52 protein-coding genes (1 of these 52 only partly in view) are annotated in these 56,915 nt (G+C 55.5%); 32 read left to right on the forward strand and 20 right to left on the reverse strand.

The window, feature by feature from the left end:
* The 3 genes from flhE to bglB form a co-directional block, all read left to right on the forward strand.
* On the forward strand, positions 1–305 hold the 3' portion of the coding sequence (gene flhE / locus E0L16_RS10540; RefSeq protein WP_131636878.1) for a flagellar protein FlhE. The gene continues 88 nt to the left of window position 1, outside the view; only the last 305 of its 393 coding nucleotides appear in the window; the start codon falls outside the window, past its left edge; the stop codon is at positions 303–305.
* Between the two features lie 261 nt (positions 306–566).
* Positions 567–2,150, forward strand: a complete 1,584-nt coding sequence (locus tag E0L16_RS10545) for an MFS transporter (RefSeq protein WP_131636879.1) — start codon at positions 567–569, stop codon at positions 2,148–2,150.
* A 4-nt stretch (positions 2,151–2,154) separates the two neighbouring features.
* Positions 2,155–3,294: a beta-galactosidase BglB gene (gene bglB / locus E0L16_RS10550; protein WP_131636880.1), complete on the forward strand. Its 1,140-nt coding sequence runs from the start codon at positions 2,155–2,157 to the stop codon at positions 3,292–3,294.
* Between the two features lie 34 nt (positions 3,295–3,328).
* Here the strand turns inward: bglB and argS are convergent, their stop codons facing one another.
* Positions 3,329–5,062: an arginine--tRNA ligase gene (gene argS / locus E0L16_RS10555; protein WP_131636881.1), complete on the reverse strand. Its 1,734-nt coding sequence runs from the start codon at positions 5,060–5,062 to the stop codon at positions 3,329–3,331.
* A gap of 237 nt (positions 5,063–5,299) precedes the next feature.
* Between argS and E0L16_RS10560 the strand changes: the two genes are divergently transcribed.
* Positions 5,300–5,860 carry a VOC family protein gene (locus tag E0L16_RS10560; protein WP_063450119.1) on the forward strand — a complete coding sequence of 187 codons (561 nt, stop codon included), beginning with the start codon at positions 5,300–5,302 and terminating at the stop codon, positions 5,858–5,860.
* 69 nt (positions 5,861–5,929) lie between these two features.
* Positions 5,930–6,673, forward strand: a complete 744-nt coding sequence (gene cutC, locus E0L16_RS10565; RefSeq protein ID WP_131636882.1) for a copper homeostasis protein CutC — start codon at positions 5,930–5,932, stop codon at positions 6,671–6,673.
* 175 nt (positions 6,674–6,848) lie between these two features.
* Here cutC and cmoB read toward each other — a convergent pair whose 3' ends face one another.
* The 5 genes from cmoB to E0L16_RS10590 are packed head-to-tail and all read right to left on the reverse strand — an operon-like array spanning position 6,849 to position 10,429.
* Positions 6,849–7,820, reverse strand: coding sequence for a tRNA 5-methoxyuridine(34)/uridine 5-oxyacetic acid(34) synthase CmoB (gene cmoB / locus E0L16_RS10570; RefSeq protein WP_131636883.1), 972 nt, complete (start codon positions 7,818–7,820; stop codon positions 6,849–6,851).
* The gene (cmoA, locus tag E0L16_RS10575) at positions 7,817–8,560 is read right to left on the reverse strand and encodes a carboxy-S-adenosyl-L-methionine synthase CmoA (protein ID WP_131636884.1); all 744 of its coding nucleotides are present in this window, start codon (positions 8,558–8,560) and stop codon (positions 7,817–7,819) included. Before cmoA ends, cmoB begins: the two co-directional genes overlap by 4 nt.
* A gap of 40 nt (positions 8,561–8,600) precedes the next feature.
* Positions 8,601–8,996 (reverse strand): MAPEG family protein, encoded by a 396-nt coding sequence (locus tag E0L16_RS10580; RefSeq protein ID WP_063450115.1) that lies wholly within the window; start codon positions 8,994–8,996, stop codon positions 8,601–8,603.
* Between the two features lie 51 nt (positions 8,997–9,047).
* Positions 9,048–9,866, reverse strand: a complete 819-nt coding sequence (locus E0L16_RS10585; protein WP_131636885.1) for a DUF72 domain-containing protein — start codon at positions 9,864–9,866, stop codon at positions 9,048–9,050.
* Entirely contained in the window at positions 9,863–10,429 is a 567-nt protein-coding gene (locus tag E0L16_RS10590) for a hydrolase (RefSeq protein WP_063450113.1), read from the reverse strand. Before E0L16_RS10590 ends, E0L16_RS10585 begins: the two co-directional genes overlap by 4 nt.
* Before the next feature lie 263 nt (positions 10,430–10,692).
* Between E0L16_RS10590 and aspS the strand changes: the two genes are divergently transcribed.
* From aspS to ruvB, 6 genes are all read left to right on the forward strand, one after another.
* Complete coding sequence (aspS, locus tag E0L16_RS10595) at positions 10,693–12,465, forward strand: aspartate--tRNA ligase (protein ID WP_131636886.1); 1,773 nt, start codon at positions 10,693–10,695, stop codon at positions 12,463–12,465.
* Between the two features lies 1 nt (position 12,466).
* Positions 12,467–12,910, forward strand: a complete 444-nt coding sequence (gene nudB / locus E0L16_RS10600; protein ID WP_063450111.1) for a dihydroneopterin triphosphate diphosphatase — start codon at positions 12,467–12,469, stop codon at positions 12,908–12,910.
* A gap of 27 nt (positions 12,911–12,937) precedes the next feature.
* The gene (locus E0L16_RS10605) at positions 12,938–13,678 is read left to right on the forward strand and encodes a YebC/PmpR family DNA-binding transcriptional regulator (RefSeq protein WP_006176049.1); all 741 of its coding nucleotides are present in this window, start codon (positions 12,938–12,940) and stop codon (positions 13,676–13,678) included.
* Positions 13,679–13,712: 34 nt separating this feature from the next.
* The gene (ruvC, locus tag E0L16_RS10610; RefSeq protein WP_003859749.1) at positions 13,713–14,234 is read left to right on the forward strand and encodes a crossover junction endodeoxyribonuclease RuvC; all 522 of its coding nucleotides are present in this window, start codon (positions 13,713–13,715) and stop codon (positions 14,232–14,234) included.
* A gap of 81 nt (positions 14,235–14,315) precedes the next feature.
* Entirely contained in the window at positions 14,316–14,930 is a 615-nt protein-coding gene (gene ruvA, locus E0L16_RS10615; protein ID WP_023312236.1) for a Holliday junction branch migration protein RuvA, read from the forward strand.
* 8 nt (positions 14,931–14,938) lie between these two features.
* The gene (ruvB, locus tag E0L16_RS10620) at positions 14,939–15,949 is read left to right on the forward strand and encodes a Holliday junction branch migration DNA helicase RuvB (RefSeq protein ID WP_003859753.1); all 1,011 of its coding nucleotides are present in this window, start codon (positions 14,939–14,941) and stop codon (positions 15,947–15,949) included.
* Between the two features lie 65 nt (positions 15,950–16,014).
* On the opposite strand, the gene znuB is transcribed toward ruvB, so the two are convergent.
* The gene (gene znuB / locus E0L16_RS10625; RefSeq protein ID WP_063450110.1) at positions 16,015–16,800 is read right to left on the reverse strand and encodes a zinc ABC transporter permease subunit ZnuB; all 786 of its coding nucleotides are present in this window, start codon (positions 16,798–16,800) and stop codon (positions 16,015–16,017) included.
* Positions 16,797–17,552 carry a zinc ABC transporter ATP-binding protein ZnuC gene (gene znuC, locus E0L16_RS10630; RefSeq protein WP_063450109.1) on the reverse strand — a complete coding sequence of 252 codons (756 nt, stop codon included), beginning with the start codon at positions 17,550–17,552 and terminating at the stop codon, positions 16,797–16,799. Before znuC ends, znuB begins: the two co-directional genes overlap by 4 nt.
* Positions 17,553–17,629: 77 nt before the next feature.
* Between znuC and znuA the strand changes: the two genes are divergently transcribed.
* The 3 genes from znuA to lpxM all read left to right on the forward strand — a co-directional run bounded on the left by znuA (position 17,630) and on the right by lpxM (position 21,000).
* Entirely contained in the window at positions 17,630–18,574 is a 945-nt protein-coding gene (gene znuA / locus E0L16_RS10635; protein ID WP_129741652.1) for a zinc ABC transporter substrate-binding protein ZnuA, read from the forward strand.
* 15 nt (positions 18,575–18,589) lie between these two features.
* Positions 18,590–19,909, forward strand: a complete 1,320-nt coding sequence (gene mepM / locus E0L16_RS10640; protein ID WP_006811031.1) for a murein DD-endopeptidase MepM — start codon at positions 18,590–18,592, stop codon at positions 19,907–19,909.
* 119 nt (positions 19,910–20,028) lie between these two features.
* Complete coding sequence (gene lpxM / locus E0L16_RS10645) at positions 20,029–21,000, forward strand: lauroyl-Kdo(2)-lipid IV(A) myristoyltransferase (RefSeq protein WP_063868466.1); 972 nt, start codon at positions 20,029–20,031, stop codon at positions 20,998–21,000.
* Positions 21,001–21,035: 35 nt separating this feature from the next.
* Here the strand turns inward: lpxM and pyk are convergent, their stop codons facing one another.
* Both pyk and E0L16_RS10655 read right to left on the reverse strand, forming a co-directional pair.
* Positions 21,036–22,478, reverse strand: coding sequence for a pyruvate kinase (gene pyk / locus E0L16_RS10650; protein ID WP_010432595.1), 1,443 nt, complete (start codon positions 22,476–22,478; stop codon positions 21,036–21,038).
* A 114-nt stretch (positions 22,479–22,592) separates the two neighbouring features.
* Entirely contained in the window at positions 22,593–23,462 is an 870-nt protein-coding gene (locus E0L16_RS10655) for a MurR/RpiR family transcriptional regulator (RefSeq protein ID WP_063450107.1), read from the reverse strand.
* 356 nt (positions 23,463–23,818) lie between these two features.
* On the opposite strand from E0L16_RS10655, the gene zwf reads away from it, so the two are divergent.
* The 8 genes from zwf (at position 23,819) to E0L16_RS10695 (ending at position 35,358) form a co-directional block, all read left to right on the forward strand.
* Positions 23,819–25,294: a glucose-6-phosphate dehydrogenase gene (gene zwf, locus E0L16_RS10660; RefSeq protein WP_131636887.1), complete on the forward strand. Its 1,476-nt coding sequence runs from the start codon at positions 23,819–23,821 to the stop codon at positions 25,292–25,294.
* Between the two features lie 230 nt (positions 25,295–25,524).
* The gene (edd, locus tag E0L16_RS10665) at positions 25,525–27,336 is read left to right on the forward strand and encodes a phosphogluconate dehydratase (RefSeq protein ID WP_131636888.1); all 1,812 of its coding nucleotides are present in this window, start codon (positions 25,525–25,527) and stop codon (positions 27,334–27,336) included.
* A 39-nt stretch (positions 27,337–27,375) separates the two neighbouring features.
* The gene (kdgA, locus tag E0L16_RS10670) at positions 27,376–28,017 is read left to right on the forward strand and encodes a bifunctional 4-hydroxy-2-oxoglutarate aldolase/2-dehydro-3-deoxy-phosphogluconate aldolase (protein WP_063450105.1); all 642 of its coding nucleotides are present in this window, start codon (positions 27,376–27,378) and stop codon (positions 28,015–28,017) included.
* A gap of 335 nt (positions 28,018–28,352) precedes the next feature.
* Positions 28,353–30,866 carry a type VI secretion system Vgr family protein gene (locus E0L16_RS10675; RefSeq protein WP_131636889.1) on the forward strand — a complete coding sequence of 838 codons (2,514 nt, stop codon included), beginning with the start codon at positions 28,353–28,355 and terminating at the stop codon, positions 30,864–30,866.
* Positions 30,863–32,977 (forward strand): T6SS effector phospholipase Tle3 domain-containing protein, encoded by a 2,115-nt coding sequence (locus tag E0L16_RS10680; RefSeq protein ID WP_131636890.1) that lies wholly within the window; start codon positions 30,863–30,865, stop codon positions 32,975–32,977. The genes E0L16_RS10675 and E0L16_RS10680 overlap by 4 nt, the downstream gene beginning before the upstream one ends.
* 9 nt (positions 32,978–32,986) lie before the next feature.
* A complete protein-coding gene (locus tag E0L16_RS10685; RefSeq protein WP_131636891.1) occupies positions 32,987–33,694 on the forward strand; it encodes a T6SS immunity protein Tli3 family protein in 708 nt (235 codons plus the stop codon).
* A gap of 12 nt (positions 33,695–33,706) precedes the next feature.
* Positions 33,707–33,964 (forward strand): PAAR domain-containing protein, encoded by a 258-nt coding sequence (locus E0L16_RS10690; protein ID WP_131636892.1) that lies wholly within the window; start codon positions 33,707–33,709, stop codon positions 33,962–33,964.
* On the forward strand, positions 33,964–35,358 hold the full coding sequence (locus E0L16_RS10695) for a hypothetical protein (protein ID WP_131636893.1): 1,395 nt from the start codon (positions 33,964–33,966) through the stop codon (positions 35,356–35,358). The genes E0L16_RS10690 and E0L16_RS10695 overlap by 1 nt, the downstream gene beginning before the upstream one ends.
* Positions 35,359–35,417: 59 nt before the next feature.
* Here the strand turns inward: E0L16_RS10695 and purT are convergent, their stop codons facing one another.
* The gene (purT, locus tag E0L16_RS10700) at positions 35,418–36,596 is read right to left on the reverse strand and encodes a formate-dependent phosphoribosylglycinamide formyltransferase (RefSeq protein ID WP_131636894.1); all 1,179 of its coding nucleotides are present in this window, start codon (positions 36,594–36,596) and stop codon (positions 35,418–35,420) included.
* Between the two features lie 170 nt (positions 36,597–36,766).
* Here purT and E0L16_RS10705 point away from each other — a divergent pair, with 170 nt between their 5' ends.
* On the forward strand, positions 36,767–37,417 hold the full coding sequence (locus E0L16_RS10705; RefSeq protein WP_063450103.1) for a tellurite resistance TerB family protein: 651 nt from the start codon (positions 36,767–36,769) through the stop codon (positions 37,415–37,417).
* A gap of 75 nt (positions 37,418–37,492) precedes the next feature.
* A complete protein-coding gene (gene ptrB / locus E0L16_RS10710; protein ID WP_107535599.1) occupies positions 37,493–39,568 on the forward strand; it encodes an oligopeptidase B in 2,076 nt (691 codons plus the stop codon).
* Here the strand turns inward: ptrB and exoX are convergent.
* From exoX to E0L16_RS10725, 3 genes are all read right to left on the reverse strand, one after another.
* On the reverse strand, positions 39,550–40,212 hold the full coding sequence (gene exoX, locus E0L16_RS10715; RefSeq protein ID WP_131636895.1) for an exodeoxyribonuclease X: 663 nt from the start codon (positions 40,210–40,212) through the stop codon (positions 39,550–39,552). The genes ptrB and exoX overlap by 19 nt on opposite strands.
* Positions 40,213–40,236: 24 nt before the next feature.
* Positions 40,237–40,887, reverse strand: coding sequence for a carbon-nitrogen hydrolase family protein (locus E0L16_RS10720; RefSeq protein ID WP_063868470.1), 651 nt, complete (start codon positions 40,885–40,887; stop codon positions 40,237–40,239).
* 111 nt (positions 40,888–40,998) lie between these two features.
* Positions 40,999–41,229: a DNA polymerase III subunit theta gene (locus E0L16_RS10725; RefSeq protein ID WP_003859784.1), complete on the reverse strand. Its 231-nt coding sequence runs from the start codon at positions 41,227–41,229 to the stop codon at positions 40,999–41,001.
* Positions 41,230–41,366: 137 nt separating this feature from the next.
* Here E0L16_RS10725 and yobA point away from each other — a divergent pair, with 137 nt between their 5' ends.
* The 3 genes from yobA to E0L16_RS10740 are packed head-to-tail and all read left to right on the forward strand — an operon-like array spanning position 41,367 to position 42,964.
* The gene (gene yobA / locus E0L16_RS10730) at positions 41,367–41,738 is read left to right on the forward strand and encodes a CopC domain-containing protein YobA (protein WP_107535597.1); all 372 of its coding nucleotides are present in this window, start codon (positions 41,367–41,369) and stop codon (positions 41,736–41,738) included.
* Position 41,739: 1 nt separating this feature from the next.
* Positions 41,740–42,609 (forward strand): copper homeostasis membrane protein CopD, encoded by an 870-nt coding sequence (gene copD / locus E0L16_RS10735; protein WP_131636896.1) that lies wholly within the window; start codon positions 41,740–41,742, stop codon positions 42,607–42,609.
* 16 nt (positions 42,610–42,625) lie between these two features.
* A complete protein-coding gene (locus E0L16_RS10740; protein WP_063868473.1) occupies positions 42,626–42,964 on the forward strand; it encodes a YebY family protein in 339 nt (112 codons plus the stop codon).
* A gap of 367 nt (positions 42,965–43,331) precedes the next feature.
* Here the strand turns inward: E0L16_RS10740 and E0L16_RS10750 are convergent, their stop codons facing one another.
* Positions 43,332–44,312 carry a VirK/YbjX family protein gene (locus E0L16_RS10750; RefSeq protein ID WP_131636897.1) on the reverse strand — a complete coding sequence of 327 codons (981 nt, stop codon included), beginning with the start codon at positions 44,310–44,312 and terminating at the stop codon, positions 43,332–43,334.
* Between the two features lie 159 nt (positions 44,313–44,471).
* On the opposite strand from E0L16_RS10750, the gene pphA reads away from it, so the two are divergent.
* The gene (gene pphA / locus E0L16_RS10755) at positions 44,472–45,116 is read left to right on the forward strand and encodes a protein-serine/threonine phosphatase (protein WP_131636898.1); all 645 of its coding nucleotides are present in this window, start codon (positions 44,472–44,474) and stop codon (positions 45,114–45,116) included.
* Between the two features lie 34 nt (positions 45,117–45,150).
* Here pphA and E0L16_RS10760 read toward each other — a convergent pair whose 3' ends face one another.
* From E0L16_RS10760 to yebS, 4 genes are all read right to left on the reverse strand, one after another.
* Entirely contained in the window at positions 45,151–45,390 is a 240-nt protein-coding gene (locus E0L16_RS10760; protein WP_006176013.1) for a YebV family protein, read from the reverse strand.
* Between the two features lie 105 nt (positions 45,391–45,495).
* Positions 45,496–46,938, reverse strand: a complete 1,443-nt coding sequence (gene rsmF, locus E0L16_RS10765; RefSeq protein ID WP_207388503.1) for a 16S rRNA (cytosine(1407)-C(5))-methyltransferase RsmF — start codon at positions 46,936–46,938, stop codon at positions 45,496–45,498.
* Positions 46,939–47,015: 77 nt separating this feature from the next.
* Complete coding sequence (locus E0L16_RS10770) at positions 47,016–49,649, reverse strand: PqiB family protein (protein ID WP_063449631.1); 2,634 nt, start codon at positions 49,647–49,649, stop codon at positions 47,016–47,018.
* Positions 49,618–50,901 (reverse strand): membrane integrity lipid transport subunit YebS, encoded by a 1,284-nt coding sequence (gene yebS / locus E0L16_RS10775; protein WP_063449630.1) that lies wholly within the window; start codon positions 50,899–50,901, stop codon positions 49,618–49,620. Before yebS ends, E0L16_RS10770 begins: the two co-directional genes overlap by 32 nt.
* Positions 50,902–51,033: 132 nt before the next feature.
* Here yebS and E0L16_RS10780 point away from each other — a divergent pair, with 132 nt between their 5' ends.
* From E0L16_RS10780 to htpX, 4 genes are all read left to right on the forward strand, one after another.
* Complete coding sequence (locus E0L16_RS10780; protein ID WP_063868478.1) at positions 51,034–51,531, forward strand: GAF domain-containing protein; 498 nt, start codon at positions 51,034–51,036, stop codon at positions 51,529–51,531.
* Positions 51,532–51,627: 96 nt separating this feature from the next.
* Positions 51,628–52,314, forward strand: coding sequence for an RNA chaperone ProQ (proQ, locus tag E0L16_RS10785; protein WP_006811005.1), 687 nt, complete (start codon positions 51,628–51,630; stop codon positions 52,312–52,314).
* A 19-nt stretch (positions 52,315–52,333) separates the two neighbouring features.
* Positions 52,334–54,382, forward strand: a complete 2,049-nt coding sequence (prc, locus tag E0L16_RS10790; protein WP_131636900.1) for a carboxy terminal-processing peptidase — start codon at positions 52,334–52,336, stop codon at positions 54,380–54,382.
* A 193-nt stretch (positions 54,383–54,575) separates the two neighbouring features.
* Complete coding sequence (gene htpX, locus E0L16_RS10795; protein WP_063868480.1) at positions 54,576–55,457, forward strand: protease HtpX; 882 nt, start codon at positions 54,576–54,578, stop codon at positions 55,455–55,457.
* Between the two features lie 52 nt (positions 55,458–55,509).
* Here htpX and E0L16_RS10800 read toward each other — a convergent pair whose 3' ends face one another.
* Positions 55,510–56,883 (reverse strand): MFS transporter, encoded by a 1,374-nt coding sequence (locus E0L16_RS10800; protein WP_131636901.1) that lies wholly within the window; start codon positions 56,881–56,883, stop codon positions 55,510–55,512.
* Positions 56,884–56,915 lie beyond the last annotated feature (32 nt).

Here is a 56,915-nt window from a genome sequence, read left to right on the forward strand (position 1 = left end):
CGCTCAACCATCGGGGGGAGGCGATCTCCTCCCGTCCGCTGTCGGCCTCTGAGCCCGTTTCCGGGCAGATGACGCTGGTGGCCTGGAATTACACATTGACGGGCCCTACGCCGGCCGGGTTACGGGTGCGGCTGTGCTCGCTGACCCGCTGCGCGGAAATCGAGGGGCAAAATGGCACAACCCAGGCCTTAAACGGGGTGTCTGCTCAGGAACCTTTACGCTTTATCTGGGAAGTGCCGGGCGGTGGACGCCTGATCCCGGCGCTTAAAATTCAGCGCAACGAGGTGCTCGTCAACTACCGCTAACTGCCCGCCTTTTCGCCAGTCTTCAGGCATTTCTGAAGGCTGGCTCGCAAAATTGACCTTCCCTTTTGATACAAAAGAAACGCTGTTTTATAAATCAGTGACACGCGTAACGACACTCTTTGCATTTTTGCCATTTGCCACCCGGTGATGGCAGAAACAGAAAGGTTTCACCAGGTCGATACTTTTACTGTAGCCGTGTAAAAACTCCCGGACGAGGTTTGCTTACAGGGAGTCTCCCAAAACTGATTAGGGTTGACGGCAATGAAAACACGAAAAATTGGACTCGCAAATTATCTTGCTTACGGGTCAGGGGACTTCCTCGGGGCGGGGACTACCGCCCTGACGGCCGCCTGGCTTTTGTATTTTTATACCACCTTCTGTGGACTCACACCGATTGAAGCAACCTTTATCTTTGCCGCTGCAAGGGTGCTGGATGCGGTAGTCAGCCCGTTAATGGGCTTCTTAACCGATAACTTTGGTACCACCTGGCTGGGTAAGCGTTTTGGCCGTCGTAAGTTCTTTATTCTGCTCGGTATTCCTTGTGTCTTCAGCTACTCGCTGATGTGGGTAGGGGACATGAGCTTCTGGTATTACCTGCTGACTTATCTGATCTTCGATATCGTCTACACCATGATCCTGGTGCCGTACGAAACGCTGGTGCCGGAGATGACGGACGATTTCAAACAGAAAACCAAATTCTCCGGGGCGCGTATCTCCATGGCGCAGATGTCTGCCATTCTCGCCTCCTTCCTGCCGGGGATCCTGCTCACGCAATTTGGTAAAGACAACGCGATCTCCTTCTTCTATGCCAGCCTGGTCTTCTCCGTGTTGTGCGCCCTGATGCTCACTTTTGTCTGGTTCTTTACCTGGGAACGTCCGCGTGAAGAGTGGTCTGAAGCGGCCCTGCGCGCCGAAGAAGAGAAGAAAAAGCTGACCCTGGGGCAGAGCCTGAACCGTCTTTTTGTCGAATTAAGTTCAACGCTGCGTATCAAGATTTTCCGCCAGCACCTGGGCATGTACCTCGGCGGCTATATTGCTCAGGACGTGTTCAACGCCGTCTTCACCTATTACGTGGTGTTTGTGCTAATGCAGGAAGCGTCGATGGCGTCCAACCTGCTGGGCACGATGGCCATCTTCCAGTTCCTCGCCGTGATCGGGATGATCCCGCTGTGCATACGCTTCGGACCTGCACCGTCTTACCGCATGGTGGTCGTGCTGTTTGGCCTGGCTTCGCTCTCTTACGCGGTGCTTTACTACACGGGTCTGAGCGACGTATACGCTCTGCTGTTGCTGATCTCTGCAATTGCCGGTCTTGGCCGCGGGGGTATCAACTATGTACCGTGGAATACCTACACCTACATTGCTGACGTAGACGAAGTGATCACCGGTCAGCGTCGCGAAGGGATCTTCGCGGGCATCATGACGTTGACCCGTAAAGCGTCTCAGGCCGGCGCGGTGATGCTGGTGGGTATCGTGATGCAGATGTCCGGCTTTGTCAGCGGTCAGAAAGTACAGCCTGCGGAAGTGAGCCATACCATTCTGATGATCCTGAGCTTGGGCACCATTCTGGTGCTGTTCTGCGGCTTCCTGGTCTCCCTGCGCTTCAGGCTCAATTTACAAACCCACAGCACCCTGCGCGAAGAGACCGCGAAAATGCGCGAGTCCGGCCATGCGATGCCGGAGGCGGCGACCCCGCAGGCGCGCGCCACCGTGGAGATGCTGGCCGGTATGCCGTATGAATCCCTGTGGGGCAACAACAATATCGGTTATCTGAATCGCAATAAGCCGGCGGCCCCTTCGCTGAAGGATCGTGCGGTACTGAATTCGACATACAACAGAGGTTAAGATGATGAAAGTTTGGCCTGTCAAACATAGCCCGCTACTGCGTCAGCCTGAGCGCTTTATCGCCAGGGATGAGCTGAAATCGCTCATTCAGAAGGTGACGCATAACCTGGTCAATATCCACGACAAAACGGGTGAGTTTTTGCTGCGGCTGGACGACGGGCGCGTGATCGACACCAAAGGCTGGGCCGGATGGGAGTGGACGCACGGTGTCGGTTTGTACGGTATCTGGCAGTATTACTGCCAGACCGGTGACGAAGGCATGCGCGAGATTATCGACAGCTGGTTTGCTGACCGTTTCGCAGAAGGCGCAACCACCAAAAACGTGAACACCATGTCGCCGTTCCTGACGCTGGCGTACCGCTACGAAGAGACCAAAAACCCGGCCTGGCTACCGTGGCTGGAAAGCTGGGCAGAATGGGCGATGAAAGAGATGCCGCGCACCGAACATGGAGGCATGCAGCACATCACGCTGGCAGAAGAGAACCATCAGCAGATGTGGGACGACACGCTGATGATGACGGTACTGCCGCTGGCGAAAATCGGCAGGCTGCTGAACAAGCCGGAGTACGTAGAGGAGGCGATCTATCAGTTCCTGCTCCACGTGCAGAACCTGATGGACCGGGAGACGGGGCTGTGGTTCCACGGCTGGAATTACGAAGGTAATCACAACTTTGCCCGGGCCCGCTGGGCGCGCGGCAACAGCTGGCTGACTATCGTGATCCCGGACTTCCTTGAGCTGGTGGATCTGCCGGAAAACAACGCCGTTCGTCGCTATCTGGTGCAGGTGCTGAATGCGCAGATCGCCGCGCTGGCAAAATGTCAGGACGAGAGCGGGTTGTGGCATACGCTGCTTGACGATCCTGATTCTTATCTGGAGGCGTCGGCCACGGCAGGGTTTGCCTACGGTATCCTGAAGGCCGTGCGTAAGCGTTATGTCGGCGCAGAGTACGCTGAGGTGGCGGAGAAAGCGATTCGCGGTATTGTGCAAAATATCTCGCCGGAAGGGGAGCTGCTGCAAACCTCGTTCGGGACGGGAATGGGCAGCGATCTTGATTTTTATCGTCAAATACCGCTGACGTCGATGCCGTATGGCCAGGCAATGGCGATTCTGTGCCTGACGGAGTATTTACGCAAATATTTCTGATAATAAAAAACCCGGCGCTTGCCGGGTTTCTTTTTTACATACGTTCTACGGTTTCGATACCCAGGGTCTCCAGACCCAGCTTCAGGGTTTTCGCTGTCAACTGCGCCAGCTTCAGGCGGCTGTTACGCACCGCTTCGCTCTCGGCAGAGAGGATAGGGCAGTGTTCGTAGAAGCCAGAGAACAGACCGGCCAGATCGTACAGGTAAGCACACATAACGTGCGGCGTACCGTCACGGGCGACCACGGAGAGCGTCTCTTCGAACTGAAGCAGACGTGCGGCCAGCTGTGCTTCCCGGTCTTCGGTAATAGTCACCGGGGCGTTCGCCAGCACGCTTTCGTCGATATTCGCTTTACGGAAGACGGAGAGCACGCGGGTGTAGGCATACTGCATGTAAGGCGCCGTGTTGCCTTCAAATGCCAGCATGTTGTCCCAGTCGAAGATATAGTCGGTGGTACGGTTCTTGGAGAGATCCGCGTATTTCACCGCACCGATGCCCACGGCGTTAGCCAGTTTTTCCAGCTCGTCAGCAGGCATATCCGGATTCTTCTCGGCCACCAGGCGACGCGCGCGTTCCAGCGCTTCATCCAGCAGATCGGAAAGCTTCACGGTGCCGCCCGCACGGGTTTTGAACGGCTTACCGTCTTTACCCAGCATCATGCCGAACATGTGGTGTTCCAGCGGCACGCAATCCGGTACGTAGCCCGCTTTACGCACGATTGTCCACGCCTGCATCAGGTGCTGGTGCTGACGGGAGTCGATGTAATACAGCACGCGGTCCGCATGCAGGGTTTCATAACGGTATTTCGCACAGGCGATATCGGTGGTGGTGTACAGATAGCCGCCATCCTTTTTCTGGATGATGACGCCCATCGGTTCGCCTTCCTTGTTTTTGTACTCATCAAGGAATACCACCGTTGCGCCTTCGCTTTCCACCGCCAGATGTTTGGCTTTCAGGTCCGCCACAATGCCTGGCAGCATCGGGTTATACAGGCTTTCACCCATCACGTCGTCGCGGGTCAGGGTCACGTTCAGACGGTTATAGGTGAGCTGGTTCTGGGACATAGTGATGTCCACCAGCTTGCGCCACATCTCGAGGAAGTACGGGTCGCCGCCCTGGAGTTTCACCACGTAGCTGCGCGCGCGCTCGGCGAAGGCTTCGTCTTCGTCATAGTGTTTTTTGGCTTCACGGTAGAACCCTTCCAGGTCCGCCAGCGCCATTTCGCCCGCATTTTCCTGCTGCTGTTTTTCCAGATACGCGATCAGCATGCCGAACTGAGTGCCCCAGTCGCCTACGTGGTTAGCGCGGATCACCTTGTGCCCCATGAATTCCAGGGTACGTACGGCGGCATCACCAATGATGGTGGAGCGCAGGTGGCCGACGTGCATCTCTTTCGCCACGTTTGGCGCAGAGTAGTCAACCACCACGGTCTGCGGCTCTGGCTGAGTCACGCCCAGACGGTCAGACTTCAGCGCCGCGCCAACGTGGCTTGCCAGGAACGCTGGCTCAAGGAAAATGTTGATAAAGCCCGGACCGGCGATTTCGGTTTTGCTGGCGATGCCGGTGAGATCCAGATGCGTCAGTACCTGCTCAGCGAGCTGTCGCGGCGGCATGCCCAGTTTTTTAGCCACTGCCATCACGCCATTAGCCTGATAGTCGCCAAACTGTACTTTTGCTGACTGACGAACCTGTGGTTCGCAATCCGCAGGCGCGCCTGCGGCAATCAGTGCCTGACTGACTTTTTCTGAGAGAAGAGCCTGAATATTCACCTGGATACCTTACATTTTTGATGCGGGTAAAAACGCCCGCGCCAGTTTAAGAATTTAGGGCGGGAGTATACTGCAAATGCCTTCGGGCGTCAGCCCTGCCGGGGCCGAAGATTGTTCAGAATCCAGGCGAAGACGGTGTGCATAAACATGCAGTCGAAAAAACCGTGATTCTGCGGTTGGTCGAATGAGGGCAACAGAGTAAATTAGCGGCTTTGCGACACGAGACGAGACTGACCTATGGCGAACTGGCACACCCTTGACGAACTGCATGATATTTCCGCAGATTTACCACGCTTCACCCAGGCGTTCACAGAACTTGCCACCCGTCTCGGGCTGGATATCGCGCCGCTTGACGCCGATCACATTGCTTTGCGCTGCCACCAGAACGCCACCGCCGAACGCTGGCGGCGTGGCTTTGAGCAGTGCGGCGAGCTGCTCTCAGAGAATATCATTAACGGCCGCCCGATTTGCCTGTTCAAACTTCACGAGCCGGTAAGCGTCGCCCACTGGCAATTCACCGTTGTTGAACTGCCCTGGCCGGGAGAAAAACGCTATCCACACGAAGGCTGGGAGCATATCGAAATTGTTCTGCCGGGGGAGCCAGAGACGCTGAACGCGCGTGCGCTGGCGCTGCTCTCTGACGAGGGCTTAAGCCAGCCGGGTATTTTTGTGAAAAGCAGTTCACCAAAAGGGGAGCGCGAACGTTTACCAAACCCTACGCTTGCCGTTACGGACGGGAAAGTGACGGTGAAATTCCATCCCTGGACTATCGAGCAGATCGTCGCCAGCGAAGCGTGAGCGTTGATCCAGACAGGAATCGGGCAACGTGCCACGATGGTGCGTTGAGCGAAATTTAAGGAGAGAGATATGGCGCTGCTGGAAATTTGTTGTTACAGCGTGGAGTGTGCCGTTACTGCGCAACGGCAGGGGGCCGATCGCATCGAGCTTTGCGCGGCACCGAAAGAAGGTGGATTAACCCCGTCCTCTGGCGTGCTGAAATCAGCGCGTGAGGCCATCACCATTCCGGTGCACCCGATTATTCGCCCGCGCGGGGGGGATTTTTGTTATACGGCGGGTGAGTTTAGCGCCATGCTTGAGGATATTGCCCTCGTCCGTGATTCAGGTTTCCCGGGGCTGGTGACCGGCGTGCTGGATGAAGACGGCAACGTCGATCTTCCGCGCATGCGCCAGGTTATGCGCGTTGCCCGGGGAATGGCGGTCACTTTTCATCGTGCGTTCGATATGTGTAAAGATCCGATGCAAGCCTTTGATACGCTGGCAGAACTGGGCGTGGCACGCGTTCTGACGTCAGGCCAGCAGTCCTCGGCTGAAAAAGGACTGAAATTAATTACGGAACTAAAAGCACATTCCGGTGTTCCAATAATCATGGCGGGCGCGGGAGTACGCGCCAGCAATCTGGAACTGTTTTTAAACGCAGGGGTGGAAGAGCTGCACAGCTCGGCGGGTAAATGGATACCTTCGCCCATGCGTTATCGCAATACAGGGTTGTCAATGTCGACGGATGCTGAAGCGGATGAGTACTCGCGCTACGGTGTGGATGGAGAGTCGGTTGCGGTAATGAAATCGCTGATTGAACGTCATCACGTGTAGCAACGTACCGATTTTTACCGCGCATCATGTCGCCCAATATGATGCTTGCTTGTACCAGGCCCCTGCAATTTCAACAGGGGCCTTTTTTTGTCCTGTGCCCGGTGGCGCTGCGCTTATCGGGCCTACAAAAGCGAGAGCAGGCCGGGTAAGGCGTAGCCGCCACCCGGCTAAAAGATTACGGCTTGGTCGCAATCAACACCGCACGCATCGGGGCTGGATAACCTTCGATGGTTTTACTGTGATCGTCCGGGTCGAGGAACTGCTCCAGCGATTCGGTGATCATCCAGTCGGTGCGGCGCTGCTCCTCAATCGACGTCACGCACACATCGGCAATGCGTACATCGATAAAGCCACATTTCTCCAGCCAGTTCTTCAGCGCCAGCGCGGAAGGGATGAAGTAAACGTTGCGCATCTGCGCGTAGCGGTCGCCCGGCACCAGAACCGCATGCTCATCGCCTTCGATAACCAGCGTTTCCAGCACCAGCTCGCCGCCGCTGACCAGCTGATCTTTCAGCTGCCACAGATGCTCCAGCGGGGAACGACGGTGGTACAGCACGCCCATGGAGAATACGGTGTCAAAGGCTTTCAGGGCCGGAAGTTGCTCGATGCCCAGCGGCAGCAGGTGCGCGCGCTGGTCGTTGCCGAGCAGCTTTCGCACGGCTTCAAACTGGCACAGGAACAGCTGCATCGGATCGATACCCACCGCCAGATGCGCGCCCGCGCCGATCATGCGCCACATGTGATAGCCGCTGCCGCAGCCCACGTCCAGAATGGTGCGCCCGCTCAGGTCGGACAGATGAGGCAGAACGCGATCCCACTTCCAGTCGGAACGCCACTCGGTGTTGATGTTCACGCCGTACAGCGAGAACGGCCCTTTGCGCCACGGCATCAGGTTACGCATCAGCGTTTCGATACGGTTAATCTGCCCGGCCGGGAGCGGCGCTTCGCTTTCTGCCGTCACGCTGTGCAGTAAATCCAGACGATGAGGCGTCAGTTCAGGCAGAAACTCCACGGCGTTTGACCACTGTTTCAGCAGGCCATGCTGCTGATCGCGCTGCCAGGTGGCAATTTGCGCAGGCAGGGTCTCCAGCCAGTGGGAGAGGTGGTTTTTGGCAATCAGCTGATAGAAATTACCGAACTCGATCATGCTGCGTCTCCGGCCTTCAGCGCTACCAGAGAGCCAAAGTTAAAGCACTGGAACCACAGTTCGCTGTGTTCGAATCCGGCTTTGTGCAGGCGCGCTTTGTGAGTTTCCACGGAGTCCGTCAGCATCACGTTCTCCAGCATGCTGCGCTTCTGGCTGATCTCCAGCTCGCTGTAGCCGTTAGCACGCTTGAAATCGTGGTGCATGTTAAACAGCAGCTCGCCTACGCTGGCGTCTTCAAAGCTGAATTTCTCGGAAAGCACCAGCGCGCCGCCCGGGTTGAGGCCTTGATAAATTTTATCCAGCAGCCGCTGACGATCGTCCGGCACCAGGAACTGCAAGGTAAAATTCAGTACCACCATCGAGGCGTTCTGGATGTCGATATCGCGGATATCGCCTTCTACTACCTCCACTGGCGTAGGGGCTTTATACGCGTCAATGTGTCGACGGCAGCGTTCAACCATAGCCGGAGAGTTATCGACGGCTACGATCTTGCAGCCTTCGTGATGAACGTTACGGCGGATGGACAACGTTGCCGCACCCAGCGAGCAGCCCAGGTCATAAACCTGCGTGCCGGGTTGAACGAAGCGTTCAGCCAGCATGCCGATCATGGAAATAATATTGGAATAACCGGGAACAGAGCGCTGGATCATATCCGGGAAGACTTCGGCTACCCGTTCATCAAAGGTCCAGTCGCCCAGGCTGGCGATAGGCGCGGAAAAAAGCGTGTCGCGATCTGACATAACGTAAAAATCCGGGAAAAATAAAGGGGCATATTGTGCGCTAACGGAAGGAGAAAACCAACTCCCACGGCATATACCAAAGGTTAGCCAGCACCATCAGCAAAAGCGAGCACCAGGTCGCGCTCATGCCGGAACGACGCCAGCGTATAAGGCGTTGGTGAAAACCGTAATAATGCATTAAGCGTCCGGCAATCAGCAGCAGCCCGCAGACGTGCACCATCCAGGTTTCTGCGCCATCCATTTCCATTAACAGCAGTAAAATTAACGCGACGGGGATGTACTCGACCGCGTTGCCGTGGATGCGGATTGCGCTTTGCAGCTCAGAAAAGCCCCCGTCACCGTAGGAGACGCGGTACTGCATTCTCAGGCGCACAACATCAAATGAAAATTTAATCAGCAGTAATGCACCTAACACCGCATACAGCGCGCTGACCATACTAACTCCCTGTTTTTGGCAGATGGCACGTCTCTATGATAGGGGGTGATGTCAGAAAAGAGAAGATTGTTGTGGGATGGAGGGGGCGGGGCCAACCGACGGAACCGCATGCTGCAAGGCCTGCCAGAGAGCATCGACCAGTTCAGGCGCCTGGGCAATATCCGGCGTATGTAAAAACAGGTACGGAGTGGTGGTCTGCTCCCATTTCGCGAGCGTTTGCAGCCAGACGGCGAACATCGCCTGGTTTTGCTGCATGTTATCGCTGCCGATAAACCGCACCATTGGGTTTTTGGCCGTCACGATCGCGTGGACGGGCACTTTCGGTTTTTTGCGCTGGGCATCAACAATGGCTTCGCTGTGCGGGATTGCGCTGTGCACGGGCCGGCTGTCGAGGATCGCCCGGTTGACAGAGCGATCTAACAGACCGCGATTCAACACTTTTTCCGCCTCGCCTTTAGCAAAGAATTCCGGATGCCTCACTTCCACGCCGTAGGTAAAGTCATGCGGCAACGCGTCGAGAAACTGCCAGAGAGCAGGCAGGTCGCGCGGGCCAAACGTGGCGGGAAGCTGGAGCCAGTACTGTCCAATCCGGCTGGCCAGAGGCGACATACGGGTGAAAAACTCGTGGGTTAAATCATCGCAGTTGCGCAGCGCGGCGTTGTGGGAGATGGTTGCCGGGAATTTAAAGCAAAAGCGAAAGTCGTCGGTGGTTTGCTCGCGCCAGCGTTCGACGATCTCCGCGCGGGGCAGGGCGTACAGCGTGGTATTGCCCTCCACGCAGTTAAAGTGTCGGGCATACTCTTCAAGGTTGGTAATACCCAGGCGCACCCATTTCGGGTGCGACCACTGGGGCAGGCCCACGTACATCATAGCGCGCTCAGGATCTCATCCGTGCTGCGCACGCGACCGATACGCGGGAAGATATGGGTCATGCTGCCCTGATGCTGGTCCGCAGAGGCTGCGCTGCACGCGTCTTCCGCGATGACCAGGTTAAAGCCCAGCTCCCAGGCGTTACGGGCGGTGGATTCCACACCGATGTTGGTGGAGATCCCGCACAGAATGATCGTGTCGATTCCGCGACGGCGCAGCTGAAGCTCCAGATCGGTGCCGTAGAAGGCGCCCCACTGGCGTTTGGTGACTTCAATATCGCTGTCGCGTTTACCGAGCGAGACCGGATACGTCCACCAGTTGTCCGGCAGCGCCTGCGCCGGGGCCTGAGCATCAACCGGCTGTTTTAACGCTTCGGCAAAATCAGCGGACCAGCCGACGCGCACCATGACCACCGGCGCACCGCTGGCGCGGCATTTTTCCGCCAGACGCGCAGCGCGGCTTACGACATCGTCAGCGGTGTGCGGACCCCCGGCAAAAGGCAGGATCCCTTCCTGTAAATCAATGACCACGAGGGCGGTTTTGGTGGCATCAAGCGTCAACATTGTTACTCCAGTCAAATCAGTTGCTTTTCTACACCTTACGACGGTATGGCCTGTTATCGGTCGGATAATTTTGTTAATTTTTGTGAGAATAGGCAATAAGAGCACAGCAAACGCGCGTCAGGCCGTGCTTCGCTCTTATCGTCCGGCAGAATTTCCAGTATAATAGCCGCCTTTTTTCATCCAGTTGTGACATACAGAAAGCTGCGACATCGTAGCCTGCAAGACAGGCAACAATCAGCCTGCGGCTAATTAAGGGATATCTCATGCGTACAGAATATTGCGGGCAGCTGCGTCAGTCCCACGTCGGGCAGCAGGTTACCCTGTGTGGTTGGGTCAATCGTCGTCGCGATCTTGGTAGCCTTATCTTTATTGATATGCGTGACCGCGAAGGTATCGTTCAGGTGTTCTTCGATCCGGATCGCGCTGATGCGTTGAAGCTGGCTTCTGAGCTGCGTAATGAGTTCTGCATTCAGGTGACGGGCACCGTGCGTGCGCGTGACGAAAAAAACATCAACGCCGAGATGGCGACCGGCGCTATCGAAGTGCTGGCGTCCGATCTGGTGATTATCAACCGCGCGGAAGCGCTGCCGCTGGACTCCAACCACGTCAACACCGAAGAAGCGCGTCTGAAATACCGCTACCTGGATCTGCGTCGTCCGGAGATGGCTCAGCGCCTGAAAACCCGTGCGAAAATCACCAGCCTGGTGCGTCGCTTTATGGACGATCACGGTTTCCTCGATATTGAAACCCCGATGCTGACCAAAGCCACGCCGGAAGGCGCGCGCGATTACCTGGTGCCATCCCGCGTCCATAAAGGCAAATTCTATGCGCTGCCGCAGTCTCCGCAGCTGTTCAAGCAGCTGCTGATGATGTCCGGCTTCGACCGCTACTACCAGATTGTAAAATGCTTCCGCGACGAAGACCTGCGCGCTGACCGTCAGCCAGAATTTACCCAGATCGATGTGGAAACCTCCTTCATGACCGCCGAGCAGGTGCGTGAAGTGATGGAAGCGCTGGTGCGTAGCCTGTGGAACGACGTGAAGGGCGTTGAGCTGGGCGATTTCCCGATCATGACCTTCGCGGAAGCCGAGCGTCGCTACGGTTCCGACAAACCAGACCTGCGTAACCCGATGGAGCTGGTGGACGTGGCTGACCTGGTTAAAGACGTGGAGTTCGCGGTCTTTGCTGGCCCGGCTAACGATCCGAAAGGCCGCGTGGCTGCCCTGCGCGTACCGGGCGGCGCGTCCTTAAGCCGTAAGCAAATTGACGACTACGGCAACTTCATCAAGATCTACGGCGCGAAAGGTCTGGCCTATATTAAAGTGACCGAGCGCGCGAAAGGTCTGGAAGGCATCACCAGCCCGGTGGCGAAATTCCTGAACGCGGACATCGTGGAAGCGATCCTTGAGCGCACCGGTGCCCAGGACGGCGACATGATCTTCTTCGGCGCAGACAACAAGAAAGTTGTTGCTGACGCAATGGGCGCGCTGCGTCTGAAGCTCGGTAAAGACCTGAATCTGACCGACGAAAGCAAATGGGCGCCGCTGTGGGTTATCGACTTCCCGATGTTTGAAGACGACGGTGAAGGCGGCCTGACCGCGATGCACCACCCGTTCACCTCGCCAAAAGACATGACGGCGGCGGAGCTGAAGGCAGCACCGGAAGATGCGGTAGCGAATGCCTACGATATGGTTATCAACGGCTACGAAGTGGGCGGCGGCTCCGTGCGTATTCACAGCGGTGAAATGCAGCAGACCGTGTTCGGCATTCTGGGCATTAACGAGCAGGAGCAGCGCGAGAAGTTTGGCTTCCTGCTGGACGCCCTGAAGTACGGTACGCCTCCGCACGCGGGTCTGGCCTTCGGTCTTGACCGTCTGACCATGCTGCTGACCGGCACCGACAACATCCGTGATGTTATCGCCTTCCCGAAAACCACCGCAGCGGCGTGTCTGATGACCGAAGCGCCAAGCTTTGCCAACCCGGCCGCGCTGGTCGAGCTGGGCATTGAGGTGGTGAAGAAGGAAGAGAAAAACTGATATGGCATACAAGCTTCCCGTTTCTGTCTTAGTTGTCATTTATGCCCTGGACACGAAGCGGGTGCTGATGTTGCAGCGGCGCGACGATCCTGATTTCTGGCAGTCGGTTACCGGCAGCCTGGAAGAGGGGGAGACCGCGCCGCAGGCCGCCGCGCGTGAAGTAAAGGAAGAGGTCGCCATTGACGTTGCTCGCGAGCAACTGACCCTGAAGGACTGTCAGCGCACGGTGGAGTTTGAAATTTTTAGCCATTTACGTCATCGCTATGCGCCGGGCATTGAGCGCAATACGGAATCGTGGTTCTGCCTTGCGCTTCCCCATGAGCGGGAGATCGTGTTCACTGAACATCTGACCTACCGCTGGGTCGATGCGGCGGATGCCGCCGCACTGACCAAGTCATGGAGCAACCGGCAGGCGATTGAAGAATTTGTAATTAACGCTGCCTGAGAAGGCGCGATTTTTGGAGAACTTTTTATGGCAGGTCATAGTAAGTGGGCCAACACCAAACACCGTAAAGCGGCACAGGATGCCAAGCGCGGTAAAATCTTTACCAAAATCATTCGTGAGCTGGTGACAGCGGCGCGTCTGGGCGGCGGCGATCCGGCCTCTAACCCGCGCCTGCGTGCGGCGGTGGATAAAGCCCTGTCCAACAACATGACGCGCGACACCCTGAACCGCGCCATCGCACGTGGCGTGGGCGGTGACGAAGACGCGAACATGGAAACTATCATTTATGAAGGTTACGGCCCTGGCGGTACGGCGGTAATGGTTGAATGCCTGTCTGACAACCGTAACCGTACCGTTGCGGAAGTGCGCCACGCGTTCACCAAAACCGGCGGTAACCTGGGCACTGACGGCTCCGTAGCTTACCTGTTCAGCAAAAAAGGCGTCATCTCCTTCGAGAAAGGCGACGAAGACGTCATCATGGAAGCGGCGCTGGAAGCAGGCGCGGAAGACGTGGTGACCTACGACGACGGTGCGATTGACGTTTACACCGCGTGGGAAGAGATGGGTGCCGTGCGCGATGCGCTGGAAGCGGCTGGCCTGAAGGCGGATAACGCTGAAGTGTCCATGATTCCGTCCACCAAAGCGGATATGGATGCGGAAACCGCACCTAAGCTGCTGCGTCTGATCGACATGCTCGAAGACTGCGACGACGTACAGGAAGTGTATCACAACGGTGAAATCTCTGATGAGGTGGCTGCGACGCTGTAATGCGCCAGCCTGAACCGTTTACGGGAGACGCGTGATGTCGATTATCCTTGGGATTGACCCCGGCTCGCGCGTCACCGGCTATGGCGTTATCCGTCAGGTGGGACGCCAGCTAACCTACCTCGGCAGCGGCTGTATTCGCACTAAAGTGGACGATTTGCCGTCGCGCCTGAAGCTCATTTATGCGGGCGTGTCGGAGATCATCACCCAGTTCCAGCCGGACTATTTCGCCATCGAGCAGGTCTTTATGGCGAAGAACGCGGATTCGGCGTTAAAGCTCGGTCAGGCGCGCGGCGTGGCGATTGTTGCCGCCGTGAACCAGGATCTGCCGGTATTTGAGTACGCGGCCCGTCAGGTTAAACAGACGGTAGTGGGCATCGGTAGCGCGGAGAAAAGCCAGGTGCAGCATATGGTGCGCACCCTGCTGAAGCTTCCCGCGAACCCGCAGGCCGACGCCGCGGATGCGCTGGCGATTGCGATTACCCACTGCCACGTCAGCCAGAACGCGATGCAAATGAGCGAGTCGCGGCTCAATCTGGCGCGAGGCAGGTTACGATAATAAGAAATCAGGCTGGATGTTTATCCAGCCTTTTTTTATTATGTCGCCAGTTAACACTTTTCCAGAACGCAGGAGCGTCACGTGATAGGCAGACTCAGAGGCATCATCATTGAAAAACAACCCCCGTTAGTGCTGCTGGAAGTGGGTGGCGTGGGCTATGAAGTCCATATGCCGATGACCTGCTTCTACGAGCTGCCCGACGCGGGCAAAGAGGCGATTGTTTTTACCCAGTTTGTCGTGCGTGAAGACGCTCAGCTGCTGTACGGCTTCAATAATAAACAGGAACGCACCCTGTTCCGTGAATTAATCAAAACCAACGGCGTCGGGCCGAAGCTGGCGCTGGCGATTTTATCCGGTATGTCAGCCCCGCAATTTGTGAACGCCGTTGAGCGCGAAGATCCGGCTGCGTTGATTAAACTTCCGGGCATCGGCAAGAAAACCGCCGAGCGCCTTATCGTCGAGATGAAAGACCGCTTTAAAGGCCTGCATGGCGATCTGTTCACCCCGGCCGCCGATCTGGTGCTGACGTCACCGGGCGGGCCAGCGACGGATGACGATGCCGAGCAGGAAGCGGTTGCCGCGCTGGTAGCGCTGGGCTATAAACCTCAGGAGGCCAGCCGGATGGTGAGTAAAATTGCTAAACCGGACGCCAGCAGTGAAACCCTGATTCGTGAAGCGCTGCGCGCTGCATTGTGAGGTAAAGGATGATTGAAGCAGACCGCCTGGTATCGGCAGGCACCATTCAGCCAGATGACGTGGTGGATCGCGCGATCCGTCCAAAACTGCTGGATGAGTACATCGGCCAGCCGCAGGTTCGTTCCCAGATGGAGATTTTCATCCAGGCGGCAAAGCTGCGCGGCGATGCGCTCGATCACCTGCTGATTTTTGGTCCGCCGGGCTTAGGTAAAACCACCCTGGCAAACATCGTCGCCAACGAAATGGGCGTAAATTTGCGTACCACTTCCGGCCCGGTGCTGGAAAAAGCGGGCGATCTGGCGGCGATGCTGACCAACCTCGAACCGCACGACGTGCTGTTTATCGATGAAATCCACCGTCTGTCGCCGGTGGTGGAGGAAGTGCTCTATCCGGCAATGGAAGATTACCAGCTGGATATCATGATTGGCGAAGGGCCGGCGGCGCGCTCCATTAAAATCGATCTGCCGCCGTTTACCCTGATTGGCGCCACGACGCGCGCCGGGTCGTTGACCTCTCCGCTGCGCGACCGCTTTGGCATTGTCCAGCGTCTGGAGTTTTATCAGGTGCCCGATCTCCAGCACATTGTGGGCCGCAGCGCGCGCTACATGGGGCTGGATATGAGCGAAGAGGGGGCGTTTGAAGTGGCGAAGCGTTCCCGCGGTACGCCGCGTATTGCCAACCGCCTGCTGCGTCGCGTGCGCGACTTTGCCGAAGTGAAGCACGATGGCACCATATCGGCTGAGATTGCCGCCCAGGCGCTGGACATGCTGAACGTGGATGCCGAAGGCTTTGACTATATGGACCGCAAGCTGCTGCTGGCGGTACTGGATAAGTTCTTTGGCGGGCCGGTAGGGCTGGATAACCTGGCGGCGGCGATTGGCGAAGAGCGTGAAACCATTGAGGACGTGCTGGAGCCGTATCTTATCCAGCAGGGCTTCTTACAGCGTACCCCGCGCGGTCGTATGGCGACGGTGCGAGCGTGGAATCATTTCGGGATAACGCCGCCGGCGATGCCTTAAATCATGCCGGGTGGCGGAACGTTTTTGTAGCCCCGGTAAGCGAAGCGCTACCGGGGACATGCTGACTACTGCGCGGTCTTTTTCATCATACTGAAAACAAACAATACCGCTGCGCTCAATACCACCGACGGTCCTGCCGGCGTGTCATAAAACGCTGAGAAGGTTAGCCCGCCCGTCACGGCGATCATCCCGATAACCACCGCGATACCGGCCATTTGCTCTGGGGTACGTGCAAAACGGCGCGCCGTGGCGGCAGGGATAATCAGCAGCGACGTGATAATCAGTGCCCCGACAAACTTCATCGCCACGCCAATGGTTAATGCCGTGACCAGCATCAGCAGCAGCTTCACGCGCTGAAGCTTTACGCCGTCGACAAAGGCCAGATCCGGACTGACGGTCATCGCCAGCAAATTTCGCCACTGCCACAGCAATATGCCCAGCACCACCACTACGCCAATGGCAATGGAAACCAGATCCTCTGGCGTAACGGCAAGCAGATCGCCAAACAGATAGGCCATCAGGTCAACGCGGATGTTTGACATCAGGCTCACCACCACCAGGCCCAGCGACAGGGCGCTGTGCGCCATAATGCCGAGCAGGGTATCAATTGCGAGGTGAGGGCGTTTTTCCAGCCAGACCAGACCGGCGGCCAGCAGCAGCGTGACGACTATCACCGCATAGAAGGGGTTCACGTCCAGCAGCAAACCAAACGCGACGCCCAGCAGTGAAGCATGGGCCAGCGTATCGCCGAAATAGGACATTCTGCGCCACACGACAAACGAGCCGAGTGGACCCGCGGCGCAGGCAAGCATAATCCCGGCCAGCCAGCCGGGCAGTAACAGTTCAATCATGAGTGTCCATTTCCCCGACGCAGGACAATTCGTCCCTGTAAATCATGGCGGTGATTGTGATTATGGCGATAAATGCCCAGCTGTTCGGCGCCACGATGGCCAAACATGGAGATAAATTCAGGATGCATTGACACCACTTCCGGCGTACCGGAACAGCAGATGTGGTGGTTCAGGCACAGCACTTCGTCGGTTTTCGCCATCACCAGATGCAGGTCATGGGAAACCATCAGCACCGCACAGTTCAGTTCACGGCGAAGCTGGTCGATGAGGTCGTACAGCGCAACCTGACCGTTAACGTCAACGCCCTGCGTCGGCTCGTCCAGCACCAGCAGCTGAGGGCTGCTGAGCAGGGCGCGGGCAAGCAATACGCGCTGGGTTTCCCCGCCCGAAAGCTTTTGCAGAGGGGCATCGACGAGGTGGCCCGCCTGAACGCGCTTCAGGGCCGGGAGGATATCCGCTTTTCGCGTACCGGGGCGCAGGCGCAGGAAGCGGCTCACCGTCAGGGGCAGCGTGGCGTCGAGATGCAGTTTTTGCGGCACATAGCCGATACGCAGTTTGTCTTCGCGGGCGATCAGCCCTTCATCAGGCGTGACCAGGCCTAGCACGACGCGCACCAGCGTTGATTTACCCGCCCCGTTAGGGCCGAGCAGCGTCAGTATTTTGCCGGGCTTCAGAACCAGCGACACGTCAGAAAGGACGCGGCGCTGGCCGAATGAGACCGACACATTTTCAAGAGAAACTAAAGTCGTCATGTCAATTTAAGCTTGCAGAAGTTATCGAATGTTATAATATCACATTCCACACATTCATTACGATGATTAGTCGCATTATGTTACAGAAAAATACGCTTCTTTTCGCTGCTTTATCCGCTGCACTTTGGGGTACAACCGCACAAGATGTTAACGCTGCCGTTGTCGCTTCGCTTAAACCGCTAGGCTTTATCGCCGCTGCCATCGCCGATGGGGTCACGGAGACCCAGGTCCTGCTGCCTGACGGCGCCTCCGAGCATGATTATTCTTTACGCCCGTCCGACGTAAAACGCTTACAGAACGCGGACTTAGTTGTCTGGATCGGTCCTGAGATGGAAGCCTTCATGCAGAAAACGGCGAAACAAGTTCCCGCCGCGAAACAGGTGGCGATTGGTGAGCTGTCCGGCGTGAAACCGTTGCTCATGAAAGGATCTGAGGACGACGGTGACGAACACGACCACGGTCATGCTCACGACGAAAAAGGTGACGACCATCACCATCACGGCGAGTACAACATGCATCTCTGGCTTTCCCCAGAGATAGCGCGGCTTTCAGCGGTTGCAATCCACGACAAATTAGTGGAACTTATGCCGCAAAGTCGAGTCCAACTCGACGCCAACCTGAAGGATTTTGAGGCTCAGTTAGCCGCAACCGATAAACAGGTAGGTAACGAGCTCGCACCGCTTAAAGGAAAAGGGTACTTCGTTTTTCATGATGCTTACGGCTATTACGAAAAACATTACGGTCTGACCCCGCTGGGGCATTTTACCGTCAACCCTGAAATTCAGCCTGGTGCGCAGCGTTTACATGAAATCAGAACACAGTTGGTTGAGCAAAAAGCGACATGCGTTTTTGCTGAGCCACAGTTCAGGCCAGCGGTCGTAGAAGCCGTGGCCAGGGGAACATCCGTGCGCATGGGAACCCTTGACCCGCTAGGTACGAACATCCAGTTGAGCAAAGCGAGCTATTCGCAGTTCCTCAGCCAACTGGCGAATCAGTATGCGAGCTGCCTGAAAGGAGATTAACGAGGAAGTGAATACGTGCAACAGATAGCCCGCTCTGTCGCCCTGGCATTTAACAATCTGCCTCGACCCCACCGCGTTATGCTGGGGTCGCTTACAGTTCTCACCTTAGCGGTCGCCGTCTGGCGGCCCTATGTTTACCACCCGAGTTCTGCCCCTATCATCAAAACCATCGAACTGGAGAAGAGCGAAATCCGCTCTCTGCTGCCCGAGGCCAGCGAGCCTATCGATCAGGCCGCTCAGGAAGATGAAGCGATTCCCCAGGACGAGCTGGATGACAAAATCCAGAATGAAGCCGGCATTCATGAATATGTGGTCTCGACGGGCGACACGCTGAGCAGCGTGCTTAACCAGTACGGTATCGATATGGGCAACATCAGCCAGCTTGCCGCCTCCGATAAAGAACTGCGTAACCTGAAAATTGGTCAGCAGCTTTCCTGGACCTTAACCCCCGATGGCGATCTGCAACGTCTGACCTGGGAAATGTCCCGCCGCGAAACCCGCACTTACGATCGCACGGCAAACGGTTTCAAAATGACCAGTGAAATGCAGCAGGGCGACTGGGTGAATAGCGTCATGAAAGGGACCGTTGGCGGCAGCTTTGTTTCCAGTGCACGCGATGCCGGTCTGACCAGCGCTGAAATCAGCTCGGTGATCAAAGCCATGCAGTGGCAGATGGATTTCCGCAAACTGAAAAAAGGCGATCAGTTCTCTGTCCTGATGTCCCGCGAAATGCTGGACGGCAAGCGCGAGCAGAGCCAGCTGGTAGGCGTGCGTCTGCGTTCAGATGGCAAAGACTACTACGCTATTCGCGCGGAAGACGGTAAGTTCTATGACCGCAGCGGTACGGGCCTGGCAAAAGGCTTCCTGCGTTTCCCAACGGCTAAACAGTTCCGCGTCTCCTCCAACTTCAACCCGCGTCGTCTGAACCCGGTAACGGGCCGCGTAGCGCCGCACCGTGGCGTTGACTTTGCCATGCCGCAGGGTACGCCAGTGCTGGCGGTAGGGGATGGTGAAGTGGTGATGGCGAAACGCAGCGGCGCTGCTGGCTATTACGTTGCTATCCGTCACGGTCGTACGTACACCACCCGCTACATGCACCTGCGTAAACTGCTGGTCAAACCGGGCCAGAAAGTGAAACGCGGCGACCGCATTGCGCTGTCCGGGAACACCGGCCGTTCGACGGGCCCGCACCTGCACTACGAAGTGTGGATCAACCAGCAGGCGGTTAACCCGCTGACGGCGAAACTGCCGCGCACCGAAGGGCTGACCGGGAAAGATCGCAAAGATTACCTGGCGCAGGTGAAAGAGGTGATGCCACAGCTGCGCTTCGACTAAGCTAACACCCTCAAAAATAAGCCGGCGTCAGTGTGCGCCGGCTTTTTCTTTTGTACGCGGACGGCTGCCTCGCTACACTATCTGAATATATTTTTGCGTCACCAGACCCTGGAACCCGCATGGAAACCAAAAAAAACAATATTGAGTACATTCCCGAGTTTGAAAAATCTTTTCGCCACCCGCGTAACTGGGGCGCCTGGCTTGGCGTATACGCGTTTGCTGGCATGGCGTTGCTACCTGCTTCCCTCCGCGATCCGGTGCTCGGCAAGGTCGGGCGACTGGCAGGCCGCTTAGGAAAAAGCGCGCGCCGTCGAGCGCAAATCAATCTTCTGTACTGCTTCCCGGATAAAACCGACGCCGAACGCGAAGCAATTATTGATGACATGTATACCACCGCGCCACAGGCGATGGCGATGATGGCGGAACTGGCGCTGAAAGGGCCGGAGAAGATTGTTGACCGCGTTGACTGGAAAGGGCTGGAGATCATCGACGAGATGCGTCGCAATGATGAAAAGGTGATTTTCCTGGTGCCGCACGGCTGGGGAGTCGACATTCCGGCGATGCTGATGGCCTCGCAGGGCCAGAAAATGGCGGCGATGTTCCATAACCAGGGAAACAAAATCTACGATTTCGTCTGGAATACCGTACGCCGTCGCTTTGGCGGACGTTTGCACGCGCGTAACGATGGCATCAAGCCCTTCATTCAGTCCGTGCGTCAGGGCTACTGGGGCTACTACTTGCCCGATCAGGACCACGGCCCTGAGCACAGCGAGTTTGTTGATTTCTTCGCGACCTATAAAGCGACGCTACCCGCGATTGGACGCCTGATGAAAGTCTGTCGCGCCCGCGTGATCCCGCTGTTCCCGGTGTATGACGGGAAAACGCATCGCCTGAGCATTGAGGTACGTCCGCCGATGGACGATCTGCTGACCGCAGACGATCGCACCATTGCGCGCCGTATGAATGAAGAGGTGGAAGTGCTGGTGGGGCCGCATAAGGAGCAATATACGTGGATCCTTAAGCTGCTCAAAACGCGTAAGCCTGGCGAAACGGAGCCGTACAAGCGTAAAGAGCTGTTCCCTAAGAAATAGGAAACCCTCTCCCTTAGGGGAGAGGGGATCGGGTCTTACTCTACGGTCAGTACGCGGGTGGTGTTGGTTGAGCCGATGGTGCTCATCACGTCACCCTGCGTCACGATAACGATATCGCCGGACACCAGGTAACCTTTGTCGCGCAGCAGATTTACCGCATCGTGCGCAGCGGCCACGCCGTCGTTAGTGCTGTCGAAGTGCACCGGCGTCACGCCGCGATACAGCGCCGTCAGGTTCAGCGTACGCTCGTGACGGGACATGGCGAAGATCGGCAGCCCGGAACTGATGCGGGACGTCATCAGCGCGGTACGGCCAGATTCGGTCATGGTGATGATTGCCGTGACCCCTTTCAGGTGGTTTGCGGCGTACATCGCGGACATCGCAATCGCTTCTTCCACATTGTCGAACTGGATATCCAGGCGGTGCTTGGAGACGTTAATGCTTGGGATCTTCTCTGCGCCCAGGCAGACGCGCGCCATGGCGGCCACGGTTTCCGCCGGATACTGACCGGCAGCGGTTTCGGCTGACAGCATCACCGCATCGGTACCGTCCAGCACGGCGTTGGCCACGTCCATCACTTCCGCACGGGTCGGCATTGGGTTGGTGATCATGGATTCCATCATCTGGGTGGCGGTGATCACCGCACGGTTCAGCTGGCGCGCGCGACGGATCAGCGCTTTCTGGATGCCGACCAGCTCAGGATCGCCGATTTCTACACCCAGGTCACCACGGGCAACCATCACGACGTCAGACGCCAGGATCACATCATCCATCGCGTCCTGATCGCAGACTGCTTCCGCGCGTTCAACTTTCGCAACGATTTTCGCATCGCAGCCTGCGTCGCGCGCCAGACGGCGAGCATAGTTCAGATCTTCGCCGCAGCGCGGGAAGGAGACGGCCAGATAATCTACGCCGATCTGTGCTGCGGTCACGATATCCGCTTTGTCTTTATCGGTCAGCGCTTCGGCAGACAGGCCACCGCCGAGCTTGTTGATGCCTTTGTTGTTGGAGAGCGGGCCGCCGACGGTCACTTCCGTGAACACCTTCATACCCTGAACTTCCAGCACTTTCAGCTGTACGCGACCGTCGTCCAGCAGCAGGATGTCGCCTGGCACAACGTCAGCAGGCAAACCTTTGTAGTCGATACCCACTTTCTCTTTATCGCCTTCACCTTTGCTCAGGTTGGCATCCAGCAGGAATTTGTCGCCGATGTTGAGGAAGACTTTGCCTTCTTTGAAGGTCGATACGCGAATTTTTGGACCCTGAAGATCGCCGAGGATAGCAACATGGCGGCCCAGTTTAGCTGCGATTTCACGCACTTTATCGGCACGTAATTTATGATCTTCTGGCGTACCGTGAGAGAAGTTCATACGCACCACGTTGGCACCCGCGGCGATAATCTTCTCGAGGTTATTATCGCGGTCAGTGGCCGGGCCTAAGGTGGTAACGATCTTGGTTCTGCGAAGCCTTCTGGACATGTAATACTCCGTTGACTGAAACAACTTTGGTGTTGCGTGAACATTGAATCGGACTTCATCTATTGCAAGGCAGTAGCGAGGGGACCGAATGCCGTAAATCGTACTTCGTCGTTATTAGGGAACATCGCTCTTTATAAGCAATTCTTTATCAAAACGCGATTCTTTCAGGGCTTCCTTGACCCGCTTCAAGTTATCACGGAATTTTGCGCCCCGGCGTAAGGTAAAACCGGTCGCCAGCACGTCAATGACCGTCAACTGCGCCAGGCGGGAGACCATCGGCATGTAGACGTCGGTGTCCTCCGGTACGTCCAGGGTAATGGCGAGCGTCGCTTCCCGGGCCAGCGGCGTACCCGCCGTCGTCAGGGCGATGACCATCGCATCGTTGTCACGCGCGAGCTGCGCCAGCTCAACCTGGCTCTTGGTGCGGCCCGTGTGGGAGATGAGGACCACGACATCATCTTCGCTACAATTCATACAGCTCATGCGTTGCAGCACAATGTCATCGGAATAAATCACCGGCACGTTGAAGCGAAAGAATTTATTCATGGCGTCATGTGCCACGGCAGCCGACGAGCCAAGGCCAAAGAAAGCAATCCGTTTGGCCTGCGTAAGCAAATCAACCGCGCGGTTCACCGAACTCATATCCAGAGACTGGCGCACGTGGTCGAGCGTCGCCATTGCCGATTCAAATATTTTCGCCGTGTAAGCATCAACGCTGTCGTCTTCATCCACATTGCGATTAACATACGGAGTGCCGTTTGCCAGACTTTGTGCCAGATGCAGTTTAAAATCAGGAAAGCCGCGCGTGTCCAGACTACGACAGAATCGATTAACCGTCGGTTCGCTGACGCCCGATTCCTGTGCCAGAGCGGCGATGCTTGAATGAATCGCCTGAGCGGGGGCGGCGAGAATAACTTCAGCCACTTTGCGCTCGGATTTGCTAAGGTGTTCCAGTTGAAACTGGATTTTTTCCAGCATGTTCATTGTTAACAAGACGCTCATGAGGGCATAAACGATTTCATACAGAGATGAAACCCTGATTCGATTTAGCCGATATTACCCCCGGGACTTCCGAAAGGGTAACCGTCGACAAGAAATGTTGTTGTTTTTTTTCATTACTTGATCGACGTCGGGTTTTGCCCTGACTCCGTTGCGCAAAGAATCGACGTTTGTTGCGTCATTAAACGGGCTTAAAGGTCTGGACGACGAAAAATCGCCGTATCGCACGTGACGTTAAGCGCTAATGGTTTCAGGAAATGCGTAAAAGCAGTACAGTGCATTGTAATAAAATTACAACGATACCTGGCAGAGTACCAGGCGATCTAACTGAGGAGAATGACATGGCGGTAACGCAAACAGCCCAGGCATGTGACCTGGTCATTTTCGGCGCGAAAGGCGATCTTGCACGCCGAAAATTGCTGCCTTCCCTGTATCAGCTGGAAAAAGCGGGCCAGATACATCCCGACACCCGAATCCTTGGGGTAGGGCGCGCCGAATGGGATAAGGAAGCTTATACCAAAGTCGTGCGCGAGGCGCTCGAAACGTTCATGAAAGAAAAAATCGATGAAAGCCTGTGGGATAAGCTGAGCGGGCGCCTCGATTTTTGTAACCTGGACGTCAATGATGTCAGCGCTTTTACCCGTCTGGGTGAAATGCTGGACCAGGAAAATCGCGTCACCATTAACTATTTCGCCATGCCACCAAGCACCTTCGGCGCCATCTGCAAAGGTCTGGGCGAAGCGAAGCTGAACGCCAAACCGGCGCGCGTGGTGATGGAAAAGCCTCTGGGCACGTCGCTGGCAACCTCTCGTGAAATCAACGACCAGGTGGGCGAGTTCTTTGAGGAGTGCCAGGTTTACCGTATTGACCACTACCTGGGCAAAGAGACGGTTCTGAACCTGCTGGCGCTGCGCTTTGCTAACTCCCTGTTTGTGAACAACTGGGACAACCGCACCATCGATCACGTGGAAATTACCGTGGCGGAAGAGGTGGGTATCGAAGGCCGCTGGGGTTACTTTGACCAGGCCGGCCAGATGCGCGACATGATCCAGAACCACCTGCTGCAAATTCTGTGCATGATTGCCATGTCTCCACCGTCGGATCTGACGGCCGACAGCATTCGTGACGCCAAAGTGAAAGTGCTGAAATCACTGCGCCGTATCGATCGCTCCAACGTGCGTGAGAAAACCGTTCGCGGTCAGTACACCGCAGGTTTTGCCCAGGGGAAAAAAGTCCCTGGCTATCTGGAAGAAGAGGGCGCGAACAAGTCCAGCAATACCGAGACGTTTGTGGCTATCCGCGTGGATATCGACGACTGGCGCTGGGCCGGCGTGCCGTTCTACCTGCGTACCGGTAAGCGTCTGCCGGCAAAATGCTCCGAAGTGGTGGTCTACTTCAAAAACCCGGAACTGAACCTGTTCAAAGAATCCTGGCAGGAGCTGCCGCAGAACAAACTGACCATCCGTCTGCAACCGGACGAGGGTGTGGATATTCAGATCCTGAACAAAGTGCCGGGTCTTGATCACAAGCACAACCTGCAAACCACCAAGCTGGACCTGAGCTACTCTGAAACCTTCAACCAGACGCATCTGGCCGATGCTTACGAGCGTCTGCTGCTGGAAACCATGCGCGGTATCCAGGCGCTGTTCGTCCGTCGCGATGAAGTGGAAGAGGCGTGGAAATGGGTCGACTCCATTACCGAAGCGTGGGCTGCCGATCAGGATGCGCCAAAACCGTATCAGGCGGGAACATGGGGACCAGTTGCCTCCGTTGCGATGATCACCCGCGATGGCCGCTCCTGGAACGAGTTTGAGTAAAGCTCTCTAGCCCATAGGTGTTATTTTACCGGTAACATGATCTAACACAGCAAGTGGCATCATTTTTACTTTTTAAGCTCCGCGTGGATTCACCCGCGGAGCTTTTTTTATTACACTCCTCTTAGACATTTTGCCCCTGCGCTCCGGATAACAGGCGTTTCAGCGTTGTTAACAACCGTCAGAACCTGTGTAAACTCCCGAGCCCGGACAGATAAATTAGAGGAGCTTTTATGAATCCGACATTGTTACGCGTAACACAACGCATAATTGAGCGCTCGAAAGAGACCCGTTCTGCCTACCTCGCCCGCATTGAACAGGCGAAGAGCGAAACGGTCCACCGCTCGCAGCTGGCCTGCGGGAATCTGGCCCACGGCTTCGCCGCCTGTCAGCCTGGCGATAAAGACGCGCTGAAAAGCATGTTGCGTAACAACATCGCCATCATTACCTCCTATAACGACATGCTCTCTGCCCACCAGCCGTACGAGGTTTACCCGAACATCATTCGCAACGCACTGCATAGCGTAAACGCGGTGGGCCAGGTTGCGGGCGGCGTGCCGGCCATGTGCGACGGCGTCACCCAGGGGCAGGACGGCATGGAGCTGTCGCTGCTGAGCCGCGAAGTGATCGCCATGTCTGCGGCGGTTGGCCTCTCGCACAATATGTTTGATGGCGCGCTCTATCTGGGCGTGTGCGACAAAATCGTCCCGGGGCTGGTGATGGCCGCGCTGTCGTTTGGCCATCTGCCAGCGATTTTTGTGCCATCAGGTCCGATGGCAAGCGGTCTGCCGAATAAAGAAAAAGTACGTATTCGCCAGCTGTATGCCGAAGGAAAAGCGGATCGTAAGGCGCTGCTGGAAGCGGAAGCTGCGTCCTACCACGCGCCGGGCACCTGTACGTTCTACGGTACGGCCAACACCAACCAGATGGTGGTGGAGTTTATGGGAATGCAGCTGCCGGGCTCCTCGTTCATTCAGCCGGACGCGCCGCTGCGTAAGGCGCTGACCGAAGCCGCAGCCCGTCAGGTCACCCGCCTGACCGGTAACGGCAACGAATGGATGCCGGTGGGCAAAATGGTGGATGAAAAAGTCATCGTCAACGGTATCGTTGCCCTGCTGGCAACCGGCGGTTCAACCAACCACACCATGCACCTGGTCGCAATGGCGCGCGCGGCGGGCATTCTGATTAACTGGGATGACTTCTCCGATATCTCCTCCGTGGTGCCGCTGATGGCGCGTCTGTACCCGAACGGTCCGGCGGACATCAACCACTTCCAGGCGGCGGGCGGCGTGCCGGTGCTGATGCGCGAGCTGCTGAAAGGCGGCCTGCTGCATGAGGATGTCAACACGGTGGCGGGCTTTGGCCTGCATCGCTATACCCTTGAGCCATGGCTGAACAACGGTGAGCTGGACTGGCGTGAAGGGGCGAGCGACTCGCTCGATCCGCAGGTCATTGCCACCTTCGAGAAACCGTTCTCTCCTCACGGCGGCACCAAAGTGCTGAGCGGTAACCTTGGGCGTGCGGTGATGAAAACCTCTGCCGTGCCGGAAGAGAATCAGGTGATTGAAGCCCCGGCCGTGGTGTTCGAAAGCCAGCACGACGTTTTACCTGCCTTTGACGCGGGTCTGCTGGATAAAGACTGCGTGGTCGTTGTGCGTCATCAGGGACCAAAAGCGAACGGGATGCCAGAATTACATAAACTTATGCCGCCGCTTGGTGTATTATTGGACCGCCGTTTCAAAATTGCGCTGGTCACCGATGGACGCCTCTCCGGGGCATCCGGTAAAGTGCCTTCAGCTATCCACGTCACCCCGGAAGCCTACGACGGTGGCCTGCTGGCGAAAGTCCGTGATGGTGACATGATCCGCGTTAACGGTCAGACAGGTGAGTTAACCCTGCTGGTGGATGAAGCAGAGCTGGCGGCACGTCAGCCACATATTCCTGACCTGAGCGCGTCGCGCGTGGGTACCGGACGTGAAATGTTTGGTGCGTTGCGCGAGAAACTCTCCGGTGCGGAGCAGGGCGCAACCTGTATTACGTTTTAAGACGACTTGATTTTAACGATCTGGCGAGAGAAAACTCTGATGAAAAACTGGAAAACAAGTGCAGAAGCAATCCTGACCACTGGCCCTGTCGTGCCGGTTATTGTGGTAAATAAACTGGAGCACGCTGTTCCGATGGCGAAGGCGCTGGTTGCGGGTGGCGTTCGCGTTCTGGAAGTGACCCTGCGTACTGCCTGTGCGATGGATGCGATCCGCGCTATCGCCAAAGAAGTGCCGGACGCGATCGTTGGTGCAGGTACGGTTCTGAATGCGCAGCAGCTGGCGGAAGTGACCGAAGCGGGCGCACAGTTTGCCATCAGCCCGGGTCTGACCGAGCCGCTGCTGAAAGCCGCGACCGAAGGCACTATTCCACTGATCCCGGGTATCAGCACCGTTTCTGAACTGATGCTGGGCATGGATTACGGCCTGAAAGAGTTTAAATTCTTCCCGGCTGAAGCGAACGGCGGCACCAAAGCGTTGCAGGCGATTGCGGGTCCATTCTCGCAGGTGCGTTTCTGCCCAACGGGCGGTATCTCTCCAGCCAACTACCGCGACTACCTGGCGCTGAAAAGCGTGCTGTGCATCGGCGGCTCCTGGCTGGTTCCTGCGGATGCGCTGGAAGCGGGCGACTGGGATCGCATCACTAAACTGGCTCGCGAAGCGGTAGAAGGCGCGAAACAGTAATAAATGCGCAATGCATAAAGCAGGCCCTCTGACCTGATGCTGGTCACTTTATGTGACCAGCATGTATGAGTTCTTCTTTTCCCCATATACATTTTTAATATCCCTAACCCCCAGGCGTATCATTCTTCATTATTAAATCATCCCTCACGTATATATTTGATGAATAGATCATTCTTAATTTATCTGTGATAAGATTGCTTGGTCCTTTTTTATTTATTCTGTGAATAATTTTACTTCTCATGAATTAATTCAGCTTGAAGTTGGGTGTTTTAATAGGAGAACGATAGGTGTATTGTTTTTAATGAACGGAATGTTTGTTAAAAGGATAGATAATAATGTCAGGGGAATCTGAGGTAGCTCAACGGTGGGACACATTAAACAGATATTTATTGTATTTCCCGCGTAGCAAAAATGTTATTTGTGATGTTCATTCTTTTACAGGAAAAGAGATATTAAGCGAGCCTTATCGCTATACCATTCGCTTTACCAGTCCGGATCAAAACATTGCCATTAATGCCGTTCTGAATCAGAGGGCTGAGTTTATTCTGCGTGCACCGAATCTGGAAGCCTCATGGCATGGGCAAACCTCCTGGCTGCCGGTTCGCCAGATTAATGGCACGATCACCCAATTTTCCCGGCTGATGTCTTCTGGCGATGAAGCCCTTTATGAATGCGTGCTGGAGCATGAGCTGGCGCTGCTGGATCAAAACTACCGCTCTGCGGTGTACATGAACATGACAGTCCCGGAGCTCGTTACAAAGCTGATGAAGGACAGTGGTCACTTTGACGGCTACAATATTGATTTTGACCAACTGAGCCACAGTTATCCACGACGGGAAATGATCGTTCAGTGGAAAGAAACCGATTTGCGGTTCATCCGTCGGCTACTGGCAGAGATAGGGATCTGGTTCCGTTTTGAGAACCACAACAAAGTAAAAGCGGAAACCGTCGTTATTTTTGGAGATTCTGCGCGTCGTTACCGCTTCAGCGACAAGCAGATGCCTTATGTCCGACATTCAGGCATGACCAGTTATAGCGAATACATTACCGATCTGGAGGAGCAGCACGGCCTGATCCCAAAAAATGTGTTGGTTCGCACCTATAACTACCGTGACCCGCAATCGCCGCAGACGGACAGGACAATTCAGACGAGCGATATTCCCGACGATATCACGTCAGGCCAACACTACCACTATGCCGATCACTATATTGCTGCGGGTGATTTTTACGGTGAAGAGGCGGAAACCGCAGCTTTTTACGCTCGTCTGCGTTATGAACGCCTGTTGAACGGACAGAGTGTTCTGGGGGCGACAACCAGCGATCCCGAGCTTCAGCCAGGCATTATGTTTTCTCCCTCAGGGCCTGTACCTGACGGGTTTAAGTCAGGGTTTGTGATAACTGCGATGACTATCCGCGGCAGCCGTGCTGAACACTATCGCGCCGTACTTTCTGGGATCCCCTATATCCACGGCTATAGCTTCCGTCCTGAATACATATCCCGGCCGGTGATATCCGGAACGGTGCCTGCCAGAGTGAAGGCTATCGGGGGAGATAAAACCTATGCCGGACTTGATGCGGTTGGGCGCTACCGGGTTAAGTTCGATTTTGACCTTGATGAAAAACGGGTCGGATTTGAAAGCGCCCTGGTACGCCTCGGCAGACCGTACGCCGGTGACACTTTTGGTATTCACTTTCCGTTGCTGGAGGGGACTGAAGTTGCCGTTGGTTTTGAAGGCGGCGACCCGGACAGACCTTTTATCGCCCATGTCATGCACGACGGCAGCCACCCGGATTTAGTCACAAACCGTAACGATACCCGAAATGTGATCCGCACAGCCGCGTTGAACAAGATCCGTCTTGAAGATCGTCGCGGGCAGGAACACATCAAAATCGCTACGGAGTACGGCAAAGGGCAAGTGAGTGTGGGCCACCTGGTTGATGCTGAAGGCAAAAAGCGCGGGGAAGGTCTGGAGGCTCGCACCGATGACTGGATGGCGCTGCGTGCTGCCAAAGGCGTGATGATCACCACGGAAGCCCAGCCCCGCGCGGGGGGTAAGCAACTGGATATGACAGCGGCTATTGCACAACTTGAAAAGGCGTTGTCGCTGGCGATGACCCTACAACAAAGTGCGCTTACGGCAGGCGCGAGTAATGTGGAAACCGATCGGCAAAATGCGCTCAGCCAGACGCTGAGTCATCTCGCGGAGCCCGGTATTTTGGCATATGGAAAAAGTGGAATTGCGCAGGTTACGCCGGACAGCCTGCAAATGTCCGCCGGGAAAGACCTGATTGCCACAGCGGGCGGGAATGCCAGCGTGAATGTGGTGAAAAAATTCTCGCTTGCCGTAGGGGAAAAACTGTCGCTGTTTGCCCGCAAACTCGGCATCCAGATGATTGCCGGTGCGGGGGATATTACGACGCAGGCGCAGCGGGGCGAAATGCACATGCTGTCGCAGCAGGATTTCACGCTGACGAGCACCGCCGGGAAAATGAACGGCAGTGCCAGAAAGGGAATGCAGTTTGTCTGCGGGGGCGGTGGGATCCGTATCAGCTCGACCGGATTGGTCACCATTTTCTCGCCGACGGGCATTGAGCTCAAAGCGCCGAGCCTGAAATACGACGGTCCGGAAAGTGTGTCGGTACCGACGCCATCCTTTGAGAAAGGCGCCTTTAAACTTCGCTACAAACTGCACGCTGGCGATGATCCGGAGCAAATTCTGGCAAACAAAAAATTCAGGCTGACCAGTGCATCCGGACAGGTGGTGGAAGGCGTGACGGACAGCTGCGGTCGTTCACCCCTACTCGATGCTGACGACCTCGACAGCTATAAAATGGAGATAATGGAATGACGGAGGCGAAGACAAAACCCTACGCTCCACGGGTGGTATCAGAAGGCGATATTCCGGTACACAAAACCCTGGGCGAAGTCGCCCAGACGTGCAACGTCGGGATACCGCGTCCGATGCCCGGCATTGTGATCCTCGTCCATGGCGTGAACGACGTGGGGGAAGCTTACCAGAATCAGGAGAAAGGAATACTTGTCGGGCTGGGTAAGCGACTCAACCGGCAGGATTTTTACGCCCACGAATGGAAAGACTACAGAATTATCACTCCCGGGCGTTCCCCCATCATCCCGTTTTACTGGGGATATAAACCGGTTACGCATGATGATTACTGGGCGGACCAGAAGCGCTACCGGGAGGAAGTCGGGAAGCTGAGTGACAAAGCGCATCTTCCCTATGATGCGTACCAGGAAGATAACGAGACGAATAAAAAGTCGCTGGGTAATGACGGAAAAGGGCCGTTTCAGTACCAGAACGATAACTTTAAGAACGCACTTGATACGAATTTTGCTAAGGAGGGCGGGACCTTTGCCAACGCGACGACGACGATCCCGGATATGCTGGGACCCGGCGCCGGTGGCTTCGGCGTTGCGGCTGCGGGATTTGCCTCGCTGCACTTCAATGATGGCGATTTTACCCATCCTATTTATGAAAACCCGCACCGCATTTATCAGTTTTTTGCCGCTCAACGGCTGGCGGATTTGATTATTCAGATTCGTCAGCCGTTAGTAACGCAAAACGATGTTATCAATATCGTCGCTCACAGTCAGGGCACGATTATTACTATGCTGGCAAATATGCTGGTGAAACAGGCAGGATACGATCCGGTAAACTGTGTGGTTCTTAATCACTCACCGTATTCTCTTGAGTCGCGCGTGGCTGAGAATATTCAGCCGGGTTATCAACAGACCGACGATGCCAGACAGCAGACATTTAAAAATTTCTGTCGCCTGATGCATACGCAATGGAAAGGTGGCGGGAAAATGGCAGAGAGCGAATTACTGGCTCTGGAGGCCTCCTGTACCTTGCGTAAACCTTCCGATAATCCGCTACGAACGGATGACAGATATTGCCGAAGCAACGACGGTAAAGTGTATAACTACTTTTGCCCGAATGATGGCGTCGTGTCGCTGGAGAATGTGCAGGGTTTTGGCTGGCGGGGCATTCCTCAGAATATTGCCAGTGATATACCGAATCTGTTTCAGCGCGTGTTTTACCAGCATGGTGAAGTAGGAAACATCCCTGACGCTAACCCCTTTGAGCTACCACCGCGAACTGAGGGGGATGCAAAATATGCCTTTCTCACGAACGCCAGTTACAGCGCTCGCGATGTGGTAATAAACGGTGAGGAGTTACCGGAACCTTTTATTTTCAAACTCCAGGGGGAGGATAATCACCCGGATAACGATCCTAAAACCAGTGATAAACCGTATACCTATTATGTCGATCCGGACAGCCCGGACGCCTACATTTCCTATTCCGCCAAAGCCAGCGCCATTAAGCGCACAGTAACGACAACCTTTGCTGTGAACCGCTATCAAAATATTGGCTGGCAGCCTGGTCACGTTTTATCTGCTTCAGAGCTTAAAGAAGAGAGTTTTGAACGCAAGCATGAAGTTATTTATGGTGAGGTGTCAGGTTCGCGTGATTTTCAGTTAGTTACCCTTACCTGGAAGAAAACACCGGAAGAACTGCAAGCGGAATGGCAGAAAATCGACCCGGTAGGCTACAGCCAGCACTCCTCTATTGTGATGAGCGAATTTGCACCATCGCACGCTATGGCGTTTGATTTGGCTATTGGGCAGTGCAAATCATTCGATTATCAGGCGGGGAAATTTTGGGAAGGGTTATTACATCGTGCGGACTGGCGCGATCCGCAGAACGGTTATCCTGCCGCTAAAGAATATTACCGTACAGGAATGCTAGATGAACAGCGTACGAAATGGTTTATGAATAGGCCTGATGAGGTGCTTCCAAAAGGGGAGTACGGTGTGGAAAACCACTTTAAAAATGCCTCGCCAGCCATGCCGTCACGCGAACTGTCCATCAGAAATCAGGATGTAGCAAATTTGCAATGGGATATGCCAAAGCCCATGAGTGATAGTCAACTGGCTTAAGGATAGAGCATGAAGATATTTTTTATCGGCCTGACGACCTTTGCTGTTTTGCTAGTGACCGGATGCCTGGCGAAAGAACCGCCGACGCAGGTAGTTTATCGATTCGATGATCATCGTTATCTCGAACTGAAAGGGTGGGATTGTGAAGGCGAACTCTGGTACACGGATACTAAACGAGGCATTCACACCGAACCCGTTAGTCAGTTTTATCGACTATTTACCCGTAAATTTATTCATCCATCAGAGCGATATATTGCACTGACGGGATGGGGAGTGAGTGGATTCATAGTATCTAAGGACTATGGGAAAACGTGGCGCTCTGTAGCGTTTTCACCAAATCATAATGAACCCAATGGTGATGACTACGCGCCGTATGAGGATATTATTTCTTTCACCGTCGTCAACGATCAGGGCTTTTTACTAACCAAACACCGACTGTATATGTCATCAAAGCCATTTGAAGACCCGCGCACTCTGCCCGGTGGGCCGGGGATTGCCTATACCGTGGATGACGGAATGGGAAATAAAGTAAGCGGGAAGCTGGACCCCCGTTCCCCTGGCTGGGCGTGGGGAATGGTCTATATGACTAAGCAGGGGCTCGAGGGCAGCACGCAGCAACTTAAGGCTAACTGGCAAGATTTACCCGACAGCGTACCCGACGTGAAAGGCTATACCGGCTGGAAGCACATGCAATGCAACATGGATGCCGGAAAATAGGGAGATAAAGTGATGAAAGGCGTCATTAGGTTAAACGATCCGCTGATAAGCGGAGGAAAAGTCACTAAGGCCTCTGGGGCAGACTTTATAGGTCAGCCCGTGGCCTTGAAAGACGATCTTGTGCAGTGTCCGCTCCATAAAGGGATGTTCCCAATCACTGAATGTCACCCAACCTGGACCATGCATGGCCGTGGGGTTGTGGTAGATGGCTGTCGCGCGGCGTGTGGATGTGAAATCAAAAGTACCTTACCTGTGGCGGGAGCTTCGTAATGCGCGCATGGTGGTTATACAAAAAACAGCCAGACCCGGAATCCACTGTGCCAGTCGCCATGATTGTTTTCATCTATGTGATAGCCGTCGCAATGGGCCTCGCGCTCCGGGCTCTCACCTGGCCTGAACAGGAACACGTTTCGGCTCTCTTTTTTGTACCTTCAGTTATTCTGCCCATCTGTGTTGTGTCGTTGTTAGTTTTTACAGGTTTTATATTTCATGACGCCAACATTCATTATGCTGAAACCCGAAAATTCATGGCAAAAGAGCAGGAGATTAATTTAAAGACGTATGCGCGGAAAAATATGGCTATCGCAGCATGGTCTTCAATCACCCCCCTGGAGCAACCCGCGCTGAATATGTTGAAACTGGAAGGCGAATTTCCGCTGGCACCGAAAACGCCGCTTAACATTCAGATGGAAGATCGCTTCGACCAGACCAGGAATGAACAGATGTTTTACCGCTTACTGGATCCGATGGCAGAGAAATTTAAGGACTATAACTACCGTATTTTTGAAACCGTTGTCTGGGTTCACGGAGGGAGTGGATCCTGCATTGATGAACTGAGGCGCACTCTGGAGCGGTTGGGTATTGAAACGGCCAGCACGTGTAAAATTGAGTACAGCACAGAATGTCCTGACTACGCGATCGTTAGCCAATGGATGAACTTATCTGATTACAGAGTTGAAAACCGGTTAATTGTTATCGTTGATTTACATGAAGAAAGCGGCGAATCAAAGAGCATGGAAAATGCATGTGCGTTCCTGCTGACCAGTCATTATGTCCGGGAGGAGGGCGAAAAACCGGTATATTTATATCAGCCTATGTCTGACGTGACCGATGTAGAGGACAAAATGGCGGTCTTCCTGGAGAGTGGTTCGGTACTTTCGCCGAAAAATCTCTGGTATACCGGGCTGTCCCGTATTGAAAAATATCCATTAATGCAGGCACTGGACAACAAAGCGCTCACGGTTGAACGGCTGGATATCGATGCCTCTCTGGGCGCAAAGAGTGCCGGGTATCGATGGCTGGCTCTGGCATTTGCGGCGGATGCGGTAAAATATGCTCAGGGGGAGCAACTGGTAGCTTATTCAGACAAAAACAAATTTTGTGTTACTGCGCTTTCCTCCATGAAGACAGCTATCCCAAAAAAACTTACCTGGTGTAACTGGAGTAATCCCCTTTATCCTGCGGGTATGGCGGCTTTATTCTGCGTGTTATCCCTCATTGCCTATCGTATCAGTTTCCCGGCGCAAAACGATCAGCCAGCAATCTGGGAACTGATTGCGAGCATCATTATTCCCTTCGTTATTTTTATAGGCCTCGGTAGCTTTATTTTCATCTCGAAAACGAATGAAGCCTACGAGGACATGGAATACGAATGGAAGCGATAGAACGAAAAACGTTTATCATGCAATGTGGCTGGTCGCTTAGTTGACCAGCCATTAGTTGTTTACCCTGTCACTTTCACCGCAGTGGCCGCTATTTTCGCTCTTGCAACGGCTTCGTCCACGTTATCCCCGGTCGCTAATGCCACGCCCAGACGACGGGTGCCGTCGATCTCCGGTTTGCCGAACAGTCGGACCTGCAAGCCTGCGCCAACCGCACCTTCGACGTTATCAAAAGTGACATTCTGGCTGGTCAGCTGCGGCAGGATCACCGCGGAGGCAGCCGGGCCGTACTGGCGAATGCCGCCAACCGGCAGGCCGAGGAAAGCGCGCACGTGCAGCGCAAACTCGGAGAGATCCTGTGAAATCAGCGTGACCATACCGGTATCGTGCGGGCGAGGGGAGACTTCGCTGAAGATCACCTCGTCGCCGCAAACAAACAGCTCCACCCCGAACAGGCCGTAGCCGCCCAGCGCCAGCACCGTCTTGCGGGCGATCTCCTGCGCGCGCGCCAGCGCCAGCGCGCTCATCTGCTGCGGCTGCCAGGATTCGCGATAATCGCCGTCTTCCTGACGATGACCAATCGGGTCGCAGAAATAAACGCCGTCCACGGCGCTGACGGTAAGCAGGGTAATTTCGAAATCAAACTTCACCACGCCTTCCACGATGACGCGCCCGGCACCGGCACGACCACCCTGCTGGGCATAGTCCCAGGCCTGGTCCAGCGTACTGCTGTCGCGGATAAAGCTCTGCCCTTTGCCGGAGGAACTCATTACCGGCTTAATGATGCACGGGTAGCCAATCTCTTCGACGGCCTGGAGAAACGCAGCTTTATCCCCGGCAAAACGGTAGCTTGACGTCGGGAGCTGTAATTCTTCTGCGGCCAGGCGACGAATGCCTTCCCGGTTCATGGTCAGTTTTGCCGCTGTGGCGCAAGGCACTACGCGCTGGCCTTCCTGCTCAAGGGCCACCAACACCTCAGTGGCAATGGCCTCAATTTCAGGCACCACGAAATCCGGTTTTTCTTCGGCAATCAACGCCCGCAGGGCATTGCCGTCAAGCATATCAATGACGTGCGAGCGATGCGCGACGTGCATCGCTGGAGCATTCGCGTAACGGTCCACCGCAATCACCTCTACGCCCAAACGCTGGCATTCAATGGCCACTTCTTTACCCAGTTCACCCGAGCCCAACAGCATTACGCGCGTCGCGGCAGGGCGCAGCGCGGTTCCTAAACGAGTCATAAAATCCCCCTGAAAAAGTTGCGGGCAGTATAAACGAAAACGTTTGCGTCTGTCTTGTATGGGGATAGCCAGGGCAGGGGAGAAATTTGCGCTTCTTTAGCACTGACAGACATTTCCTGACACCTGCTCGCTTAGGCTGTGAAAGTACGCACCGTAACGTGAGGAAAAATATGTCAGGCTGGATGAATCAACTGCAATCCCTGTTGGGACAAAAAGGCTCGTCGTCCGGCGAGCAGGGTCTAAGCAAGCTGCTGGTGCCGGGAGCGCTCGGCGGGCTGGCCGGTTTGCTGGTTGCCAATAAATCATCGCGAAAGCTGCTGACGAAATATGGCACCGGCGCGCTGCTGGCGGGCGGAGGAGCCATTGCGGGCAGCGTTTTATGGAATAAATACAAGGACAAAGTGCGCAACGCGCATCAGGATGAACCGCAGTACGGGAAGCAGGCGACGTCGCTAGACGTACGCACCGAGCGTCTGATCCTCGCGCTGGTGTTCGCGGCCAAAAGCGACGGGCATATCGATGCCAGTGAACGCGCCGCGATCGAACAGCAAATGCGGGAAGCGGGCGTCGAGGAGCAGGGCAGGGCGCTGGTGGCGCAGGCCATTGAACAGCCGCTCGATCCGCAGCGCCTGGCGCAAAGCGTGAAAAACGAAGAAGAGGCGCTGGAACTCTATTTTCTGAGCTGTGCCGCCATCGATGTCGATCACTTTATGGAGCGCAGCTACCTGAACGCCCTCGGCGATGCGCTGAAGATCCCGCAGGACGTTCGTGAGGGGATCGAGCAGGATATTCAGCAGCAGAAACAGACCCTCGCGGGCTAGAAGGGCATGTTTCGCTTGCATCATACGCGCGTTTTGCCAACCTTATAGGATGTAAAACGAAAAAGTAAGAATGCCATGCCTCCAAAAGCCCGACGTACTCCTTATGCGATCGTCACGCATGGCGATACGCGTATAGATAACTACTACTGGCTGCGGGACGATTCTCGTTCCCGGCCAGAGGTGCTCGACTATCTGCACGAGGAAAACGACTATGGCCGAAAGGTCATGGCCAGCCAGCAGGCGCTTCAGGACAGGCTCCTGAGCGAAATGGTGCAGCGTATTCCCCAGCGCGATGTCTCAGCCCCGTGGTGCAAAAACGGCTATCGCTATCGCCATATTTACGAGCCGGGAAACGAATATCCCATCTATCAGCGCCAGTCGGTGCTGAGTGCCGAGTGGGACGAATGGGATATCCTGCTTGATGCTAATAAACGTGCGGCCCACAGTGAGTTTTACACGCTGGGCGGCATGTCGATTTCCCCTGATAACGCCATTATGGCGCTGGCGGAGGATTATCTTTCCCGCCGGCAGTACGGTTTGCGCTTCCGCAATCTTGAAACGGGAAACTGGTATCCCGAAATGCTGGATAATGTTTCCCCCGATTTTGTCTGGGGCAACGATTCAGAAACGGTCTACTACGTTAAAAAGCATGCCTCAACGCTGCTGCCTTATCAGGTCTGGCGCCACACGGTGGGGACCGATTCCGCCGACGACGAGCTGGTGTACGAGGAAAAAGACGAGACGTTCTACGTCAGCCTGCATAAAACCTCATCTCGCCACTACGTGACTATCTTCCTTGCCAGCGCCACCACCTCTGAGGTGTTGCTGCTGGATGCCGAACTGCCGGATGCGCAGCCGCTGTGCTTCCTGCCGCGCCGTAAAGATCATGAGTACAGCCTGGATCACTTCCAGCACAGCTTTTACCTGCGTTCAAATCGCGAGGGCAAAAACTTTGGTCTTTATAAAACCAAAGTGCGCGATGAACGGAAGTGGGAAGTGTTAATTCCCGCGCGCGATCAGGTGATGCTGGAGGGGTTCACCCTGTTTACAGACTGGCTGGTGGTGGAAGAGCGCCAGCGCGGGCTGACCAGTATCCGACAAATCAACCGCAAAACCCGCGAGGTGGTGGGTATTGCGTTTGATGACCCGGCTTACGTCACGTGGATTGGCTTTAACCCGGAACCGGAATCGTCCCGCCTGCGGTATGGCTATTCGTCGATGACTACCCCGGACACGTTGTTTGAACTGGATATGGACACCGGGCAGCGTCAGGTGATTAAGCAGGCGGAGGTTCGGGGATTTGAGTCGGAGAATTATCGCAGTGAGCACCTGTGGGTGACCGCGCGCGACGGCGTCGAAGTCCCCGTGTCTCTCGTCTACCACAAGGACCACTTCAACAAAGGCAAAAACCCCATCCTCGTCTACGGTTACGGCTCCTACGGATCCAGCATGGACGCCGATTTCAGCAGCAGCAGGCTGAGCCTGCTCGACCGTGGCTTTGTTTATGCGATTGCCCATATTCGCGGCGGCGGCGAGCTGGGGCAGCACTGGTATGAAGACGGAAAATTTCTCAAAAAGAAAAATACCTTCAATGATTACCTGGACGTCTGCGATGCGCTGCTTGCCCAAGGGTATGGCGATCCGCAGCTCTGCTTTGGCATGGGGGGCAGCGCCGGAGGCATGCTAATGGGCGCTGTGATTAACCAGCGGCCTGAGCTTTTTAAAGGCGTTATCGCCCAGGTGCCGTTTGTGGACGTGGTGACGACCATGCTGGATGAGTCTATTCCGCTGACCACCGGTGAGTTTGAGGAGTGGGGGAACCCGCAGGATGAAACCTATTACCGGTACATGAAAGAGTACAGTCCGTACGATAACGTCGAGGCGAAAGCCTATCCGCATATGCTGGTGACCACCGGTCTGCACGATTCCCAGGTGCAGTACTGGGAGCCAGCGAAATGGGTGGCGAAGCTGCGCGAGCTGAAAACAGACGATAATCTGCTGCTGCTGTGTACCGATATGGACTCGGGGCACGGGGGGAAATCAGGGCGATTTAAATCCTATGAAGGGGTGGCGCTGGAGTATGCCTTTTTGATTGGCCTGGCGCAGGATACGCTGCCAGGCCGCGCGGGAACTCAGGCTTCGCCTAAATAATACTTCAGCGTCAGGCGCAGTTCCGGGCTCATTCTGTCGAGGTTGTTGTACAGCCAGCGCAGGTAGCCCGGATCGTTGTCCGCCACTTCCGCTACCGGTTTCCCCCGGTATTTACCGAACGTGAAGGTGGTCAGTAGTGCGGGGCGGCCGGTAATGGTCGCCATATCGTCTGGCGTCCAGCCGGATGTATTCATGATATCAATCAGGAGCGCCGCGGTGATGTAGCAGTCATACAGGGCGCGGTGATGGTGTAGCCCTTCCGGCGTCCGCACGCTGAGTTTGCGCGACTTATACAGCGCCATATTGCTGTATTTGATCCCCGGCCACAGGCGGCGCGCCAGCTTCATGGTGCAAATCCATTCGCCGGGCATCTCCGGCAGCACACGGCGGTCAAAACTGGCGTTATGCGCGACGTACCACTGGCTGCCGTGGTAGAGGGGGATGATCTCTTCAATCCACGGCTTGTCCGCCACCATCGATTCCGTAATGCGATGAATGGCCATCGCCTGCGCACTGATGGGGCGATCCGGGCGCACCAGATGGCTCATTGGGTTGACTATCTTTCCGTCAATCACGTCGACAGAAGCGACTTCCACAATTCCGCCCTGCAAATCGCAAGTTTCGGTATCAATAACGCGTAGCATTGATCGCTCCTGATCCTAAAAGGCCTAGCCTAATGGAATGATATCGCCTTGCCAACCCTGTCGGCCTAAAGAACCGGTTAACAGCAGTTCGCCCTTGTCGGCACGCACGATAAGCTGACCTTTTTCATCCCATAACGCGCTGCCGCTGTGCGCGTTCGCCATCAACACCGCGATGGCGTATTTATGCGCGAAGCGTTGTAACGAACCGATGGACTGCCGCCAGCGGTGCTCGCCCACCGCCAGGCTGCTGGTGAACAGGGTTGCCTCCGGGTCCAGTTCCGGGGCGTCAGCCTGGTTATCAACGATGGATAGTCGTTTATCACCAGGGATCACACCCGCACCGTTGCCCTGCGGATAACGGCGGATGGTCGACAGGCTGGGCGTGAAAAGCGCGAGTCCTTTCTGACGCTGGCCGTGTTGCTGGAGCGTAATACCGGCAATCACCGTGATGAAACGTGACTGCGCGGCGTGAAGGAGGGGAGCGAGCTGCAAATCGTCAGGCGGTGGGGGTAAAGTTGCCCCGCCAGGGCCGGTAAGGGAAAGCTCGGGAAAGACGACTAAATCGCACCCCTGGCAGGCCGCCTCGTCAATGAAGTGCAGGTGGTGTTTTACGTGCTCATCAACACAGTTGTGCCGCGGAGCATACTGGGCCGCGGCTATATTCCATCGTGACATCGTGACTTCCTTATACACTAAGTCGCTGGGATTTTAAGATTACACCTAAATTTATCAGGGTTTTCTTATCCTGCCACATAACGCGTAAGGAAGTGTAACGAGACGTTAAGCTTATTTAACTTTAGGTTCGTACGGCAGGCGTGAGAGGTTGACGGAAGCAAGGCGATGCGCGATCAGACGTTCGCGAAACCAGTCGCGCAGATGCGCAGGCTGTTCACGCTCTACCACTTCAGCCACGACGGGCATATTGTAACGCTCTTTGAATGCGACACCCGCGGCGGCGAGATCGACATTCACTTTGTCCATCTCGTCCTGAGGAAGGGCGGCCAGGTTAACGTTCATTTCCTTCTCCTTTTTCTGCGGCGGCAACGTTACCGCGATTGTTCAACGATGACAAGGGAGCAAAGGATGTTCCTCGACTCGTTAATTATACAGAGTTATTCTTTAGCATTCAGGCATAACGAAAAGGAATGATTGTGATGCACTTTACCCCTTCCCGCGTCGCGTGCGCGCTGGTTTTTCTGCTCTCTTCAGCAACCGCGCCCTCAGCTCTGGCCCATGCGCACCTTAAGCAACAATCCCCGCAGGAGAATACCGTCGCGACGGCACCCGACGTCATTACCCTGAATTTCTCGGAAGGCATTGAGCCAGCCTTTAGCGGCGTTGTGGTGACGGACGCGCAGAAGCACACGATCCAGACCGGTGCGGTGAAGCGTGACGAAAAGGATAACGCAAAGCTGATTGTTCCCCTTGAGAAACCGTTGCCGACCGGCACCTACACGGTGGACTGGCACGTGGTCTCCGTGGACGGCCACAAAACCAAGGGCAGCTATCACTTTAGCGTGAAATAGTATGCTGGCCCTGAGCTACGTAGCGTTACGCTTTATCCATTTTGCTGCGCTGATGCTGCTTTTCGGCAACGCGCTTTACAGCGTCTGGTTTGCACCGTCTTCGTTGCAGCGCCTCATGACGCAACGTTTCCAGCGCCAGCAGAAAATCGCGGCCTTAATCAGCCTGATGGCTGCTCTGCTGATGTTCGGCCTGCAAAGTGGGTTAATGGGTAACGGCTGGGGCGACGTCATTAGCCCGGCGGTCTGGCGCAGCGTGCTGGGAACGCAGTTTGGTGGCGTCTGGCTGTGGCAAATGGTTTTGGCCGCTGTGACAGCGGGCGCGGCATGGCTTACTCCACAGAAAGGCTCGCGGCTGTTACTGCTTGCCATGGGGCAACTTGTGCTGCTGGCGGGCGTCGGACATGCCGCAATGAACGGCGGCGCACCGGGAGCGTTGCATCGTCTGAACCATGCGCTTCATCTGCTGTGCGCCGCGACCTGGGTGGGCGGGTTACTGCCGCTGCTGTTCTGTATGCGTCTGGCGAAAGGCCGCTGGCAGCCAGCCGCTATTTTCACCATGATGCGCTTCTCCCGCGTGGGGCATTACGCCGTTGGCGGCGTGCTGCTGACCGGGATCATCAACACGCTCTTTATTGTGGGCATAGACGTGCCGTGGCAGGCGCCTTATGTACGGCTGTTGTTGTTCAAATGTGCGCTGGTCATCATGATGGTGGCAATTGCACTGGCGAATCGGTATTTTCTTGTGCCACGCTTTCGCCCTGATGCCGGGCGGGAACAACAGATTTTTATCAGGATGACACAGGCAGAAGTGGTGCTGGGCGCGCTGGTACTGGCGGCCGTCAGCCTGTTCGCGACCTGGGAACCCTTCTGACAAGGTTATATAACATATGAAAAAGACGCTGCTTTCTCTTTTACTTCTCACCTGTGCCAGCAGTGCGCTGGCCGCGCCGCAGGTCATCACCGTCAGCCGGTTCGAGGTGGGCAAGGACAACTGGGCTTTCAACCGTGAAGAGGTCATGCTCACCTGCCGTCCCGGCCACGCGCTGTACGTCATTAATCCCAGCACGCTCGTGCAGTATCCGTTAAATGACGTTGCGGAGCAGCAGGTTGCCAGCGGCAAAAGTAACGGACAGCCTGTCAGCGTGATCCAGGTCGACGATCCGGCAAACCCCGGGCAGAAGAAGAGCCTGGCGCCGTTTATTGAGCGCGCTGAAAAACTCTGCTAGCAGTCAGGTTTCCAATAAAAAAAACCGCAGGTGCTTGTAAAAGCTCTGCGGTTTTTCACATTTAGTGATGTTTTAACGCTTTTTTTCAGGCCACTTTTACTGTGGACTGGAAAACCTGACGTCGTCATCTATTCTTAAAGGGCAAGGCGATTGAGCCTGCATTAATGCCAACTTTTAGCGCACGGCTCTCTCCCAAGAGCCATTTCCCTGGACCGAATACAGGAATCGTATTCGGTCTCTTTTTATCTGCTTCATAGTAAACGATAAAATCCGGTTTTCGTCTCAGCAGAAGGTTCACTTCCTGTGCGCCTGCTTAAAACATACCACAACCCGGCAGGCGTAAGTCCAGTCCTTTTTGGCTGTTTTGTTAAATTTTTGTTTGTTTTTCGCCTGAGGTCGACAAGGGCTCAATCCGCGCATTGACGGAAGCCGCAATATTATCGAGAAGCGCAAAGCGGCGGCGGTATTCTGCGCGTTTCTTGCTGGCGATCTCATCCAGCGATTTGCGCGCTATCCGCAGCGGCAGCTGCCAGCAAAGAGGTGAGAGCTGTTTTCCGTTCAGGCTTTCCCAGAACTCGTCGTAGCTGGCGTGGAAATGTCGGCCTTTGCTCAGCCGGTAGCGCAGGGCGCGAAATACGTGCCCCTCATCGCTGACGGCAAAGATAGCGCTGATGTTCGAGTGTGAGGCGAGCTGGAAGATCACCTCCATCAGCACGCGCTTCGGGAACAGCCCGTGGCAGGCACGTGTGGCCTGCTTGATAACGTCCCGCGAGACGCTGCGGCGTGGCCCCTGAAGGCCGCCAATCACCAGCACCGAGCGCCCGTTGCTGCGCGCAACGCAAAACGTCAGGCTGGCGAGAAGGGTATCTTCATGGTCGTGCAGCCACAGCGTACTTTCTCCCTCGCGTTCGGCCTTGCCCGCAGAGGAGGCTGTAACGGTATAGATCACCCCGTTTTTCGCCTCAAACTGCGCCACGGGCAACTCATTGGGGCTCGCGAGGGCGTGAGCGAGCATCCGGTCTTTCAGGCTGTCAATCCAGTGGTAGTGGCTGACGATGGCGTCGGCTCTGTCATTGGCGTTCAGGCCGCGCATCAGGTACTGACGGTGGGTTTTGCTCGGCAGCGTAATTTGTGCCGCCAGTAATCTGTCAAAATCATCGCGTCCGGATAGCGCCTCCAGCATACGATGGGTGGAAGACCAGAATAAAAGCGAGCGCAAAAGAAACTTCAGACGGTATTCACGTTTTTGCCAGATAGGCCCTGGAACGCGTTTTCCCTTAATCAGTTCCGAAATAATATTTGTGCGATGCGGATAAAAAACATCTTTTTGCAGGTGTAAGTTCGACACGTAAAAATCCCTCGTTTTATTGCGCTCTATTTTAGGGGGCCGCTAATAAAGGATTAATAGCGCGGCAGGGTTTATTTCCGGCTGGTTGAGGGTTTGTTGGGGTTTGTAATATCTGTCTGGACATTTTCTGCTGCGGCTATACTTCAGAATGGAGGGCTTATGTATCAGAAAATAGAGGGTAAAGACTGGCGTCATGTCTGGGTTGTCAGCGATATTCATGGTTGCTATCAGCAGCTTTTAGATGCGCTGAAACGTCGGCATTTTAATCCTGATACGGATCTGCTGATCTCCGTGGGAGATATTATCGATCGCGGGCCTGACAGCGTAAAATGTTTACAGCTGATACAGGAAAACTGGTTTTATGCGGTGCGCGGCAATCACGAGCAAATGGCGTTAGATGCGCTGGAAAATAATGATTTTAGCCTGTGGTCGGTAAATGGCGGTATTTGGTTTAGCGCGCTTAAGGGTGAGCAACAAAAACAGGCGCTGACGTTACTCAACGCCTGCCGGACCTTACCGCACGTCATTGAAATAACCTGCATAAATGGCCTGAACGTTGTGGCTCATGCGGATTATCCCTCAGCCGAATATGTCTGGCAAAAGCCGGTTGATGCCAGGCGCGTGCTGTGGGACCGCGATCGTTTAATGGGCTTTATGGTGGGTAAAGGCCAGGGCGTTAGCGGGGCGGATCACTTCTGGTTTGGACACACGCCCGTAGACAAGCGGTATGACTTTAACAATCTGCACTATATCGATACGGGGGCGGTGTTTGGGGGCTTCCTGACGCTGGTGCAGCTTCAGTAATAAATAACCCGCCTTCGGGCGGGTTCTCTTTGGGTCAGGCAAGACGCAGGACCCAGGCATCGGTTTTACTGTCGTAATGCTCACGGTACAGAACGGAATGTTCCCCATCAAGGATCGCCGGGACGCTGGTGTCTGCATCCCAGGCGTCCAGTTGCATGCACAAATCCGGATCGGATTTGCAGGGAATACTTAACGTTCGATCGCCTTGTGCTTCGCCGCGCAATTCAGCGTCGTCGATTTCAAAAGCGCCAATGCGTACGCTGGTTTTCGTCATAATGCTCTCCGGTTTGTTGCCCAAAATCTGGTATGACCAGTGCAGTCACCCATTTTTGATCCTAGACAAGGAGAGCGAAATCGCCAGTAAAAAAATGCGTTTTTTTCAGGCGGTGCGGCTGTTACCGGTAAACAGACGGCCATCGCGAACCAGTTCACGCGGATAACTGTTTTTCAGCCGCGAGCCGACTTTTTTCGCCAGACCCAGCGGAAAACCCTGATACGTCACGATCGTTTCATCCTGCGCCGGACCGTTTTCCGGGTAAACGTCACGACCGCGATACCACTCTTCCGCTTCCTGATGCGTCAGGGCGAACGTGTTTTCATGACCAGCCAGCGCAATGACCGCTTCATGCTGCCAGCGATAGCCTTTGTTGTGGATCTCCGCCAGGCGAATACCAAGGCGGGAGAAACGCACTTTACCCATCAGCGGTTCGATATGGGTCGGGAACAGCCACAGCTCTTTGTCACGCATCCAGAGGTGCAGGCTCTCATCCCAGTGCAGTCCCACTTTGTTTGCAGCCGCCTCCACCTGTGCCGCTTCACGGCCTTTAACCGGCGTGAAGGGGAATTTACCGACTTTAAACGTCGGCGCGGGCAGGGGCTCCACGGCGCCGGTTTTACGCAGGCGCGCGACGAAGAAACCTTCGCAATCGTAAATCTGCGGGAAGACATGCAGGAAGCCTTCAGGCGTGGCGGCTTCACTGGCCGAGTCAAACAGCGTATCCAGCGGTAAAAACTCGACGGCGTCCGGATAGCGCGCCTTCAGCCACAGGCAGACATCCTCGTTTTCATCGCGGTTCAGCGTGCAGGTGGAGTAAACCAGCGTGCCGCCGGGGCGCAGGGCATGGAACGCGCTGTCGATCAGTTCACGCTGCGTGGCGGCGATCTCAAGGTTGCTTTCAACGGACCAGTTTTTTAATGCATCAGGATCTTTGCGCACCACGCCTTCGCCGGAGCAGGGCGCATCAAGCAGGATGGCATCAAAGGCTTCCGGCAGGGCAGCCCCAAAAACGCGACCGTCAAAGTGCGTTAACGCGACGTTGTGGATCCCGCAGCGGCTGATATTGGCGTGGAGAACCTTCACGCGGCTGGCGGAAAATTCGTTGGCGAGGATCGCGCCGCGGTTGTTCATCCGGGCGGCAATCTGCGTGGTTTTAGAGCCCGGCGCCGCGGCGACATCCATCACCCGTTCAGGCTGGTTATCATCGGCAAACAGCGCGGCAACCGGCAGCATGGAGCTGGCTTCCTGAATATAAAACAGCCCGCTCAGGTGCTCGGCGGTGCTGCCGAGGGGCAAACTTTCCTCGTCATCCCGCTCGATCCAGAACCCTTCTTCACACCACGGCACCGGCGTCAGCTGCCAGCCGTAGGGGGAGACGAGATCCAGAAATGCCCCGACGCTGATTTTTAGCGTATTGACGCGAATACTCCGGCGCAAAGGGCGCTGGCAGGCGGCGATGAAATCGTCGAATGAGAGATGAGCAGGAAGCGCCTCGCGCATCTGCGCGAGGAATTGTTCGGGAAGAAATACGGAGTTTTGAGCCACGGGCACACCACAGGGAAACATTCAGGCGCGCAGTGTAACATAAAGGCTCCGGCGCGTTGACACCGGAGCCTGCGAGATTAACGCGGCAGCGCCGTGCCCCATTCGCGCCACTCTTTCGGTTCACTTTCCAGCAGCAGGAAGTGTTTACCTGCCTGCGCCTTCGGTGCCAGAGGCGTGCCAGGCGGCGTCGCGAAGGCAATGCCGCCGCGAATGAACTGGTTAAAGGTCCCCGTTTTCACCACGCCGCCGGTCAGGCCGAAGTCGAGGGAGTAACCTGAAGCCAGCCAGAACACCGAGTTATTGCGGACCAGATGCTGATAACGCTGGCTGATGCGCAGGCCGACCATCACGCGATCGGACAGATTACCCAGCGTCAGGCTGGTTACCGTCCCGACCTCAATGCCGCGGAACAGCACCGGCGTGCCGATGCCCAGCGAACCGGCTTCCGGCACTTCAACCACGATGCTCAGACCGTCCAGATAGCGGGAATCGGTGATGGTCGCCTCCTGCAACTCAAACTCACGACGCGCGTTGCCGCGACCCGGTTCAACGTTAATGTACGGCTGAAGTATAGTGTCGAGGTGCTCAACCCCTGCGGCAGAAATTTGCGGCGTAACCACCGAGAAGCGCGAGCCAGCGCGGGCAAACGTCTGCACATATTCCGGATAAAGCACGGCGGTGGCCTGGACTTCATTGCGCGCGGTGATGAGCTTCAGCTTCTGGACCTGCCCGATATCAATGCCGAGATAGCGGATAGGCATCCCCTCCGCCAGTTTACCGGCGTCAAAGGTATGTAGCGTGATCTGCCCCCCGACGGCGCGCGCTGCGGTTTCAGACGGGAAGAGGATCCGCTTGTCACCTTTACGCATGTTGCCGCCCGCGCCGCTCAGGTTGTCAAAGCTGATCGCACCGCGCAGGGCACGGGAGAGGGGAGACGCCTGTACGGTCAGGCCGCTGCCGTTAAGCTGCACCTTCGCGCCGCCTTCCGCCCAGAACACGCTGTTTGGCGTGAGCAGCTTGCGGTACTCCGGCTTGATGTGCAGTTCGATATCAAACGCGTCCGCGCGAGGGCGAACGGTGATCACTTCCCCGACCTCAAACTTGCGATAGAGCACCACGGAGCCCGCCTGGACATCCGGCAGCGTTTCAGCACTTAAGGTCAGCGTGGTGGTCGGCAAGTCGCCCATGCTGTTTTCAATGGCTTTGTCCAGATTTGCGAACAGCGGATAGCTCTCGCGCAGCGCACCTTTGCTGCCCGGCAGAATGCGGATCCCGCCGTTAACCCACTCGCTGGCGCTGGCGCCGAGGAACTCAACGCCGTCCAGGCCCACCTTCACGTCGACCCGGCTGTTGACCACAAATTTACTGTCGCCGTGAACCAGATTGCTGTACTGCGGATCGATGGCGGCGGAGAAGGAGACCCCTTTTTCTGTCAGCTTACGTTCGAGAACCTGGCCTACCTGCACACCGTGCAGGATCAGCGGCTGTCCGGCTTCGATGCCATAGCTCTCCGGTGCGTTCAGGGTAATCGTCTGCACGCCCGGCTTTTGCAGCAGCGCTTTATCCGCCGGGGCGATAACAAAGGTTTTATTCGGCTGGCCTTCTCCCGGGATCAGCTCGAAGGTACTGCCGGTCAGCAGCGAACTGATGCTGGCGTCGCTGAGCGACAGCTTCGGATTACGCAGCTCGATACGCGTCTTCTCCCGCAGGAGATCGACCACGCTAGGATCCACGGTCATTTCGCCGGTGACGGAGCCGCCTGCATTGAGGGTTAATTTCGTCAGCTGGCCGACCTCTAACCCCTGGTACATCAGCGGGGTTGAGCCGGCTTTCAGTCCTTTAGCATCAGGCAGGGTCAGCTTGACGATGACGCCGCGCTGGCTGTGCGCCAGGTCAGCATACAGGCCAAACGTATCTTCAGCGGCGGCAGGGCTTGAGCCTTCCGGGGAATCGAAGGCGATAGCGCCATTCACCAGCGCCGCCAGGCTCTCAAGCTTCACTTTCGCACCGCTTAAGCTTAGATCGGCATCGACGCCGGAGACGTTCCAGAAGCGGCTGCCTTTTTTCACCAGGTTGGTAAAGCGCCGTTCGATCAGCACGTCGATGGTCACGCCGTCTTTGTTCGGGTTAATGGCGTAATCATACACGCGGCCAACCGGAATTTTGCGGAAATAGACCAGAGAACCGCTGTTCAGCGATCCTAAATCCGGCGCGCGGAGATGGATCATCAAATCGCCGTTATTCAGCCGGTATTTTGGCTGCGTATCCAGCGCAACGAAGTGATCCTGCGGCTCACCTTTACCGGGCATCATGCCGATATAGTTACCGCCCACAAGCGCATCCAGCCCGGAAACACCGGCCAGCGAGGCTTTTGGCGTTACCAGCCAGAACTGCGTTTCGGCGCGCAGCGCGTCCTGCATATCGGACTTAATGCTCGCCCGCACCTGGATTTTGTTCAGCCCTTTGCCGAGAGAGATATCCTGCACGGTACCCACTTCCACCCCCTGGAAGCGAACGGGGGTACGTCCGGCGACAATGCCGTCCGCAGACTGGAAATCAATCGTGATGGTACTTCCGCGATCTTCATAGCTCGTCCAGATAAGCCAGCCTGCGATCATCAGTGCGATGACAGGCAGCAGCCAGAATGGCGAAATACGACGTTTAGTTTTAATTCTCGCTTCAGTCGGCGAAGCGGGCGTTTCCTGACTCATGTGCGTCCCAAAGTAAGCGGCTGTCCAGCCATTCCACTGCAAGAATAGTCAATATCACCGCAGAGCCGAAATAAAAAGCTGCGGGTCCCATGGTAAAAGCAAGTAACTGATCGCGATTGATGAGCGACATCATCAGCGAAATCACGAACAGATCCAACATCGACCAGCGACCGATCCAGGTCACGAATCGCAGAAGCAGGATGCGGGTGCGGAGTCCTTGTTCGCATTTAAAGTGAATGCTGATAAGTAGCGTAAACATCACCACCACTTTGGTAAAGGGCACCAGAATACTGGCGATAAAAACAATCGCGGCGACCCCCACGTTACTGTGCGCCAGAGAAATAATCCCGGAGAGGATAGTATCTTCCTGGCGGGCACCGTTCACGTAAATCACCGAGATAGGCAGCATGTTGGCCGGGAACAAAAATACCAGCGAGGCGATGAGCGCCGCCCAGCATTTTTGCAGGCTATTGTTGCGCCGCAATCTTAGCGGAATATGGCAGCGCGGGCACCTGCCGCGTTTATCCGGAAAACCGGTGTAATGACATCCCAGGCAGACGCGCAGGTTTTCATCAGGCCGTGTCGCGGGGCGCTGCGGGTAAAAGCGCTCCCAGAGCTGTTCAACGTTCAGATGAATCATGGTCAAAATGCTCAGCAGGACCAGCGATATGAACGCAAAAAGGCCAATGCCGGGCTGTAAAAACGCGTAGTCCTGCACCTTGATGGAGGCAACGCCGACGCCCACTAGATAGATATCCAGCATGACCCACTCTTTGAGCTTATCCAGCATCAGCAGAACCGGGCGCAGGTTCATCCCCAGAATATTGCCAAACCACAGGTAGGCAATCGCCGCGACCAGCACCAGCGGCGCGCCGACCACGCAGAACAGCACCATCGCGCCGGTGAGCGGATCGCCCTCGCGCGTCATCTGCCAGATCCCCTGAAATACGTTGGCGTCGATGCGCACGCCCAGAAGATAGAGCTTCAGCAGCGGTTCGGTCCAGGCAAACGGCATCAGCAGCAGCATGGTGACCGCCATTGCGGCCAGACGCGTTAGCGACCAGTCTCGTCCATCGCGAATTTTGGCATCGCAGCGAGGACAAAAGGCGCTTTGGTGCGATTTCATCTTCGGCAACATAAAAAGCGTATCGCACTGGGGGCAACGCTGATAATGTGCACGAGGCAAAGCTTCGCTTACCGTATGGATAACGATCTTTCCTGTCGGCGTAATTTTGGGTGTTTTTATGGCCATGAGTCGCGCGCGGTTTAGTATTGTTGAAAGTTATAATAACTCATGTACGGATTCATCTTGAGCATGAGCGCATTTAATGCTTATTTTAATAGGCTATGCGGTAAATTTGTAAGTTAACTAAGTGATTGAAGAATGAACAAAACAGAATTCTACGCGGATCTGAATCGCGATTTTAAAGCATTAATGGCAGGGGAAACCAGTTTCTTAGCCACTCTGGCAAATACCAGCGCGTTACTCTTCGAGCGCCTCTCTGACGTGAACTGGGCCGGCTTTTATCTGCTGGAAGACGACACGCTGGTGCTTGGGCCGTTTCAGGGCAAGCTGGCCTGCGTTCGCATTCCGGTAGGGCGCGGCGTGTGCGGTACCGCCGTGGCAACGCGTGAGGTTCAGCGCGTTGAAGACGTCCACGCGTTTGACGGCCATATTGCCTGCGATGCCGCAAGCAACGCTGAAATCGTACTGCCGCTGGTGGTAAAAAATCAGATTATTGGCGTTCTGGATATCGACAGCACGGTCTTCAGCCGCTTCACTGCCGAGGACGAACAGGGGCTGCGCACGCTTGCGGCGAACCTGGAAAATGTTCTTGCAGAGACCGATTATCATAAATTCTTTGCGAGCGTCGCAGGATAATCAACGGATAACGTAGCATTTACTGATAGCGTCATTATAATGTCGCCTGTTCATGCCTGCGCTTGTTGGCAACGTCCGTTGTAATCAGGAAATTTCATGGAAAATCAACCTAAGTTGAATAGCAGTAAAGAAGTTATCGCATTTCTGGCCGAGCGTTTCCCGCAGTGCTTCAGCGCTGAAGGTGAAGCGCGTCCTCTGAAAGTCGGTATCTTTCAGGATCTGGTCGCGCGCGTTGAGGGGGAGATGAACCTCAGCAAAACGCAGCTTCGCTCTGCATTACGCCTTTATACCTCGAGCTGGCGTTACCTGTACGGTATCAAGCCGGGTGCGACCCGTGTCGACCTTGACGGCAACCCGTGCGGTGAGCTGGACGAACAGCACGTAGAACATGCGCGTAAGCAGCTTGAAGAAGCCAAAGCTCGCGTGCAGGCACAGCGTGCGGAACAGCAGGCGAAAAAACGCGAAGCCGCAGCGGCAAACGGTCAGGAAGACGCCCCTCGTCGCGAGCGTAAACCGCGCCCGGCACCGCGTCGTGCAGAAAATAACGATCGCAAACCGCGTGCTGACAAACCAGCAGCTAAAGCCCCACGTGCGCCGCGCGAAGAGCCGCGCCACACCCCGGTTTCTGACATCAATGCGCTGAGCGTGGGTCAGTCTCTGAAGGTGAAAGCGGGTAACAACGCGATGGACGCCACCGTACTGGAAATCACCAAAGATGGCGTTCGTGTACAGCTGACTTCTGGTATGTCAATGATTGTACGCGCAGAACACTTGTTGTTCTGAAACGGAGGCCGAGCCTGGCATGAACACTTTTTTTAAGCTCACCGCGTTGGCTGGCCTGTTTGCTATAACAGGCCACGCTTTCGCTGTGGACGATATTACGCGTGTCGATCGAATTCCGGTTCTCAAGGAAGAGACTCAGCACGCGACGGTGAGTGAGCGCGTGACGTCGCGCTTTACTCGTTCGCACTATCGTCAGTTCGATCTCGATCAGGCCTTTTCGGCCAAAATCTTCGACCGTTATCTGAACTTGCTGGATTACAGCCATAACGTACTGCTGGCCAGCGATGTCGAACAGTTCGCGAAACGCAAATCCGAAGTGGGTGATGAGCTGCGCTCCGGAAAGCTGGATCTGTTTTACGATCTCTACAACTTATCGCAAAAGCGCCGTTTTGAACGTTATCAATACGCGCTCAAAGTGCTGGAACGTCCAATGGACTTCACCGGCAACGACACCTTTAATCTGGACCGCAGCAAAGCGCCATGGCCGAAAGACGAGGCTGAGCTGAATGCGCTGTGGGACGGAAAAGTCAAATATGATGAACTGAGCCTCAAGCTCACCGGCAAAGACGAGAAAGAGATCCGTGAGACGTTAAACCGTCGCTACAAGTTCGCTATTCGTCGTCTGGCGCAGACCAACAGTGAAGACGTTTTTTCACTGGCGATGACTGCGTTTGCGCATGAAATTGACCCGCACACCAACTATCTCTCTCCACGTAACACCGAACAGTTCAATACCGAAATGAGCCTGTCTCTGGAAGGTATTGGTGCGGTGCTTCAGATGGACGATGACTACACCGTTATCAACTCCATGGTGGCCGGTGGCCCCGCGTCTAAAAGCAAAGCGATCAGCGTAGGCGACCGCATTGTCGGTGTTGGTCAGACCGGAAAGAGCATGGTGGACGTGATTGGCTGGCGTCTTGATGACGTTGTTGCGCTGATCAAAGGGCCGAAGGGCAGCAAAGTGCGCCTGGAGATCCTGCCAGCCGGTAAGGGCACCAAAACCCGCATCATTACCCTGACCCGTGAGCGTATCCGTCTGGAAGATCGCGCGGTGAAAATGTCGGTGAAAACCGTGGGTAAAGAGAAGGTTGGCGTACTGGATATCCCGGGCTTCTACGTTGGCCTGACCGATGACGTGAAAGTGCAGCTACAGAAGCTTGAGAAGCAGAATGTCAGCAGCGTAATCATTGACCTGCGCAGCAACGGCGGCGGGGCGCTGACCGAAGCCGTCTCGCTGTCCGGGCTGTTTATCCCGTCTGGCCCGGTGGTGCAGGTGCGCGATAACAACGGTAAAGTGCGTGAAGATGCCGATACCGATGGCGTGGTCTACTATAAGGGGCCGCTGGTGGTCCTGGTGGATCGCTTCAGTGCCTCTGCATCGGAAATCTTTGCTGCCGCCATGCAGGATTATGGCCGGGCGTTAATTGTCGGCGAACCGACCTTTGGCAAGGGCACCGTTCAGCAGTATCGCTCTCTGAACCGTATTTATGACCAGATGCTGCGCCCTGAATGGCCGGCGTTGGGTTCAGTACAGTACACCATTCAGAAGTTTTACCGCGTCAACGGCGGCAGTACGCAGCGTAAAGGCGTCACGCCGGACATCATGATGCCGACAGGTACCGAAGAGACGGAAACCGGCGAGAAGTTTGAAGATAACGCGTTGCCGTGGGATAGCATCGATGCCGCGACATTCGTGAAATCGGGTGATATGAAACAGTTCGGACCGGAACTGTTGAAAAATCACAACGATCGTATTGGGAAGGATCCTGAATTCCAGTACATCATGAAGGACATTGCGCGTTTCAACGCACTGAAAGCGAAACGGAATATTGTGTCTCTGAACTACGCCCAGCGTGAGAAAGAGAACAATGAAGATGACGCGACGCGTCTGGCGCGTATCAACGATCGCTTCAAGCGTGAAGGTAAGCCTCTGCTCAAAAAACTGGACGATCTGCCTAAGGATTACCAGGAGCCCGATCCGTATCTGGACGAGACGGTGCATATCGCGCTTGATCTCGCGACGCTGGAAAAAGATAAACCTGCCGTGCAACCTGCTCCGGCAAAATAACTCCCCAACAGGCACAAGAGATTGTGCCTGTTTCTTTTTGTTCTGCATCCTTCCGTCAGGCAGATTTCCAATTGTGTAAAGTTGTGTCTTTCTGGTGACTTACGCCGTCTGGATGCTTGAAAATACCCGCAATACCCATACGATGTGGGTAATCGCATAGTGCGTTTTGTTAAACTGAGGTTAAAAGAATATTATGATGCGAATCGCGCTCTTCCTGCTCACCAACCTTGCGGTTATGGTGGTATTCGGGCTGGTGCTAAGCCTGACGGGAATTCAGTCGAGCAGCGTTCAGGGTCTGTTGATTATGGCGCTGCTGTTTGGTTTCGGTGGCTCTTTCATTTCACTGCTGATGTCGAAGTGGATGGCACTGAAATCCGTGGGCGGTGAAGTTATCGAGCAGCCGCGTAACGATATGGAACAGTGGCTGGTGAGCACGGTTGCTCAGCAGTCAAAGCAGGCGGGCATTGCCATGCCGCAGGTGGCGATCTACCACGCGCCGGATATTAACGCATTTGCTACCGGTGCGCGTCGTGACGCGTCCCTGGTGGCCGTCAGTACCGGTTTGCTGCAAAACATGAGCCGTGACGAAGCGGAAGCGGTTATTGCTCACGAGATCAGCCACATCGCCAACGGCGATATGGTCACCATGACCCTGATCCAGGGCGTGGTGAACACCTTCGTTATCTTTATTTCCCGTATTCTGGCGCAAATTGCTGCCGGGTTTATGGGCGGCAACCGTGATGAGGGTGAAGAGAGCAACGGCAACCCGCTGATCTATTTTGCTGTTTCGATGGTGCTGGAACTGGTGTTCGGTATCCTGGCAAGCATCATTACCATGTGGTTCTCCCGTCACCGTGAGTTCCATGCGGATGCCGGTTCAGCGAAACTGGTGGGTCGTGAGAAGATGATTGCAGCGCTGCAACGTCTGAAAACCAGCTACGAGCCGCAGGAAGCGAACAGCATGATGGCCTTCTGCATCAACGGTAAATCTAAGTCGCTGAGCGAGCTGTTTATGTCTCACCCGCCGCTGGATAAACGTATCGAAGCGCTGCGTAGCGGCGAATACCTGAAGTAATACCCGCCGCATGAATAAAAACCGGGCAGGAGACCCTCTCCGCCCGGTTTTTTTATGCCTGCGCCTTCGGCTGGGTGATACGAAGCCCGCTGACGACAGCCGCGAGGGTTGCCAGCGTCCCAGCGGTGATCAGCGCAACGTGTGTCGCATTCTGCCCGGCAAGGTTAAACATCAACGCCACCAGTGCGGCCCCGGTGCTTTGCCCTAATAGTCTTGCCGTCCCCAGCATTCCGCTGGCACCACCGCTGCGATGGCGTGGGGCAGAGGTGATAATCGTGTGGTTATTCGGTGACTGGAACAGTCCAAAACCTGCTCCGCACAGGATCATGCGCCAGATAATATCCATGTCCCCCGGCGAGGAGGGCAGTAGCGCCAGCGCAAACAGTCCCACAGCCATGACTACCAGCCCGATAGCCCCCAGCAGTCCGGCGTGAACTCGCTCAATAAGATACCCGGCCAGCGGGGCCATCACCATGGTTGCCAGAGGCCAGGGCGTGAGCAGCAAGCCCGTTTCCACTTCCGAACGACCAATCACGCTCTGTAAAAAGAACGGCAGCGCAACCAGCGCCAGCATCTGAGCGCAAAACGAGCAAATTGAGGTGCAAATGGAGAGCGAGAACAGCGGTATACGCAGCAAATCTACCGGCAGTAACGGCACGGGGAGCGCCAGCTGGCGTCGTACAAAGAAAAAGCCGATAACAAGCATGGCAACGATTTCTGCGGCAATGAGCATTAGCGACTGCCCCTGCGCAAATCCGCTCAGCGCGGTAATCAGCAGGCCAAAGGTCAGCGCGTTCATCACGGCGCTGGGCAGGTCGAAGCGTGGCGTGGTATTTTTTGGACCATTTTCCGGGAGATAGCGCAGGGCGAAGAAGATAGCCACGATGCCAAGGGGCACGTTGATGGCAAACAGCCATTGCCACGAGGCGACAGACAGAATGGCAGCGGCAATCGTCGGCCCGGCGGCAGACGACACGGCCACAATAAAGGAGTTAATGCCCATGCCGCGTCCAAGGTGGCGATGAGGATAGATAAGCCGAATCAGGGCCGTATTCACGCTCATCAGCGCCGCGCCCCCAAAGCCCTGAGCGATACGCGCCAGGGTGAGGGTGTGCAGCGAATCGGAAAGGGCACAGAAGAGCGAGGTGAGGGTAAAGACCACCAGCCCGCACTGGTAAACCCGGCGATAGCCAAACATATCGCCGAGGAAAGAGAGTGACAGGAGAGAAATCACAATCGCTATCTGGTACGCATTCACTATCCAGATGGAGCTTGCGGGAGACGCATTAAGATCTTTTGCAATGGTAGGAAGAGCAACGTTAGCAATCGCACCGTCAAGGACGGCCATCGAAATGCCGATGACAATAGTGGCAATTGCCCCGTACCGTTGCGGTAAGGGCAGGCCATCAGAAACGTTTTTTTGCATGGGAAAAGAATGACTCAGCGTGAAATTATTTT

The sequence above is a fragment of the Enterobacter quasihormaechei genome (genome assembly GCF_004331385.1).
In the GTDB taxonomy this organism is placed as follows: Bacteria; Pseudomonadota; Gammaproteobacteria; order Enterobacterales; family Enterobacteriaceae; genus Enterobacter; species Enterobacter quasihormaechei.

What these genes read in the sequence shown, in the direction of transcription:
- E0L16_RS10545 (WP_131636879.1), top strand. Translation starts at nt 567, where the DNA reads ATGAAAACACGAAAAATTGGACTCGCAAATTATCTTGCTTACGGGTCA.
- bglB (WP_131636880.1), top strand. Translation starts at nt 2,155, where the DNA reads ATGAAAGTTTGGCCTGTCAAACATAGCCCGCTACTGCGTCAGCCTGAG.
- E0L16_RS10560 (WP_063450119.1), top strand. Translation starts at nt 5,300, where the DNA reads ATGGCGAACTGGCACACCCTTGACGAACTGCATGATATTTCCGCAGAT.
- cutC (WP_131636882.1), top strand. Translation starts at nt 5,930, where the DNA reads ATGGCGCTGCTGGAAATTTGTTGTTACAGCGTGGAGTGTGCCGTTACT.
- cmoB (WP_131636883.1), bottom strand. Translation starts at nt 7,820, where the DNA reads ATGATCGAGTTCGGTAATTTCTATCAGCTGATTGCCAAAAACCACCTC.
- cmoA (WP_131636884.1), bottom strand. Translation starts at nt 8,560, where the DNA reads ATGTCAGATCGCGACACGCTTTTTTCCGCGCCTATCGCCAGCCTGGGC.
- E0L16_RS10580 (WP_063450115.1), bottom strand. Translation starts at nt 8,996, where the DNA reads ATGGTCAGCGCGCTGTATGCGGTGTTAGGTGCATTACTGCTGATTAAA.
- E0L16_RS10585 (WP_131636885.1), bottom strand. Translation starts at nt 9,866, where the DNA reads ATGATGTACGTGGGCCTGCCCCAGTGGTCGCACCCGAAATGGGTGCGC.
- E0L16_RS10590 (WP_063450113.1), bottom strand. Translation starts at nt 10,429, where the DNA reads ATGTTGACGCTTGATGCCACCAAAACCGCCCTCGTGGTCATTGATTTA.
- aspS (WP_131636886.1), top strand. Translation starts at nt 10,693, where the DNA reads ATGCGTACAGAATATTGCGGGCAGCTGCGTCAGTCCCACGTCGGGCAG.
- nudB (WP_063450111.1), top strand. Translation starts at nt 12,467, where the DNA reads ATGGCATACAAGCTTCCCGTTTCTGTCTTAGTTGTCATTTATGCCCTG.
- E0L16_RS10605 (WP_006176049.1), top strand. Translation starts at nt 12,938, where the DNA reads ATGGCAGGTCATAGTAAGTGGGCCAACACCAAACACCGTAAAGCGGCA.
- ruvC (WP_003859749.1), top strand. Translation starts at nt 13,713, where the DNA reads ATGTCGATTATCCTTGGGATTGACCCCGGCTCGCGCGTCACCGGCTAT.
- ruvB (WP_003859753.1), top strand. Translation starts at nt 14,939, where the DNA reads ATGATTGAAGCAGACCGCCTGGTATCGGCAGGCACCATTCAGCCAGAT.
- znuB (WP_063450110.1), bottom strand. Translation starts at nt 16,800, where the DNA reads ATGATTGAACTGTTACTGCCCGGCTGGCTGGCCGGGATTATGCTTGCC.
- znuC (WP_063450109.1), bottom strand. Translation starts at nt 17,552, where the DNA reads ATGACGACTTTAGTTTCTCTTGAAAATGTGTCGGTCTCATTCGGCCAG.
- znuA (WP_129741652.1), top strand. Translation starts at nt 17,630, where the DNA reads ATGTTACAGAAAAATACGCTTCTTTTCGCTGCTTTATCCGCTGCACTT.
- lpxM (WP_063868466.1), top strand. Translation starts at nt 20,029, where the DNA reads ATGGAAACCAAAAAAAACAATATTGAGTACATTCCCGAGTTTGAAAAA.
- pyk (WP_010432595.1), bottom strand. Translation starts at nt 22,478, where the DNA reads ATGTCCAGAAGGCTTCGCAGAACCAAGATCGTTACCACCTTAGGCCCG.
- E0L16_RS10655 (WP_063450107.1), bottom strand. Translation starts at nt 23,462, where the DNA reads ATGAACATGCTGGAAAAAATCCAGTTTCAACTGGAACACCTTAGCAAA.
- zwf (WP_131636887.1), top strand. Translation starts at nt 23,819, where the DNA reads ATGGCGGTAACGCAAACAGCCCAGGCATGTGACCTGGTCATTTTCGGC.
- edd (WP_131636888.1), top strand. Translation starts at nt 25,525, where the DNA reads ATGAATCCGACATTGTTACGCGTAACACAACGCATAATTGAGCGCTCG.
- kdgA (WP_063450105.1), top strand. Translation starts at nt 27,376, where the DNA reads ATGAAAAACTGGAAAACAAGTGCAGAAGCAATCCTGACCACTGGCCCT.
- E0L16_RS10675 (WP_131636889.1), top strand. Translation starts at nt 28,353, where the DNA reads ATGTCAGGGGAATCTGAGGTAGCTCAACGGTGGGACACATTAAACAGA.
- E0L16_RS10680 (WP_131636890.1), top strand. Translation starts at nt 30,863, where the DNA reads ATGACGGAGGCGAAGACAAAACCCTACGCTCCACGGGTGGTATCAGAA.
- E0L16_RS10685 (WP_131636891.1), top strand. Translation starts at nt 32,987, where the DNA reads ATGAAGATATTTTTTATCGGCCTGACGACCTTTGCTGTTTTGCTAGTG.
- E0L16_RS10690 (WP_131636892.1), top strand. Translation starts at nt 33,707, where the DNA reads ATGAAAGGCGTCATTAGGTTAAACGATCCGCTGATAAGCGGAGGAAAA.
- E0L16_RS10695 (WP_131636893.1), top strand. Translation starts at nt 33,964, where the DNA reads ATGCGCGCATGGTGGTTATACAAAAAACAGCCAGACCCGGAATCCACT.
- purT (WP_131636894.1), bottom strand. Translation starts at nt 36,596, where the DNA reads ATGACTCGTTTAGGAACCGCGCTGCGCCCTGCCGCGACGCGCGTAATG.
- E0L16_RS10705 (WP_063450103.1), top strand. Translation starts at nt 36,767, where the DNA reads ATGTCAGGCTGGATGAATCAACTGCAATCCCTGTTGGGACAAAAAGGC.
- ptrB (WP_107535599.1), top strand. Translation starts at nt 37,493, where the DNA reads ATGCCTCCAAAAGCCCGACGTACTCCTTATGCGATCGTCACGCATGGC.
- exoX (WP_131636895.1), bottom strand. Translation starts at nt 40,212, where the DNA reads ATGCTACGCGTTATTGATACCGAAACTTGCGATTTGCAGGGCGGAATT.
- E0L16_RS10720 (WP_063868470.1), bottom strand. Translation starts at nt 40,887, where the DNA reads ATGTCACGATGGAATATAGCCGCGGCCCAGTATGCTCCGCGGCACAAC.
- E0L16_RS10725 (WP_003859784.1), bottom strand. Translation starts at nt 41,229, where the DNA reads ATGAACGTTAACCTGGCCGCCCTTCCTCAGGACGAGATGGACAAAGTG.
- yobA (WP_107535597.1), top strand. Translation starts at nt 41,367, where the DNA reads ATGCACTTTACCCCTTCCCGCGTCGCGTGCGCGCTGGTTTTTCTGCTC.
- copD (WP_131636896.1), top strand. Translation starts at nt 41,740, where the DNA reads ATGCTGGCCCTGAGCTACGTAGCGTTACGCTTTATCCATTTTGCTGCG.
- E0L16_RS10740 (WP_063868473.1), top strand. Translation starts at nt 42,626, where the DNA reads ATGAAAAAGACGCTGCTTTCTCTTTTACTTCTCACCTGTGCCAGCAGT.
- pphA (WP_131636898.1), top strand. Translation starts at nt 44,472, where the DNA reads ATGTATCAGAAAATAGAGGGTAAAGACTGGCGTCATGTCTGGGTTGTC.
- E0L16_RS10760 (WP_006176013.1), bottom strand. Translation starts at nt 45,390, where the DNA reads ATGACGAAAACCAGCGTACGCATTGGCGCTTTTGAAATCGACGACGCT.
- E0L16_RS10770 (WP_063449631.1), bottom strand. Translation starts at nt 49,649, where the DNA reads ATGAGTCAGGAAACGCCCGCTTCGCCGACTGAAGCGAGAATTAAAACT.
- yebS (WP_063449630.1), bottom strand. Translation starts at nt 50,901, where the DNA reads ATGGCCATAAAAACACCCAAAATTACGCCGACAGGAAAGATCGTTATC.
- E0L16_RS10780 (WP_063868478.1), top strand. Translation starts at nt 51,034, where the DNA reads ATGAACAAAACAGAATTCTACGCGGATCTGAATCGCGATTTTAAAGCA.
- proQ (WP_006811005.1), top strand. Translation starts at nt 51,628, where the DNA reads ATGGAAAATCAACCTAAGTTGAATAGCAGTAAAGAAGTTATCGCATTT.
- prc (WP_131636900.1), top strand. Translation starts at nt 52,334, where the DNA reads ATGAACACTTTTTTTAAGCTCACCGCGTTGGCTGGCCTGTTTGCTATA.
- htpX (WP_063868480.1), top strand. Translation starts at nt 54,576, where the DNA reads ATGATGCGAATCGCGCTCTTCCTGCTCACCAACCTTGCGGTTATGGTG.
- E0L16_RS10800 (WP_131636901.1), bottom strand. Translation starts at nt 56,883, where the DNA reads ATGCAAAAAAACGTTTCTGATGGCCTGCCCTTACCGCAACGGTACGGG.